Source organism: Pseudoalteromonas sp. B160 (assembly GCF_037162485.1).
Lineage (GTDB): Bacteria > Pseudomonadota > Gammaproteobacteria > Enterobacterales > Alteromonadaceae > Pseudoalteromonas > Pseudoalteromonas rhizosphaerae.
In genome coordinates this window covers 692,056-749,726 of sequence record NZ_JARLUX010000001.1, presented here as the reverse complement: position 1 = coordinate 749,726, position 57,671 = coordinate 692,056, and the positions used below count along the sequence as shown (strand labels likewise).

At 40.5% G+C, this 57,671-nt stretch carries 51 protein-coding genes and 4 pseudogenes (2 of these 55 only partly in view); 35 read left to right on the top strand and 20 right to left on the bottom strand.

Translation table 11 applies throughout. From position 1 onward, the window contains the following. Positions 1–944, bottom strand: partial view of a CapA family protein gene (locus tag P4S61_RS03485; protein ID WP_337117773.1) — the 5' portion only. Its footprint begins 1,282 nt before the window's first position; only the first 944 of its 2,226 coding nucleotides appear in the window; it begins with the start codon at positions 942–944; its stop codon lies beyond the left edge, outside the window. A gap of 252 nt (positions 945–1,196) precedes the next feature. On the opposite strand from P4S61_RS03485, the gene tyrR reads away from it, so the two are divergent. Continuing rightward, on the top strand, positions 1,197–2,753 hold the full coding sequence (gene tyrR / locus P4S61_RS03480) for a transcriptional regulator TyrR (protein ID WP_337117772.1): 1,557 nt from the start codon (positions 1,197–1,199) through the stop codon (positions 2,751–2,753). 27 nt (positions 2,754–2,780) lie between these two features. Here the strand turns inward: tyrR and P4S61_RS03475 are convergent, their stop codons facing one another. Then, complete coding sequence (locus tag P4S61_RS03475; protein WP_145237744.1) at positions 2,781–3,269, bottom strand: hypothetical protein; 489 nt, start codon at positions 3,267–3,269, stop codon at positions 2,781–2,783. Between the two features lie 110 nt (positions 3,270–3,379). Here P4S61_RS03475 and P4S61_RS03470 point away from each other — a divergent pair, with 110 nt between their 5' ends. Beyond that, positions 3,380–3,916, top strand: a complete 537-nt coding sequence (locus P4S61_RS03470; RefSeq protein WP_182731090.1) for a thioesterase family protein — start codon at positions 3,380–3,382, stop codon at positions 3,914–3,916. A 46-nt stretch (positions 3,917–3,962) separates the two neighbouring features. On the opposite strand, the gene P4S61_RS03465 is transcribed toward P4S61_RS03470, so the two are convergent. Further along, positions 3,963–4,616: an OmpW/AlkL family protein gene (locus P4S61_RS03465; RefSeq protein ID WP_145237312.1), complete on the bottom strand. Its 654-nt coding sequence runs from the start codon at positions 4,614–4,616 to the stop codon at positions 3,963–3,965. A gap of 234 nt (positions 4,617–4,850) precedes the next feature. Between P4S61_RS03465 and P4S61_RS03460 the strand changes: the two genes are divergently transcribed. The 4 genes from P4S61_RS03460 (at position 4,851) to P4S61_RS03445 (ending at position 8,636) form a co-directional block, all read left to right on the top strand. Next, positions 4,851–6,269 (top strand): MATE family efflux transporter, encoded by a 1,419-nt coding sequence (locus P4S61_RS03460; protein WP_337117771.1) that lies wholly within the window; start codon positions 4,851–4,853, stop codon positions 6,267–6,269. A gap of 281 nt (positions 6,270–6,550) precedes the next feature. Then, positions 6,551–7,738, top strand: coding sequence for a succinyl-diaminopimelate desuccinylase (gene dapE, locus P4S61_RS03455; protein WP_337117770.1), 1,188 nt, complete (start codon positions 6,551–6,553; stop codon positions 7,736–7,738). A gap of 227 nt (positions 7,739–7,965) precedes the next feature. Further along, positions 7,966–8,196 carry a hypothetical protein gene (locus tag P4S61_RS03450; RefSeq protein WP_337117769.1) on the top strand — a complete coding sequence of 77 codons (231 nt, stop codon included), beginning with the start codon at positions 7,966–7,968 and terminating at the stop codon, positions 8,194–8,196. Positions 8,197–8,207: 11 nt separating this feature from the next. Then, positions 8,208–8,636 carry a hypothetical protein gene (locus tag P4S61_RS03445; RefSeq protein ID WP_337117768.1) on the top strand — a complete coding sequence of 143 codons (429 nt, stop codon included), beginning with the start codon at positions 8,208–8,210 and terminating at the stop codon, positions 8,634–8,636. Between the two features lie 123 nt (positions 8,637–8,759). Here the strand turns inward: P4S61_RS03445 and P4S61_RS03440 are convergent, their stop codons facing one another. From P4S61_RS03440 to P4S61_RS03430, 3 genes are all read right to left on the bottom strand, one after another. Continuing rightward, positions 8,760–9,467 carry a response regulator transcription factor gene (locus P4S61_RS03440; protein WP_182717074.1) on the bottom strand — a complete coding sequence of 236 codons (708 nt, stop codon included), beginning with the start codon at positions 9,465–9,467 and terminating at the stop codon, positions 8,760–8,762. Between the two features lie 19 nt (positions 9,468–9,486). Further along, positions 9,487–10,911, bottom strand: coding sequence for an ATP-binding protein (locus P4S61_RS03435; RefSeq protein WP_257325488.1), 1,425 nt, complete (start codon positions 10,909–10,911; stop codon positions 9,487–9,489). Positions 10,912–11,263: 352 nt separating this feature from the next. Beyond that, positions 11,264–12,976: a GNAT family N-acyltransferase gene (locus P4S61_RS03430; RefSeq protein WP_145237294.1), complete on the bottom strand. Its 1,713-nt coding sequence runs from the start codon at positions 12,974–12,976 to the stop codon at positions 11,264–11,266. A gap of 169 nt (positions 12,977–13,145) precedes the next feature. On the opposite strand from P4S61_RS03430, the gene P4S61_RS03425 reads away from it, so the two are divergent. Next, on the top strand, positions 13,146–14,066 hold the full coding sequence (locus P4S61_RS03425; RefSeq protein ID WP_337117767.1) for a 2-hydroxyacid dehydrogenase: 921 nt from the start codon (positions 13,146–13,148) through the stop codon (positions 14,064–14,066). Between the two features lie 98 nt (positions 14,067–14,164). Continuing rightward, entirely contained in the window at positions 14,165–14,296 is a 132-nt protein-coding gene (locus tag P4S61_RS03420; RefSeq protein ID WP_257325490.1) for a hypothetical protein, read from the top strand. Positions 14,297–14,326: 30 nt separating this feature from the next. Here the strand turns inward: P4S61_RS03420 and smrA are convergent, their stop codons facing one another. The 4 genes from smrA to P4S61_RS03400 form a co-directional block, all read right to left on the bottom strand. Next, the gene (smrA, locus tag P4S61_RS03415; protein WP_145237288.1) at positions 14,327–14,905 is read right to left on the bottom strand and encodes a DNA endonuclease SmrA; all 579 of its coding nucleotides are present in this window, start codon (positions 14,903–14,905) and stop codon (positions 14,327–14,329) included. 133 nt (positions 14,906–15,038) lie between these two features. Next, positions 15,039–15,284 (bottom strand): hypothetical protein, encoded by a 246-nt coding sequence (locus P4S61_RS03410; RefSeq protein ID WP_145237284.1) that lies wholly within the window; start codon positions 15,282–15,284, stop codon positions 15,039–15,041. A 99-nt stretch (positions 15,285–15,383) separates the two neighbouring features. Further along, positions 15,384–15,566: a hypothetical protein gene (locus tag P4S61_RS03405; protein ID WP_337117766.1), complete on the bottom strand. Its 183-nt coding sequence runs from the start codon at positions 15,564–15,566 to the stop codon at positions 15,384–15,386. Between the two features lie 88 nt (positions 15,567–15,654). Continuing rightward, entirely contained in the window at positions 15,655–15,831 is a 177-nt protein-coding gene (locus P4S61_RS03400; protein ID WP_337117765.1) for a hypothetical protein, read from the bottom strand. A 109-nt stretch (positions 15,832–15,940) separates the two neighbouring features. Between P4S61_RS03400 and P4S61_RS03395 the strand changes: the two genes are divergently transcribed. Next, positions 15,941–16,324, top strand: coding sequence for a response regulator (locus P4S61_RS03395; RefSeq protein ID WP_145237278.1), 384 nt, complete (start codon positions 15,941–15,943; stop codon positions 16,322–16,324). 92 nt (positions 16,325–16,416) lie between these two features. Here P4S61_RS03395 and rpsT read toward each other — a convergent pair whose 3' ends face one another. Continuing rightward, entirely contained in the window at positions 16,417–16,677 is a 261-nt protein-coding gene (gene rpsT, locus P4S61_RS03390) for a 30S ribosomal protein S20 (RefSeq protein WP_145237275.1), read from the bottom strand. 297 nt (positions 16,678–16,974) lie between these two features. On the opposite strand from rpsT, the pseudogene murJ reads away from it, so the two are divergent. The 13 genes and pseudogenes from murJ to P4S61_RS03320 all read left to right on the top strand — a co-directional run bounded on the left by murJ (position 16,975) and on the right by P4S61_RS03320 (position 31,831). Beyond that, positions 16,975–18,511 (top strand): annotated as a pseudogene (murJ, locus tag P4S61_RS03385) (murein biosynthesis integral membrane protein MurJ). Positions 18,512–18,620: 109 nt separating this feature from the next. Continuing rightward, entirely contained in the window at positions 18,621–19,547 is a 927-nt protein-coding gene (gene ribF / locus P4S61_RS03380; protein ID WP_182731094.1) for a bifunctional riboflavin kinase/FAD synthetase, read from the top strand. A gap of 25 nt (positions 19,548–19,572) precedes the next feature. Then, a complete protein-coding gene (gene ileS / locus P4S61_RS03375; RefSeq protein ID WP_145237269.1) occupies positions 19,573–22,401 on the top strand; it encodes an isoleucine--tRNA ligase in 2,829 nt (942 codons plus the stop codon). A 9-nt stretch (positions 22,402–22,410) separates the two neighbouring features. Continuing rightward, positions 22,411–22,911, top strand: a complete 501-nt coding sequence (gene lspA / locus P4S61_RS03370) for a signal peptidase II (protein ID WP_145237265.1) — start codon at positions 22,411–22,413, stop codon at positions 22,909–22,911. Next, positions 22,908–23,348 carry an FKBP-type peptidyl-prolyl cis-trans isomerase gene (gene fkpB, locus P4S61_RS03365; protein WP_145237262.1) on the top strand — a complete coding sequence of 147 codons (441 nt, stop codon included), beginning with the start codon at positions 22,908–22,910 and terminating at the stop codon, positions 23,346–23,348. Before lspA ends, fkpB begins: the two co-directional genes overlap by 4 nt. Further along, positions 23,348–24,277 carry a 4-hydroxy-3-methylbut-2-enyl diphosphate reductase gene (gene ispH / locus P4S61_RS03360; protein ID WP_149980806.1) on the top strand — a complete coding sequence of 310 codons (930 nt, stop codon included), beginning with the start codon at positions 23,348–23,350 and terminating at the stop codon, positions 24,275–24,277. Before fkpB ends, ispH begins: the two co-directional genes overlap by 1 nt. Positions 24,278–24,315: 38 nt before the next feature. Beyond that, positions 24,316–25,356: a sensor histidine kinase gene (locus P4S61_RS03355; RefSeq protein ID WP_337117764.1), complete on the top strand. Its 1,041-nt coding sequence runs from the start codon at positions 24,316–24,318 to the stop codon at positions 25,354–25,356. Then, positions 25,353–26,053 (top strand): annotated as a pseudogene (locus tag P4S61_RS03350) (LytR/AlgR family response regulator transcription factor). Before P4S61_RS03355 ends, P4S61_RS03350 begins: the two are co-directional and overlap by 4 nt. Positions 26,054–26,186: 133 nt before the next feature. Further along, positions 26,187–26,746: pseudogene (gene pilV / locus P4S61_RS03345) on the top strand (type IV pilus modification protein PilV). Between the two features lies 1 nt (position 26,747). Beyond that, complete coding sequence (locus P4S61_RS03340) at positions 26,748–27,737, top strand: PilW family protein (RefSeq protein WP_145237247.1); 990 nt, start codon at positions 26,748–26,750, stop codon at positions 27,735–27,737. Further along, the gene (locus tag P4S61_RS03335; protein WP_145237244.1) at positions 27,725–28,207 is read left to right on the top strand and encodes a pilus assembly PilX family protein; all 483 of its coding nucleotides are present in this window, start codon (positions 27,725–27,727) and stop codon (positions 28,205–28,207) included. The genes P4S61_RS03340 and P4S61_RS03335 overlap by 13 nt, the downstream gene beginning before the upstream one ends. 10 nt (positions 28,208–28,217) lie before the next feature. Next, a pseudogene (locus P4S61_RS03330) lies at positions 28,218–31,425 on the top strand (pilus assembly protein). Continuing rightward, entirely contained in the window at positions 31,409–31,831 is a 423-nt protein-coding gene (locus P4S61_RS03320; RefSeq protein ID WP_145237238.1) for a type IV pilin protein, read from the top strand. The pseudogene P4S61_RS03330 and the gene P4S61_RS03320 overlap by 17 nt, the downstream one beginning before the upstream one ends. Positions 31,832–31,853: 22 nt before the next feature. On the opposite strand, the gene P4S61_RS03315 is transcribed toward P4S61_RS03320, so the two are convergent. Together P4S61_RS03315 and P4S61_RS03310 are read right to left on the bottom strand one after the other, a co-directional pair. Continuing rightward, the gene (locus P4S61_RS03315; protein ID WP_182731097.1) at positions 31,854–32,345 is read right to left on the bottom strand and encodes a GspH/FimT family pseudopilin; all 492 of its coding nucleotides are present in this window, start codon (positions 32,343–32,345) and stop codon (positions 31,854–31,856) included. 116 nt (positions 32,346–32,461) lie between these two features. Further along, positions 32,462–33,007 carry a GspH/FimT family pseudopilin gene (locus P4S61_RS03310; protein WP_145237230.1) on the bottom strand — a complete coding sequence of 182 codons (546 nt, stop codon included), beginning with the start codon at positions 33,005–33,007 and terminating at the stop codon, positions 32,462–32,464. Positions 33,008–33,202: 195 nt separating this feature from the next. On the opposite strand from P4S61_RS03310, the gene glnB reads away from it, so the two are divergent. Next, the gene (glnB, locus tag P4S61_RS03305; protein ID WP_145237227.1) at positions 33,203–33,541 is read left to right on the top strand and encodes a nitrogen regulatory protein P-II; all 339 of its coding nucleotides are present in this window, start codon (positions 33,203–33,205) and stop codon (positions 33,539–33,541) included. 82 nt (positions 33,542–33,623) lie between these two features. On the opposite strand, the gene P4S61_RS03300 is transcribed toward glnB, so the two are convergent. Continuing rightward, positions 33,624–34,385: an outer membrane protein assembly factor BamD gene (locus P4S61_RS03300; protein WP_145237224.1), complete on the bottom strand. Its 762-nt coding sequence runs from the start codon at positions 34,383–34,385 to the stop codon at positions 33,624–33,626. A 141-nt stretch (positions 34,386–34,526) separates the two neighbouring features. Between P4S61_RS03300 and rluD the strand changes: the two genes are divergently transcribed. From rluD to clpB, 3 genes are all read left to right on the top strand, one after another. Next, the gene (gene rluD / locus P4S61_RS03295; RefSeq protein ID WP_145237221.1) at positions 34,527–35,504 is read left to right on the top strand and encodes a 23S rRNA pseudouridine(1911/1915/1917) synthase RluD; all 978 of its coding nucleotides are present in this window, start codon (positions 34,527–34,529) and stop codon (positions 35,502–35,504) included. A gap of 9 nt (positions 35,505–35,513) precedes the next feature. After that, positions 35,514–36,239: a peptidoglycan editing factor PgeF gene (gene pgeF / locus P4S61_RS03290; RefSeq protein ID WP_182758989.1), complete on the top strand. Its 726-nt coding sequence runs from the start codon at positions 35,514–35,516 to the stop codon at positions 36,237–36,239. A 97-nt stretch (positions 36,240–36,336) separates the two neighbouring features. Further along, complete coding sequence (clpB, locus tag P4S61_RS03285) at positions 36,337–38,913, top strand: ATP-dependent chaperone ClpB (protein ID WP_337117761.1); 2,577 nt, start codon at positions 36,337–36,339, stop codon at positions 38,911–38,913. 111 nt (positions 38,914–39,024) lie between these two features. Here clpB and P4S61_RS03280 read toward each other — a convergent pair whose 3' ends face one another. Beyond that, a complete protein-coding gene (locus P4S61_RS03280) occupies positions 39,025–40,572 on the bottom strand; it encodes a methyl-accepting chemotaxis protein (RefSeq protein WP_337117760.1) in 1,548 nt (515 codons plus the stop codon). A gap of 487 nt (positions 40,573–41,059) precedes the next feature. Here P4S61_RS03280 and gshA point away from each other — a divergent pair, with 487 nt between their 5' ends. Beyond that, entirely contained in the window at positions 41,060–42,637 is a 1,578-nt protein-coding gene (gene gshA, locus P4S61_RS03275; RefSeq protein WP_145237209.1) for a glutamate--cysteine ligase, read from the top strand. Positions 42,638–42,777: 140 nt separating this feature from the next. Continuing rightward, positions 42,778–43,386 carry a transglycosylase SLT domain-containing protein gene (locus tag P4S61_RS03270; protein WP_145237206.1) on the top strand — a complete coding sequence of 203 codons (609 nt, stop codon included), beginning with the start codon at positions 42,778–42,780 and terminating at the stop codon, positions 43,384–43,386. 55 nt (positions 43,387–43,441) lie between these two features. Here the strand turns inward: P4S61_RS03270 and P4S61_RS03265 are convergent, their stop codons facing one another. The 3 genes from P4S61_RS03265 to P4S61_RS03255 form a co-directional block, all read right to left on the bottom strand. Further along, positions 43,442–44,278 (bottom strand): mechanosensitive ion channel family protein, encoded by an 837-nt coding sequence (locus P4S61_RS03265; RefSeq protein WP_145237203.1) that lies wholly within the window; start codon positions 44,276–44,278, stop codon positions 43,442–43,444. A gap of 136 nt (positions 44,279–44,414) precedes the next feature. Next, complete coding sequence (locus tag P4S61_RS03260; RefSeq protein WP_145237200.1) at positions 44,415–45,683, bottom strand: HlyC/CorC family transporter; 1,269 nt, start codon at positions 45,681–45,683, stop codon at positions 44,415–44,417. Positions 45,684–45,744: 61 nt separating this feature from the next. Further along, a complete protein-coding gene (locus tag P4S61_RS03255; RefSeq protein WP_145237197.1) occupies positions 45,745–46,551 on the bottom strand; it encodes a cytochrome C assembly family protein in 807 nt (268 codons plus the stop codon). Between the two features lie 273 nt (positions 46,552–46,824). On the opposite strand from P4S61_RS03255, the gene ffh reads away from it, so the two are divergent. The 6 genes from ffh to tyrA all read left to right on the top strand — a co-directional run bounded on the left by ffh (position 46,825) and on the right by tyrA (position 52,143). Beyond that, positions 46,825–48,204, top strand: coding sequence for a signal recognition particle protein (gene ffh / locus P4S61_RS03250; protein ID WP_145237194.1), 1,380 nt, complete (start codon positions 46,825–46,827; stop codon positions 48,202–48,204). Between the two features lie 261 nt (positions 48,205–48,465). Continuing rightward, positions 48,466–48,714: a 30S ribosomal protein S16 gene (rpsP, locus tag P4S61_RS03245; RefSeq protein ID WP_145237191.1), complete on the top strand. Its 249-nt coding sequence runs from the start codon at positions 48,466–48,468 to the stop codon at positions 48,712–48,714. Between the two features lie 17 nt (positions 48,715–48,731). Next, positions 48,732–49,268, top strand: a complete 537-nt coding sequence (gene rimM, locus P4S61_RS03240; RefSeq protein WP_145237188.1) for a ribosome maturation factor RimM — start codon at positions 48,732–48,734, stop codon at positions 49,266–49,268. Further along, positions 49,268–50,035, top strand: a complete 768-nt coding sequence (trmD, locus tag P4S61_RS03235; RefSeq protein WP_337117759.1) for a tRNA (guanosine(37)-N1)-methyltransferase TrmD — start codon at positions 49,268–49,270, stop codon at positions 50,033–50,035. The genes rimM and trmD overlap by 1 nt, the downstream gene beginning before the upstream one ends. Positions 50,036–50,068: 33 nt before the next feature. Then, on the top strand, positions 50,069–50,428 hold the full coding sequence (rplS, locus tag P4S61_RS03230; protein WP_002962189.1) for a 50S ribosomal protein L19: 360 nt from the start codon (positions 50,069–50,071) through the stop codon (positions 50,426–50,428). A gap of 581 nt (positions 50,429–51,009) precedes the next feature. After that, positions 51,010–52,143 (top strand): bifunctional chorismate mutase/prephenate dehydrogenase, encoded by a 1,134-nt coding sequence (tyrA, locus tag P4S61_RS03225; RefSeq protein WP_337117758.1) that lies wholly within the window; start codon positions 51,010–51,012, stop codon positions 52,141–52,143. Positions 52,144–52,213: 70 nt separating this feature from the next. Here the strand turns inward: tyrA and P4S61_RS03220 are convergent, their stop codons facing one another. Beyond that, positions 52,214–53,371, bottom strand: a complete 1,158-nt coding sequence (locus P4S61_RS03220; protein WP_145237178.1) for a chorismate mutase — start codon at positions 53,369–53,371, stop codon at positions 52,214–52,216. A 360-nt stretch (positions 53,372–53,731) separates the two neighbouring features. Here P4S61_RS03220 and P4S61_RS03215 point away from each other — a divergent pair, with 360 nt between their 5' ends. Continuing rightward, the gene (locus P4S61_RS03215; protein WP_145237174.1) at positions 53,732–56,722 is read left to right on the top strand and encodes a bifunctional diguanylate cyclase/phosphodiesterase; all 2,991 of its coding nucleotides are present in this window, start codon (positions 53,732–53,734) and stop codon (positions 56,720–56,722) included. A 71-nt stretch (positions 56,723–56,793) separates the two neighbouring features. Here the strand turns inward: P4S61_RS03215 and P4S61_RS03210 are convergent, their stop codons facing one another. After that, a protein-coding gene (locus P4S61_RS03210) for an aromatic amino acid transport family protein (RefSeq protein ID WP_337117757.1) crosses the window boundary here: on the bottom strand, positions 56,794–57,671 show its 3' portion. It continues 322 nt past the right edge of the window; only the last 878 of its 1,200 coding nucleotides appear in the window; its start codon lies off the right edge, out of view; the stop codon is at positions 56,794–56,796.

The following is a 57,671-nucleotide window of genomic DNA, read 5'->3' as shown; positions in this document are numbered from 1 at the left end:
TCTGTTAAATCTGCGGCACCGCCTTTTGTGGCATCGGTAACATAGGTAATTGCATGTTCTTTACCTGTAATGGAGGTCGCTGAAAAAAGTCCTAACGTGAGTGTTCCCACATCCATGAACTTTGCTTGGTAAGCACTGGCTATGTTTTTCCCTGCGCCACTGTGAGCAAGGCCAGCGCTATCTACTTCAAGCAAAGTATCATTGAGGCCATCTTCTAAAAAGTCATACACATGATTATTTCCTAGTGCGACGTAATCAATACCAATGGCTTTGATCCCATCTAGCGTCTCAGGTAATGAAAAAAAGCTAAACTCTTTTGTTGGATGTGCTGCTTCAGGACTACTTGTTATCGGTGTCTCTAAGTTTACTGATGAAAAATCAGCAGCTTGAAAAAATGGTGCGACAAAATGTGTTAATGCTTGAGCATTTTCACTGGCTGTTGCTGGACGAATAAGTGCCCCTGCGACATCAGGGATCGCAGCCGTCATAGTTGCCAAAGAGGGATCTAAAAAGCGTCGTGCAAACATAGTATCGCCAGCAAATAGCAGGCTAACCGAGTTACTACTCTTAGCTGTTAGGGTCAGCTGTTGCTGAGCGTTATCAGCAGTAATTTTGACTGTAGCGACAGCAGGGAAGTAACTTTCATCAGCGATCATTAACCGATGGTTACCTGTTGTAATACCTGAGTAATTAATTTGCCCACTGGCATTTGTTTGATACTGCTGTCCTGCAAACTCAACCATGATGCCAGCCACACTATTAGCTTGCTGATCGGTTATTGTGATTACACCATTAAACGTTTTTTTTAAATAATCATCGCGCAGTTGTGCATCGCTCTTTTGGGCTTGTGTTTCGCCTGTATCATAGGGGTCTTCAACCTTACAGCCAGCGATAATTAGGGCTAAGCAGAGAATAGAAAAGAGTTTATATTTTTTAATTTTCAAACAAGCCTCGTTATCACTGTAGTTACATTTTTTAATACGTTTTCATTATACGGATTTTTTGTGGAAATGATATTAGCCAAGTATTTGAATTTTTCTAATATCATTCATACTAAATTATAGTCAGTTGCCATAAAAAGTCTTTGCAATAATGGTTAGTATCATTTGTCCAAAAATCTTTACAATAGACTACCCAGCGATGGGTAGTTAGCGTATTATTTGCGACATAGTAGGTTTTCTCTTTTTGAGGGTGAAATGCGTTTAGATATCCATTGTGCAGACCGCATCGGTATTGCTCAAGAAATACTCAATATTTTAGTCAACTATCGCGTTGATTTAAAAGGTATTGAAGTTGATTCAATTAACTGTCGTATGTATGTGAGTTTTCCACCGATTGAATTTGAGCAGTTTCAAAAAATCATGCCCTCAATTCGATTAATTGATGGTGTACAGGATGTACGTACCACCGCTTTTTTACCTTCTGAGCGTGAGCATAATGAGCTCAACACATTGTTGCGTGCGCTACCAGATGGTGTGATCTCAATTGATGCCAAAGGTTGGGTAAGGCTTTGCAACGATGCTGCATGTAAAGACTTACAGTTAACTGAAAAAGAAGTTATTGGTTCAAATATTAATAATCTATTGAAAGGTTTTAACTTTACCCGTTGGTTAGAAGGCAAAGAAGTACTGGGACAAACAACCCGGGTTGAGGTGGCTGGTGAAGATTTTATCGCGGATATCTTGCCAATCGCAGTACCACAAGGCAATGAAGGTGATGTATTGGCCGGTGCGGTGATCAACATTAAATCACAAAGCCGTTTAGGTCAGCAGGTAAGTGCGTTTCGTCGTTATGGTCAAGAAAGCTTTGCAACTATTCACAACTTTAGCACTGCGATGCGTCGTGTGGTTCGTGAAGCGCGTAAAATGGCGCAACTTGAAGCTCCGATACTTATCACTGGTGAAACCGGTACCGGCAAAGAGTTACTGGCACGCGCTTGTCACTATGCATCTAATCGTTCTGTGAAACCTTTTATCGCTTTATCGTGCGCTTCACTGCCTGATGATGTTGCTGAGTCTGAATTATTTGGTTATGCCGGTTATGAAGAAAATGCAGCGCCAAAACGCGGCGTGTTAGAGCAAGCGGATGGTGGCACGGTATTTTTAGATGAAGTGGGTGAAATGTCTACCCAACTTCAAACTAAGTTACTGCGCTTTTTACAAGATGGCACATTTCGCAAAGTTGGCGATGAGAACGAAGTAAAAGTAAATGTACGCATTATCGCCGCCACGCAAAAAGATTTACCCGCGATGGTACAAGAGGGTACGTTTAGAGAAGATTTATACTATCGGATCAATGTACTGACTTTAGAAATTGCTCCACTACGTGATCGTAAAGCTGATGTAGGGCCACTTGCAGAACATTTTATTCAAAAATATGCGCAGCAAAATGGTCATGCAATTCCGGAACTATCTGCAGAGTGTTTGTCGTTTTTACAAGATTATCCTTGGCTGGGCAATGTCCGCCAATTAGAAAATGCGATATACCGTGCGGTCTCGTTATTAGATGATAACGAGCTGCGTGTTGAGCATTTACAATTACCTGCATTTACCCATGATTTAGGGTACTTGGAGTCTGATTTTGAGGGCTCGCTCGATCAAGCTGTAAAGCGTTTTGAGGCTACATTATTACGTAAGTTGTACCCTGCTTACCCAAGTTCGAGACAATTGGCTAAGCGTTTAGGGTTAAGTCATACCGCAGTTGCAAATAAGCTACGTGATTACGGCATTAATCGTAAAACGGTAAAAGTGTAAACTGACTCAAATCAACAGTATTGGGTACTATTGCTTAGTACCCATATCTTTGGTTACACCGTCAATAGCGACAGTATCGATACCCTCAGCGGTGAACTTAATTAAGATACTGATGTTATTACGGGCAAAAAAGTAATCTTTGTTATCTAAACTGATAACATAATCCCCTTTTACCGCGCCTTTATATTGACGTTTTTCAAGTTTGATTGTGTGTTCGCCAATTTCCCAGCTGAATCCTTCAATAAAGCCATTATTAAATTCTTGCACCCACACTTGTTGGTCGTCTTTTGCTAAAGTAATAGCAATGGAATAGGATTCAGGTAATTGCATATCATAGCTTTTTTTACCTATAGTAAACTTGCTATTTTGTTGCTGCCAAGCAAACCCAAATTGAAACGGCTTTTCAACCCCAGTTGGATAACGTACGTCTCCTTCGCCTGGATAGTTAAAGTCGGCCATCGCGCTGGTACTCATCAATGCAAATACCATACTCAAATAAGAAACTGATTTTTTCATCATTTTTCTACTATTATTTATAATCAGAGAATTCAGAGTAGAGCAGAATATTCTCCAATGCAATACGCTATGCTACACTCACAAAACTGTTAACTGGTAAGACCTTTATTGTGAACTTATATTTTCGTCTTTTATTATTATTTTTTAAAATCAAACGTAACCGTGATTATCAATCATTGTTAGACACTGTGGATATAGATTACAAAGCGCTGCCAAGTGATTGTGATATTAATTTACATCTTACTAACTCTCGTTATTTAGCAATGATGGATTTAGCTCGCACTTGGATGACTGAGCGAGTTGGCTTGCTTGAAACGATTATGAAAAAACGTTGGTTTCCTATCGTTAACGCCACGGCCATCACTTATATTCGTGATATTAAGCCAATGCAACGATATACCATTAGCACGCGCTTAGTTGGTTGGGATCATAAGTATTTTTATATTGAGCAAAAATTTCATTCCGAGCGTGGCTTGCATGCGATCGCCTATGTAAGAGGTGTGTTTAAGCGCAAGCGAGGTGTCGTCAGCGTAGAAGAAATGCTAGAGGCGGTAAACTTTGATGGTATTGTGCCTATATTACCTACGGAAATTATGCACTGGAAAGAAATGTTAGAGCAGAAAAAAATAACAAATCTTCCCAGTTGAATTTACATACACTGATAAAAGGTCGTTAGGCCTTTTTAGAGTATGTTTAAAAAGCGTATTTAACCCCTAACATGGCAACTACAGGATCAATTTTTACTGTTGAAGTAAGAGCTTGTTTACCATCGGCATAAACAGTTGCATCGGTTTCAATATCCATGATTGATACCATCGCATGTACGCCCCAGTTTTGATCTAGCATATAGTTAAAGCCTGCTTGAGCTACAAAACCAAATGAGTTATCAAGCTTTACTTCAACGTCGTTGGTGCCCAGTACTGTTTTTAGCGCTGTAGAAGGTTGCTCATCAAAAAACACTGTGTAGTTAATACCTACACCAACGAATGGGCGAAATGCTGAAGTACTTTCTAAAAAGTGGTACTGAGCGATTAGTGACGGCGGTAATTGCTTAATATCAGCTATTTTATTGCCAGCTAAACCACCGGTGCCATTAACTTCATGAGAAAAGGGTGTTGCAGCAACCAATTCTAGAACCCACTGATCGTTAAATGCATAGTCAACTGTAATACCCAGTTGTGTATCCGAGCTACCTTTTAAGCCTAAACTTGGATCTTCATTGATCGCTGAGCTGCTATTGTCAGGGTTAACATTAATAGCACCGACATTAACGCTTAAGTTTGCACTGGCGAAAGGAGATGCGATTAAAAGTGAGGTGAGTAACGCTGCGCTAAGTTGTTTTTTCATGCTGTTCTCCGAGAACTACTTTTTGAATTGGCGTTATTATCAGCCAAAAAAATAAAAAACTGTTCTAGATCAAGCTTTATAACAGGGTATAAAACGGCGCAGCGTTTGTTTGATTTAGATTAAGGTTTACTTAATTGACGTTTAAAATCGATTGACAGTGCACTCTTTTTTATTGCTATTCATCAATAGGTCAGGAAAATAAGTTATAATTGCTGCTTAAAGCAAGGGTATACAATGAACGAAACCAACCATCTTTTTCTGTCTGGCTCTATTAGCAAAGCACTGTTAAAACTTGCAGTTCCTATTATTCTTATCAATATTTTACAATCTGCCTATCAATTAACCGATGCGTTCTGGGTTGGTCGTCTAGGGGCGGCACAAGTTGCAGCGGTGTCAGTAAGTATGCCAGTGACTTTTTTAGTGATTGCGATTGGCTCTGGACTTGCGATGGCGGGGGCTATTTTGTCAGCGCAATATATGGGGGCTGGCCAGCAAGATAAAGTAAACCATGTGGCCGCACAAACAGTGTTAATGGTGACTGTGACGGCCATTTGTTTAGGAATTATCGGTTATTTGCTATCTCCTTACTTTTTACATTTACTGGGTGTTGAAGATGCCGTTTATAACGATGCTTTAAAATTTATGCATGTGTCATTTGTGGGTGTGGTATTTGTATTTATTTATGCCATGTTTCAAGCCTTAATGCGGGGTATTGGCCAAACCAAGGTGCCACTGATCATTGTTTCCGTAACCGTGTTGCTAAACTTTGTACTCGATCCATTATTTATTTTTGGTTATGGCAGCTTTACAGGTCTTGGGGTGATGGGGGCAGCGCTGGCTACATTGGTGACACAAAGTTTGGCAGCCATTGCTGGCATTGTTATTTTTATGCGTGGTCGCCATGGTATTAAGCTAAAATTATCAAGTTTCATTCCTGATTACAGTTATATCAAACAAGCGTTTTATTTAGGTGCACCAGGCTCTGTGGAGTTGTCAGCGCGTGCATTTGGTTTGATTATCATGTCTTTTTTAGTGGCTAGTTTTGGCACTCAAACCATTGCTTCTTATGGTGTTGGTTCAAATATATTACAGATGGTGATGATCCCGGCTATGGGACTCTCGATGGCTGTGTCGACCTTAGTTGGACAGAATATGGGCGCAGGTAACCCGCAACGAGCAGAGCAAATTACTAAGTTGGCGGTACTTTGGGGATTATGTGGTTTGTCTTTTATTGGGGCGATTGCATTTATATTTGCACCTTACTTAGTGGCATTTTTTATCCCCGATGATCAAGGTGTGATAGCCAAAGGCGCACAGTTTATTCGTGTTATGTGCTTAACTTGGGGCGGAATAGGCGTGCAATTATGTGTGGTGGCTGCATTTAGATCATCAGGGAACATGCTTAATGCGATGTTGTTGGCGCTGTTTTCTCAATGCGTAGTACAGTTTCCGGTGGCGTATATTTTGTCAAAACACACACATCTGGGCGATCACGGCATTTGGTACTCGTTTGCTGTCACCAATGTGATCGTCGCATCGCTATCGTATTTGTGGTTTTGTCGTGGTCGTTGGCAACAAACAAAATTGACCAAAGATGATAAAGATATCGCTAAAGTCAGCCAAGAAGCATTCATCGAAGAAGGTGCACACTAATACCAATCGACTTAAATATTTAACCATTCTAGCGCGCTAAATAAAGCGCTAACTGCGTTAGTAATTTTTCATGTACGACTGCATGGATGCAAGAGGTAGAGCAATGCAGGAGCAATTGCCGAGAACAACTACATGTCAAAATCTCTGCCTTGTTATCACTGTATTTTTCTGTCGCTATAAATGGTCAGTAACTTAAAACGATTAGTATAATCCGTGTTTCATAAAGCGGTCATAAATTCAGGTTGTAATGAATACACTCTCTCTTAATAAGGGTGTTAATTATGACTTTAGCTATCCAATCTCACACCACGAATGATGCAATCCACACTGATACTGTGGTCAGTTACCTTCAAAAGCTGATCCAATTTAAATCTGTTACGCCACAGCAAGCCAGGGCAATAGACTGGTTAGCAAAGCAGTTAACAGACCTTGGCTTTAACTGTGAACAGTTTACCTTTAATAATGTTACTAACTTAATAGCTAAAGTAAGCTTTGGTGATGGGCCACGCTATGCTTTTTCGGGGCATATTGATGTGGTCCCCGCATCTGGAGGAGCGTGGCGAGCAGAACCATTTTCAGGTGATATTATTGATGGCGCGATTTATGGCCGAGGCGCTGCTGATATGAAAGGGGGCGTTGCCGCCATGTTATGTGCCAGTCGTGCATTACTGGCTAACGTAGCCGCAAAAAAAGGTACTTTTTACTGGTTGATCACCTCTGATGAAGAAGGGGAAGCGGAATATGGTTCACTACTGATTGCCGAGCGTTTAGCGCAACAGGGCATCCAACTTGACGGCTGCATTGTCGGCGAGCCAACCAGTCATTTGCATGTTGGTGATACAATCAAAAATGGCCGTCGAGGTGCACTGTCTGCGCGGTTAGTGATCAACGGCAAAGCAGGGCATGTTGCTTATCCAGAAAACACCATCAATGCAGCTCATCTTAGTGCAGAAGTAATCAAGCGCTTGACTAGCATAACTTGGCAGCGTGACGAGCCAAGTTCACATACGAGCTTGCAAATAACCGGGATTAATATTGCTAATGTTGTCGATAACATGGTGCCAGCACGATGTGAAATGACATTTAATATTCGTTATAGCCATGGTTATAAAAGCAGTGATATAAAAAATGAGATTCAATTCGCGTTAGACGATTTACAAGCTTTGCTGAGTGTGGAATGGGAGCGTCCGTGTGAGCCTTTTTATACGAGTCATCAAACGCGTCGCTGTTTATTGACTCAAGTTGAACAAGCTATTTTTAATGTGACAGGCAGTTATCCTTTATTAAGTACCAGTGGCGGAACTTCTGATGGGCGGTTTTTTGCCAATGATTACACCCAAGTGATTGAATGCGGGGTACGAAATAATACCATCCACCAAGTTAACGAGCATGTGCCTATTAATGACTTACTAAAAATTGAGAAAATATATACACAGCTTTTAGAGCAGGTATTTAGCCGTATCAGCTGACTATAACGCAAGGCTATCATTAAACTGTTCATTATAAACAGACAATTTCTGACAATGTCCGACAAGCGCTGAGAGATGTATCGTAAAGGATATGCTAACATTTTTTCAGTAAATTTCGCTATTCGAAATAAAATACTTAGTAATTGATTTATAAAAAATTATTAAAGTAATAACAGCGTTTAGTGCGGTTTTTAGCGTTGATAAAATTAAACATTATGGAGATTGTTATGAGCACCAGTAATAAAGGATTTAGTATTGCACTGTTGTTTGGTGTGGCAGCTGCTTTAAGTGGATGTGGTGAAAGCACGGATGAATTAGATGATAAATTAACCCATCAAGCAAATATGTCTTTCATAAATTCATTGGATTATATGGCTGACTTTCATGTCAAAAAAGGAGTATTAGCACCGGCTACAGTGGTTTATTCGATAGTGATAATATCGCTGCGGGCGATGTAGAGGCCAATGCTGTGGGTAGTCGCTATAACTACAGTTATAAAGTAATCAATAACATGATTAACTTGGGAGTTAAAGATAGTATCAATGCGAATAAAGAGGAACGCATAAATACAACCTTGAGTAATAACGACGATTTATGGGTAATTGCTTGGCAATCTTCAGGTAAGCGGGCTTTGTCTGTCATTGATAAAAAACAAAACAATACTGCAGATGTATTTAATGTGCGTTTATTTGCCAACGGCGAGTATGATGTGTCAATTGATGATAAAAAAGTATTAACTACAAAAAAGGGCAGTGTCACAGCGTTCTTAGCGGTGAGTAATTGTGCTAATGGCCTAAAAGTTGCCAATCAGGCTATCGATTTATGTGCGGGTAATTTTGGCGCTTCATATTTATTAGTTGTCGATAGTAATGGTAAACGAGTAATGGCTGAAGAATAACTTTAGATTAAAACTCCTCTGGTTAGTGTGAAATAGTTGCTGAGATAGATGTATTATCCACAGTTCAAGTCTCTCAAAGGCGCTACTCCCATGTTGGAGATATAGCGCCATATCCACCTAGAACTACCACGCACTAACTACAAATAAGTAGCCTTTGGAACGGATAGTCTTAATTTTTATTGGGTTACGCGCATTATCACCGAGCTTCTTGCGTAACTGGCTAATATGATTATCAACACCACGTTCAATTCCATCATAGTGATAACCTTTTATTTTTTCAACAATGTCACTACGTGACAGAATAACTCCTGCATTTTTAGCAAGCAGTAGCAGTAGGTCATATTCGCCGTCTGTGAGCTGGATATGTTGCGTTGCTAAAGAGACAGTTCGGTTGTGCGTATTAATGATTAATTGCCCAAACGTTATAGACTCTTTCGTTTGTGGCTTTATGGCGAGTGGATCTGTGGGATGTCCACGTCTTAAAAAAGCTTTAATTTTTGCCAGTAGTAAGCGAGGTTTCACCGGCTTTAATAAATAATCGTCGGCACCAATTTCAAGCCCTACAACCTGATCAATTTCTTCTTCTCGTGCAGTAAACATCAAAATATAGCCGCTGTATGACTGCCTTACTTCGCGGCATACCGTTAAGCCATCCTTGTTCGGTAACATAACGTCAAGCAGCACCAGAGCTGGCTGCCACTGAAGAATACGGGAGACCGCATGCTCGCCATTTGATTCTATTTCAACCTGATAGCCTTCAATCGTTAAATACTCTTGAATTGACTCAGCAAGCGGTAAATCATCTTCTACCACTAAAATCTTTGTTTTCATTTCTTGTTCTCTATGTGGATTATCGATGTGTGCGTTTGGCTGGCCAATTTAGTATGAAACATGCACCACCTAAGCTGGATGGCTCAACACTCGCGGTTCCTTCATGCCAGCCTAAAATTTGTTTAACGATTGCAAGGCCTAGTCCGGTTCCACCGACTTGCAAATTACGACTTTGATCTTCTCGATAGAATGGTTCAAATACCTTCTCAGCACAGGGTAAAGGAATACCATCACCGTTATCAGCAACACAAATCAGCCAGCCTTTTGCGGTTTGTTCATAGCTTACTTGAATATGGTTTCTTCCATACGCTATGGCATTGCGCATTAAATTACTTAATGCACGGCTCATATAAAACTTATCAATCATTGCATGGCAAGCGCCTTGTTCAAGTAAAACAATCTCAGTATCAGGGTTGGCTTCTTGCCAACAGATTAACTCTTGTTTTATCCAATGATTAAGTTCAACGGTTGCAAATGTAAGAGTGGGTATTTCGCGCTCAAATCGAGCATGTGTAAGCATTTCTGACACTAATGAATTTAGTTCATTCAAAGATAATTCAATCCGCTCTAGTTGCCCTAGTTGATAGTCATTGGTTGTACTATTTCTAAGTAATTCAACATTGAATTCAATGCGTGCGATGGGAGTTCGCAATTCATGTGATACAGCATTGATCAGAGTTTTATGAGAAGAGATAAGGCGTTGTATTTTTTCGGCCATGGTATTAAACGTTTTGGACAAGTGGTTTAGATGGCTAAAACGAATTAGCTTAGCGCGAGCATCAAATTTACCTTGTCCAAGTAATATCGCCACTTTATTGAGCGATAACATAGAGCGCCAGCCAGGAATTAACCATATTATAATTGGTATAAGCAGAAAAAAGCCGAATATAAAATAAAAGATACTTAACATGTACACCACTTTGCCCTTTAGTTGAGGGCTAAAAGGGCCAAGTACAATTACTTTATCGCTATTTTTGATGCGCTGTACGGCAATGTCGGCGGGATAGCCAATAAAATCAGAATCCGCAGTTGATATGGTCACAATAGCTCCTGTTTTTAATTGGGCTATTTGTTGCTCTGTGTAAGTTAACTCACTCAATGTCATCAGTGCAACGGGATATGTAAAATCATCACTGAGCGAATCAATTATCGACGGCCAGCTCTGCTGTGGGTGTTGCATCAGCATATTATTCAGTAGGTAAAAAGAGCCCATCATCCAACGTTGCGCTTCGTTGATCAGATGCTTAGGAACCGTATTGGGTTTTACAATTACTAATAGCTGTTCGTCATCTATTTTTCGATATGCTAAATCTGTTTGCGGATCACCCCAAATTTTATCCTCTGCGAGCCAAGATTGTTGCTCACTTGAAAAATCACTTTGTTGATAGTCTTGTAAAGTAAGTTCAAAGCCAAAATTAGCTTGTATGTTTTGTAAGTAGGCCATTCTCTGGTGTTTAGGTATGGATTGTAATTGTTGTGCAAGAAGATCCGTAGAGCCTGATGTTAAAAACTCTAAAGCCCATTTTTCAGTAGGGTACCTGACGTTACTTTCAAAATGAGGTATCACCAATAATTGAATGCTAACTACCGAAAAAATAATGATAAAAGATAAAAATAGCAGGGACCTTTTCATAGCTGTTCTGTCAACAATTTGTGTACAACCACTTTATCATATCTGCACATAAAAACTACTTTTGATAGCATACAGCGAACGCAAATTCACGTTACGGATCAAAAGTAGGTTTAGTAAATAAGCTAGATGGCTGGTCGTCCTTATTTTATACACCTTTGCGTTCTTAGTTCTTTCCTAAATATCTTTTTGCTTTGCCTTCTTTTACTTTTTCAAGATCAACAAGCACTAAGCCATCAATACAATTATTGAAATCAGGATCAACACTAAAACTTAAAAACTGTACGCCGCCAGGCTCACATAGTTCGGTGTATTGTTTAAATAAAGTGGGTACTTGGGCACCCATGTTTGCGAGCACATGTTTGAGCTCAACAAAGTCTTCTTTGACATCATCACCGCTAAATAGATTTGCGCACTGTATGAGTTGCTGCTCTGTGAGTTTGAACTCATTATTAGGTGTAGCTATAACCTGCTTAGCGCCGTAATAATGCTGATAATAATGAACTAACATGGCTTTGGCTGGTTCTGGCAACGCGTTAGAGACACTGACTGCGCCATAGAGGTAGCGATACTGAGGATAATTTTTCACAAACGCGCCAATCCCATACCATAAATAATCAAGACTTTTACGACCCCAGTATTTAGGTTGTACAAAGCTGCGACCCAGTTCAATACCTGCAGCAAAGTAAGGAGTCATTGCATCACTGTAAGAAAATAAGCTATCAGTATATAAACCTTTGCGGCCGTGTTTATCAATAATAGCTTGAGCACAAGCAAGTCGGTATGCGCCAACCAATTCAAGTTGTGAGCCGTCCCATAAAACCAAGTGCTGATAATCCATATCGTACTTATCAATATCACGACGCTTACCACTGCCTTCACCAACAGTGCGAAACGAAATCTCTCGTAACCGGCCAAGCTCTCTGAAAATCGCTGAGCTGCCTTGATATTGATAAAGGTATATCTGCATGCCGTCTTGAGTTGTGCCTAATAGCTCACACTGTTCGATGGCTTTTTTTAGTTCCTTGCGGCATTCTGAGGAGGCGATGGGTGCTTGTGTTTTAAGCGGTAAGGTTTTCTTTGAGGTAAGTGCATAAAGCTGCTTACGGATCAGATTGACTACTTCTTTGTCTTTAAGGTTTTCAATTAAATAAGACTCTGGAGGTATCGATGCGCCAATTTCAAACTCTAATGATTTTTGTCGTTGTTTAAACATTTCTTTAACCAGTAATAAACTCGCTAAAGGCTTGTAAATCATCGATGTGCCATAAAAAAGTGGGCTATTTTTGGCTTTAATAAAAATCGGTAAAATTGGCGCATTGGCTTTTTTTGCGATCCGTAAAAAACCACTATTCCACTTGCAATCTTTAATTCCGGTAGGGCTTAAACGCGACACTTCACCTGCTGGGAAAATGAGAATGGCCCCAGCTTCTTTAAGGTGCTGGTGGATATTATTGAGTTCTTGCTTTTTACTGTCACCCGATAAATTATCGACCGGCAGTAATAATGAGTGCATTGGCGTAACTGACATTAACATGCGATTGGCAACGACCTTTAAATCCTTACGAACACTTGATAATACTTTAATTAATGCCAGTGCATCTAAAGAGCCAATAGGGTGGTTAGCAACAATAACTAACTTACCCTCACTAGGAATATTCTCAATCTGCTTTGGCTTGTAGCGAGTATCAAAATCTAGTTCATCCAACACTTGCTCAACAAACTCAATGCCTTGTAAGTGCGGGTAGGCATCACCAAATGCAACAAATTCTTGTTCGTGAAGCAAATAACCTAACCCTTTTTTAACTAAACTTTTTACTTTAGGTGAGTTTTCTAATTGTGGTAGATTTGCTGCGATTACTTTATCAACACTGATCATAATTACCTCGTTTGCATATGGTGATCAATATATCGCCAGAGTAAAAGCTTGCCATGACAATTAGGTTGCAGTTGTGTGACTTTTTAAAGAGCCGAGCAGTAATTCGATTAGATTAAATGTTTTAACAAAGGTTATACTCTTTGCAAATCAACAACTCTATAGGCATAACATGAGCGTACTCGTTGCGATTAGTGGACGTGATTGCAGTAAAATTATTACTGCGTTAGCGACTAAATTACCAGGTGTAAAAATTTCACAGTGGCCAGACTGTGATAACTTAGAGGATGTTGAATTTGTGCTTGCTTGGCTGGCACCTGCAGATATGTGGGCACAACTACCGAATTTAAAAGTAGTTTCTTCATTTGGCGCAGGGGTCGATAGCATTGATTTAAACTTACTCCCTGACAATGTCATTGTGACACGCATCGTTGATGAAAATTTAGCTCATGATATGGCAGAGTATGTGCTTACCCATATTTTAGCGCATAAGTTAAGGCTTAAAGACTATGTGATTAAGCAACAACAACGACAATGGCTGCCAAAACGCGCTTATAGTCATAATCATGTTGTGATTTTAGGTTTTGGTGAGTTAGGACAAAGCTGCGCTAAACGTTTACTGGCTAATAATTTTACCGTAAGTGCATTTTCACAAAGCCCTAAAAATATACCCGAAGTAAATTGTATTCATCAAGTAAGTGAATTACCAAGTTTGTTAGCACAGGCTGATTATCTCGTGTGTTTATTACCACTAACCACGCAAACGAAGGGCTTTATTAATCGCAACTTATTAATGCAGCTACCAAGTCATGCCGTGCTCATCAATGTAGCGCGAGGCCAGCACGTCGTTGCAGACGATTTACTTTGGGCATTAGATAATCAAATTATAAGAGGAGCAACATTGGATGTTTTTGCACAAGAGCCATTAGTTGCAGAGCATCCTTTTTGGCATCATTCAGCGGTTACAATGACTCCCCATTGCGCGGCATTGTCTGATCTGGAAACTGTAACGCAGCAGATTGCTAATAATGTACAACGTATGAAAACAGGCCTTAAATTAAATAATCAGGTTGATAGAACAAAAGGTTATTAAAAGTTCAGCGACAATAGCGTAGTACATCTTGTTAACATCTGTAATTTTAGTTAGTCTAGTTAACTCAAAAAACACTAACAATAATAATAAGGTGTACAATGAAACAGCATCAAACAGGCGTTAAATTTAGTATTATCGTTATTTCAGTGGTCTTAATGGGTGTGTCTGCATGGTTTAATCAAGCTAATGCAAGTGAACAAGCTCCTGTTTTACAAAGCCAAACAGAATAAATAGAACCAACAATTGATAACGAAGCCGAGTTAGCGTTTACTATGACGCTCCCGGTTCTCACTCTTCTTCTCATCACTTTTTTTAATTAACACATAGCTTGCACCACTGCCACCATGATGCCTAAGTGCACTATGAAAGGCTAATACGCAGTCAATTTCTTGTAGCCATTTATTGGTATAACTTTTTAACACCCCAGGGGTCTTTTTGTTTTTGATACCAGTGCCGTGGCGGATCACTACCACACGAATATTACGTTTTTGGCAATCAGTTATAAATTCAAATAAGGCTTGGCGTGCGTTTTTTAGTGTTTGGCCATGTAAGTCAAGTGTCGCATCAAGCTGATACTTAGCTAATCGAAGATTTTTAAATACAGCATCTTGCACTCCCGCATTTTTATAACTCAATAGTGCATTAGGCTCTAATAGCTCGACTAATTCACTACGTAGATAATTTTCATCGATGTTTAAATTTAATTCTGCGGCTTTGCGTTTTTGTTGCTGGGCTAAAGAGGGGCCAGTTAAGTGTTGTGATGGTTCGATCGTATCGTGATCTAGGCGAGCAACGTCTTCCATAGACGTTAAAAATAAATCAGAGTCAGTTAAAGGCATAGTGATACCCAAAGTAGCATAATACGCCGATGATTTTAACTTAGTTCATTTTGCTGCCCAAGTTCTATTCGCGCAAAAAATACCCTACCGAGCAAAGCCCGGTAGGGTACATAAAATTATCTAGGGAGAGATATTAATTTTGCGGCACATTTAATTGCCCAAAGGTATAAACCTTGAACAAGTAAAACGTGTTTATCAACACTAAACTCATGTTTGAAATAACACTCGACGACATTAAATCCAAGCTAAATGACAAAAACAGTAAAGCACAGGCGCTGATCGCCGCTACACGCAGTATTGTTAATTGATTGATAAAAAACGCCCCTAATCCTAGGGCTAACAGGATAATATTTAAAAGCCAATCTAGCTCGTTTAGCATGGTTGTATCGTTGTTCAAGTGTTGAAAAAAGGAGCGCCATTATGTTGATATTTTGCGCACCTTTCAACCAAGTAATTTTATATTTTCAGATTAGTTTTTTTAATCCAAAATTAATTTTTGTAATGCAGAAAAAAAGCCGGCTTGTTCGGTTACTCGATATTTTTGACAAGTATCTGGTTGCTTATTGTTTTGACATAAATAAAGGCTATTACGCGCTAAATCGGCATTTGGCTGCAAATTTGAGTCAAATAACATGGCGCCATAACCAAACAGTCCCGCCAATATACACTTTGCGTTACTAATCCTAATTTTTCATAGGTTAATAACTGTGGTTTGGGGATAACTAAAATAGCAAACACAATAACACCCGCTACAATAATGCCTGTGCGGCTTTTTTTGTTTCAGTTAATTCACTACTAGCAGTTTGTGTTTGTGCTTGCGTGACGTTTGCCTGAGCAGGCGCTTTTCGCTTGTTAGTTGGTGCCGTTGGTTTTTTTCGTTGAGGCGTTTTTCCTAGCAAGGATTGTTTTTTTATATTATTTGACATAAAGCAAATCTGGCCTTTTAAGCAGAGCTCTCTATAATGAGATTATTAAATTAGAAAAGTTATTAAGCATAATAACTTAAACCTAGTTCATAACCTACGGGGATCAACAATGAATACGCAGCTTTCAATTTTAATAGTGGATGATGTGGGAACAGTGCGCAGCTTTCTCCATCAAACATTAATGCACTTAGGTATTGAAAATGTTAGAGAAGCGTCGACAGCTGCGCAATGTATAAGTGCTTGCCAAGCGGCCGATTATAATATTATTTTTTTAGATATTGAGTTGCCAGACGGTGATGGTAAAGAGATTATTGCGCAGATCAATGAAATAAACCCACAAACTAATGTCGTTATGGTATCGGCTCACTCAACGGTTGAGAATGTTAAAGATGCAATCGATAAAGGGGCTAAAGGATTTGTGGTAAAACCATTTACACCGAAGAAAATAGCGGCAATGTTGAAAAAGTTTTATCCAGAATTAGACGTTGTTTAACACAACAACAGTGTTTAAATAATTTTAAGCGTTAAATGATAGATATAAAAAAACCGGTCAAGACCGGTTTTTTATATTCTAGCAAAAACAAATTATAGCGCTTTGATCTTAGCTGCTATGCGGCTCTTATGACGAGCTGCTTTGTTTTTGTGAATTAGACCTTTAGTTGCATAACGGTCTAAAATAGGTGTAGCAACTGCGAAAGCTTGCTGTGCAGCTTCCTTGTCGCCCGCTTCAATAGCAACAACTACTTTTTTGAAGTATGTACGCATCATTGAACGACGGCTTGCGTTATGCTGACGGTTTTTTTCGCTAGTGATAGCGCGTTTTTTTGCAGACTTGATGTTAGCCAAGGTTTGCTCCTAACAATCTTAAAATAAGCTTAATTTAAAGGCCGTGGAATATGCCTTTTTTAATCGTGAATGTCAATAAAAATTTGACATACCAAGAAAAACTGCTCCTATATAACGAACATCAATTTGCCGCTCTAGCACAGTTAATACCGCTATTGTAACAAAGGCGGTGAGTTCAGCCTAGTGCTTTAGAGCGATTTATAAAAAAGACTGTGGCATAATTGGTTTTATCGTTGGTTTTAAAGCAGGTTTAGTGTGGCAAAAGGATTATTTCGTTCCGGTATGATTGTAAGTGCAATGACAATGATATCGCGTGTTTTAGGATTAGTGCGAGATGCTGTTGTCGCAAATTTACTTGGCGCAGGTGCTGCCGCCGACGTTTTTTTATTCGCTAATCGTATTCCCAACTTTTTGCGCCGCTTATTTGCTGAAGGGGCATTTGCGCAAGCATTTGTGCCAGTTTTGTCGGAAATCAAACAGCAACAAGGAGACGACAAAGTCAGGCTGTTTGTTGCTCAAGCCGCTGGCACACTTGGTACTATTTTACTGGTTGTAACTATTATCGGTGTAATTGCATCGCCAATTATTGCAGCACTATTTGGTACTGGGTGGTTTATTGAGTGGTGGCAAGGTGGCCCAGACGGTGAAAAATTTGTATTAGCCAGTAGCTTACTTAAGCTAACGTTCCCCTATTTATTTTTTGTAAGTCTTGTTGCACTAAGTGGCGCGGTGATGAATGTTTATAATCGTTTTGCTGTTGCGGCCTTTACGCCAGTGCTGTTGAATATTTCGATTATTGCCTGTGCAATCTTATTACACGATAAATTCTCGGTTGGTGCTTATTCGCTAGCTATTGGTGTGTTTGTCGGTGGAGTGGTGCAGTTATTGTTTCAATTGCCGTTTCTGTACCGAGCGAAAATGCTCAGTAAACCACGTTGGGCCTGGCAGGACGAAAATGTAAAAAAAGTCCGTAAGTTAATGTTACCGGCGTTGTTTGGGGTATCTATTAGTCAAATTAATCTACTGCTTGATACCATGATAGCGTCATTGTTAATGACAGGGTCAATTGCTTGGTTATATTATTCTGACCGCCTAATCGAATTTCCACTGGGGTTATTTGGCATTGGTATCGCGACGGTTATTTTACCTGCGCTATCTAAATTACATAGCAGCGAAAAAAGCAGCGATTTTCAGCACACCTTAGACTGGGGAGTGCGGTTTGTGATCTTTTTAGGCTTACCTGCGATGATTGGTTTGATGATCATTAGCCCGTTAATCATCTCTGTATTATTTGATCATGGCGCGTTTAGTCAAGGTGATGTCGATCATGTTCAGGCCGTGAGTTTAGGGGTGATGGCTTACTCTGTTGGGCTTGTCAGTTTTATGTTGATCAAAGTTTTAGCGCCAGGATTTTATGCACGTCAAGACACTAAAACTCCGGTGCGTATTGGCATTATTACGCTGGTGTTGAACATGGTCTTTAATATTATGCTAGCACCATTTATAGGTTACTTAGGATTGGCGCTTGCGACTTCAATGTCGGCCAGTTGTAATGCGTACCTGCTTTATCGTCAATTAAGCAAAGAGCAGGTTTATCAGTTTTCGCGTTTTAGTTTATTGTTTACCTGCAAATGTTTGCTCGCCGCCTTATTGATGGGGGCTGTAGTTTGGTACGCTGCGACACAGTTTTTATGGCGTCAGTGGCATTTTAGTGAGCAAGTTGTTTTATTGATAGGTTTACTCGCTCTGGCAGGGGGTGTACTTTTTAGTGTTGTTTTTACTCGGGGTAAGACTAAATACCATAAAAAACGTTGTTAGTGCTCAATCAGACTAAAAAAATCAACTGAAACTCGCATCTTGAAGTGGTTTGGGTATAATCGATGATTCTGTAACCCAAGTGAAATTTTACTCGGTACATAACGCTTACAAAGGCATTAGGTGGCATGGAGTTAATTAGAGGTATCCACAATATTCGCACACAGCATTATGGTTGTGTGTTGACCATTGGTAATTTTGATGGTGTGCACTTAGGTCATGGTGAAGTACTCAATGGATTACTCAATGACGCTAAAAAATATAACTTACCGAGTACGGTAATGTTATTTGAGCCTCAGCCACAAGAGTTTTTTGCCAGAGATAATGCGCCAGCTCGATTAACGCGGTTACGCGACAAGCTAGGTTTGTTAGCAAAGTTAGGCGTTGAACGGGTAATTTGTATTAGTTTTAATCAGCAATTTGCCAATATGGAAGCAGAGCAATTTGTAACAGAGATACTGATCAACAAGTTGGGTGTCAAAGCGCTAACCGTAGGTGATGATTTTCGCTTTGGTAAAAGACGTCAAGGTGACTTTAATTTACTAAAAAAAATGGGCCTCGCGGCTCATATGGATGTAAAAAGCACCGCGAGTTTTCGGCAATTAAATGCTAGAGTAAGCAGCACCTTGATCCGCCAAGCATTAGCTGAAGGTCAGTTAGCGCAAGCCAAAGCGATGCTAGGTCATGATTACGCAATATCAGGGCGAGTGATCCATGGCTGGAAACGCGGTCGTGAATTAGGGTTTAGGACTGCAAATATTGCGTTAAAGCGGCAAGTATGCCCTGTAAATGGGGTGTTTGCGGTACAAGTAACGTTAAACGATAAAACAGTGTATGGGGTTGCAAATATTGGCAACAAACCCACATTTAATGGAACACGCGCATTATTAGAAGTTCATCTGTTCGACTTTGCGCAAGATATTTATGGACAGTTTATGCACGTGGAGTTAATTAAAAAGCTTCGCGATGAGAAAAAATTCGAGACATTAACACAATTGACGGCACAAATAGCAACTGATGTTGCTGCCGCTAAACAGTGTTTTGGTTTAAATTAGGTAGCCGATACGGAAACTAGGATTAATGAGCGACTACAAGCATACTTTGAATTTACCGGAAACGACGTTTCCAATGCGCGGCAATTTGGCACAACGTGAGCCAAAAATGCTTAAGACATGGTATGAAGACGACCTGTACGGTCAAATTCGCAACGCTAAGAAAGGTAAAAAAACCTTTATTTTGCATGACGGCCCTCCGTATGCGAACGGCGATATCCATTTAGGTCATTCAGTAAATAAAATTCTAAAAGATATTATTGTTAAATCAAAAACCTTATCTGATTTTGATGCGCCTTACGTACCTGGTTGGGATTGCCATGGTCTACCGATTGAATTAATGGTAGAGAAAAAAGTGGGTAAGCCAGGCGTGAAAGTCACGGCTGCAGAATTCCGTGAGAAATGTCGTGAATACGCTAAAAAACAAGTTGAAGGCCAAAAAGTTGATTTTAAACGTTTAGGCGTATTTGCTGATTGGGATAAGCCTTACTTAACCATGAATTTTGACTTCGAAGCAAACGCAATTCGTGTGCTTGGACGTATCATCGAAAAAGGCCATTTACACAAAGGCGCAAAGCCTGTGCATTGGTGTACTGATTGTGGTTCTGCTTTGGCCGAGGCTGAGGTTGAATATCAAGATAAGCAATCACCAGCGATTGATGTGCGTTTTGAGTTTGTTGATCAAGCGGCCGTTGTTAGTGCCTTTGATTTAAAAGCCGATCATGAAGGTAAAGGTACAGTCAGTACAGTGATCTGGACAACTACACCATGGACACTGCCAGCTAACCGTGCGGTTGCCGTACATGCTGAACTAGAATATGCCTTAGTGCAAGTTGATGATGAAGGCGCGCAGCAGCGTTTGATTATAGGGTCAGAGCTAGTTAAAGATGCAATGGATCGCTACGGCTTTAAGCACTTTCACGTATTAGGTTATGTAACGGGTTCAGCACTTGAAAATTTACAAGTGGCGCATCCATTTTATGATTTTAATGTACCAGTGATTGTGGCCGATCATGTTACTACTGATTCTGGTACGGGTATCGTGCATACAGCACCTGGCCACGGTCAAGAAGATTTCGTGGCAGGTCTACAATACGGCTTAGAGGTGGCTAACCCGGTTGGTGCAAATGGTGTTTATTTACCTGACACTGAGCTTTTTGCAGGTCAACATGTATTCAAAGCCAATGCGAGTGTAGTTGATGTGCTGACTGAGCGTAATGCGCTTATGCATCACCATGCCTTAACGCACAGTTACCCGCATTGCTGGCGTCATAAAACGCCAATTATTTTCCGTGCAACGCCGCAGTGGTTCATTAGTATGGATCAAGCTAATTTGCGCCAAGATTCATTAAAAGAGATTAAAAACACTCAGTGGTTGCCAGAATGGGGCGAAAGCCGCATAGCAAACATGGTTGAAGGTCGCCCGGATTGGTGTATTTCGCGTCAACGTACCTGGGGTGTTCCAATTGCACTGTTTGTTGATAAAGACACCGGTGCTCTTCATCCTGATACTCAAGCTTTGATTGAAAAAGCAGCCCTGCTGGTTGAAAAATCCGGTATTCAAGCATGGTATGACTTAGAGCCTGCAACTTTACTTGGTGAAGCTGATGCTCAGCAATACATGAAAGTGCAAGATACATTAGATGTATGGTTTGATTCTGGTGTAACGCACGCCTGTGTGGTTGATGCTCGCGAAGATTTAGTTGGTCCAGCTGATTTATACTTAGAAGGCTCAGATCAACACCGCGGTTGGTTTATGTCATCAATGATGACGTCAGTGGCAATTAATGGTCATGCACCATATCGTCAAGTGCTAACTCACGGTTTCACTGTTGATGAAAACGGCCGTAAGATGTCAAAATCGCTAGGTAACGTTATTTCACCACAGAATGTGATGAATAAACTCGGTGCAGATATTTTACGCTTGTGGGTTGCTTCAACTGATTACACTGCAGAAATGACCGTATCAGATGAAATCTTCAACCGTTCTGCGGATCGCTACCGTCGTATTCGTAACACTAGCCGTTACTTACTCGCTAACTTAAGTGGTTTTGATCCTAAAACTGACCAAGTAGCTATTGATGACATGGTTGAACTTGATCGTTGGATTGTTGGCCGTGCGGCGCAATTACAAGATGAAATTTTGGCGGCTTACGAAAGTTACCAAATGCTCCAAGTAACGCAAAAGCTAATGAATTTCTGTACTGGTGAGCTTGGTTCATTCTATTTAGATGTGATCAAAGACCGTCAATACACAGCGAAAAGTGATAGTCATGCCCGTCGTTCATGTCAAACAGCTCTATATCATATTGCCGAAGCTATGACTCGCTGGATGGCGCCAATCATGAGCTTTACCGCACAAGAGATTTGGCAAGCACTGCCAGGTGAACGTGACCAATATGTGTTTACTTCAGTTTGGTATGATGGCTTAAAAGCGGTTGGCGAAGGCCAGTTTAGTAATGACGATTGGTTAACGATTCTTACTGTGCGTGATGAAGTAAACCGTGTGTTAGAAGGTGCACGTAAAGAAGACGTGATCGGTGCGACACTCCAAGCTAATGTGAATATTTTTGCCAATGCAGAGCTTGCAGCTAAATTAGCAGCTTTGGGTGATGAGCTTCGCTTTGTATTCTTAACATCTAACGTTACTGTTACAGCTGTTGATACACAACCAGATGCAACTCAAACAACTGAAATTGAAGGCTTATACATCAGCGTATCAGCTACCGATGCACAAAAGTGCGAACGTTGTTGGCATTACTGTGATGATGTAGGTGCAAATCCTGCGCATCCAGAAATTTGTGGTCGTTGTGTTAGCAACGTAGATGGCGAAGGCGAAACACGCCAATTCGCATAGGAGTAGGAAGTGAGCAAACTAGCCCAAAAAAGTGGTTTAGTGTGGCTTTGGTTAAGTTTGCTACTTTTAGTAGCAGACTTTGCCAGTAAAACACTGGTTGTTAAAACCATGAATTTACGCGAATCAATTGATATATTGCCATTTTTCAATTTAACCTATGTGCATAACTATGGCGCAGCTTTTAGTTTTTTAAGTGAAGCGGGTGGTTGGCAACGTTGGTTTTTAAGCGTTATTGCTATTTCAATCAGCGTATTATTGATCTGGTGGCTAAAACGTTTACCTGCCACTAATAAAATTTTATGCAGTGCTTACTCGTTAGTATTAGCGGGCGCAATTGGCAATTTATATGACCGTATCAGCCATGGTTATGTGATTGACTTTTTACACTTTTATTATGAAAGCTGGAATTTTCCTGCGTTCAATATTGCCGACAGTGCGATTTGTATTGGTGCCGCATTATTATTATTTGATGCCTTTACTGGCGAAAGTCCTAAGGAGCAAAAAGCATGAGCCAAGCAGTTATAGGTGAAAAATCAGAGGTTATTTTTCATTTCTCAATTAAGCTATCGGATGGCTCTGCGGCAGATTCAACCAAAGTGCATAATAAGCCTGCAAAATTAACGATGGGTGATGGTAGTCTAACGGCTAACTTTGAAAAATGCTTATTTGGTTTAGCGTCTGGTGACAGCAAGTCATTTGAACTTGAGCCAGAAGATGCTTTTGGTCAACCAAACCCAGATAATATTTACTATGTAGACCGTAGTAAGTTTGGCCCAGAAACGCCGGCAAAAATTGGCTCTATTATTGCGTTTACTCAACCTGATGGTACCGAATTACCAGGAGTTGTTCGTGAAGTGCAGGGTGAGTCTGTGACCATCGATTTTAATCATCCGCTTGCAGGTCAACGTTTAACTTTTGAAGTTGATATTTTAGAGGTGAACGGGTAATGGAAATTTTATTGGCAAATCCGCGCGGTTTTTGTGCGGGAGTCGACCGTGCGATTAGTATCGTTGAACGTGCGTTAGATATCTTTGAAAAACCGATCTATGTGCGCCATGAAGTTGTCCATAACCGCTACGTGGTAGATGGTTTGAAAAGACGTGGTGCGGTGTTTGTTGAAGAATTGGATCAAGTGCCAGACGACAGCATTGTTATTTTTAGTGCCCATGGCGTGTCACAAGCTGTACGCAGTGAAGCTAAGCGTCGAGATTTAAAAGTATTTGATGCAACATGTCCATTGGTCACTAAAGTGCATATGGAAGTGACCCGCGCTAGTCGTAAAGGTATCGAGTGTATTTTAATTGGTCATCATGGTCACCCTGAAGTTGAAGGCACCATGGGGCAATACGATAACGCTAAAGGTGGTATTTATTTAGTTGAAACGCCTGAAGATGTTGCCAAACTAAACGTGAAAAATCCAAATAACTTATTTTATTGTAGCCAAACTACATTATCGGTAGATGATACCGCAGATGTTATAGATGGCTTAAGAAGTAAGTTTCCAGCGATTGATGGCCCACGTAAAGACGATATTTGTTACGCCACACAAAATCGCCAAGATGCGGTACGTGACTTAGCTGATAAAGTAGATGTGTTATTAGTTGTTGGTGCTAAAAATAGCTCAAATTCAAATCGGTTACGTGAACTTGCTGATAAAATGGGTACTGTTGCTTACTTAATTGATGACGCCAGTAATGTTGAAGATCAATGGTTTGCTAATGTCAATGCGGTTGGTGTTACCGCGGGTGCATCAGCCCCTGAAGTGCTTGTACAACAAGTGATTAACCGCCTTAAAGAATTAGGCGGTAAACAGGTTATTGAAAACCCTGGCGAAGTAGAGAATATCGTATTTGCTGTACCCGTTGAGCTACGCTAACCTTAGCGTACTGACAGGACATTATTAAGGAGCGCGCAATGAGCAAGTCGGTGCAAACCAATACTTTGCTTTTTGCGGCGCTGTTTAAAGAACGCGGCGTACTTGCTACTTTAGTCGTTGCGCAAGTTATCGCCACTATACTAGCTTTCGCTCCTGCAACTGCGGATGACATTTGGATCCGCCTCGGCGGGATCAGCCTGTTTTTACATCTCACATTTTTGTCTAGTCTAACTTGGCTTTACTTACTGCGTAAACCACTTGCAAACTTGGGTCAGCCTTGGCAATTAAGTGCTTTAATGGCTTCATTACTACTTACAACGGCGGTTTTCAGCGGATTGTTAGTGACCTATGGAGGCGACTTTATTGCACAACAACATACTTATCAGTTTATTTTAAGAAACTTATTAGTCGCTTTTTTAGTCACCGCATTATTTATTCAATTTTTAACTATTCATTTTGAAAAAGACCAGCAAACTAATGCGTTGGCTCGCGCAGAGCTAGATGCCTTACAGGCACGTATTCGTCCGCATTTTTTATACAACAGCCTCAATACCGCAGCGGAGCTTACTCATTATGATCCTCAAGTTGCAGAGCAAGCGATTTTAGCGCTCGCGGCATTATCTCAAGCGGCAATGCGAGTGGGGAAAGAGACTGCACTAAGTGATGAAATCGCACTGACTCAGCAATATATTGCGCTTGAAAGTTGGCGGTTTGCTGATCGTTTACAAGTCAACTGGCAATTACCGGAGCAATTGCCAGAGATAACTATTCCGTGCTTAACATTACAACCACTGCTAGAGAATGCTGTTTGTCACGGTGTTGAGCCTTCATTGACTGGTGCTATAATTTACGTCGAGTTACATATTAGTAAACGCTCGTTAGTCATTTTAGTTGAAAATCCAATCTCGTCGCAGCAGCAGAAACGCTCAGGTAATGGCATGGCGCTGAATAATATTCGCCAGCGGTTAGATCTTTATTATCAAGGTCATGCAAAGCTGACAATGACAACACGAGGTGATATTTTTCGGGTAAAGTTAGTACTGCCCCTGGCTATTAATAATGCCAAGGAGCAAGCATGAAGGTACTCATAGTTGATGATGAGCCACTAGCACGTGCTCGCTTACAGCGATTACTTGCTCATTACCCAGACTATAACCATGCAGCACAAGCAAGTAATGGCAACGAGGCTTTGCAACAAGTGAAGCTGCAGGCTCCTGATATTGTATTTCTGGATGTTGATATGCCTGCTATGAGCGGTTTAGAAGTTGCAACACAATTGAACAAGTTGTCTGTCCCTCCGGCTATTATTTTCGTCACCGCTCATCCTGAGCATGCCTTAGAAGCTTTGCAACTCAGTGCCGCGGGTTATTTAGTAAAACCTGTGACGGAGCAAAATCTAGCAAAAACAATAGATCAACTAGGTCGTTTAACACGCGCCCATCTACAAAAGCAACGTCCAGCGGCAATCAGTTATCAGCTTGCGGGGGTGACACGCAGTGTGGCATTAGAGGATGTTTGTTATATTATAGTTGAAGAGAAATACACGCGTTTAGTTTTTACTAACGGTGAGGCATTGCTTGATCAAAGCTTAAAACAACTCGAGCAGGATTATCCTACACAGTTATTACGAATTCACCGCAAGATAGTGATTAATCTGTCCTGGCTAATCGCTCTAAAAAAGTTGAAGATGGCAGTCATGTGGTTTTATTAGAAGGTTGCAGTTGTTTATTACCAGTAAGTAGACGCGCTTATAAAACAGTAAAAGAGCATCTTTAAGCACATTAAATTTTGCAGCAAAAATGCATAGTTAACCATTCATCAACAAATATAACCGTTCATCCTAACCCATCTTGTATCTACATATTATTAGCATATCCTTATAATCAGGTAGTTTTATATTGGGTGTAATATGAGGTCCATCAAGCATACATCGCAACATGGTTTTACGTTAATAGAGGTTTTAATTGCGTTTGTGATTTTAAGCTTTGGCCTACTCGGTGCGGTCGCATTACAAGCAAAAGCAAAACAAGCCAGCTTCGACTCTATGCAACGAGCAGCAGCAGTTGCTTTAGGTAATGACATTATTCAACGGATACGAGCAAATGACCGAGTTGCGTCAATCACTCAGTATAATGGCACATTCACCAGTAACACAGCACTAGAACAGTCTCGAACATGTTACACCGATACATGTAGCTCAGCTCAAATAGCTGCTCTAGATCGTCAACAATGGATCCGTGCAATACAAGCCCGTGAAAATACTGGCGCGCTCGATGACGCCACTGTGTGTATAGAAAATACTGTAGCGGCAGGTAATGGTGGCAGAGGGTTTAATATTCAAGTCGTGGTAAGTTGGCGGGGACGTCAAGAGATCACTGCTAATGCTGAGACAAAAAAATAACATGTGGCGAAGAAAGTAATACCCGCCGCGTTATGGTACTAAAAAGCTATGTTTATTCAAGGAGCTAGCATGAAGCAGCGAGGTTTCACTTTAGTCGAAATGATGATCGCACTTTTTATTGGTGGTTTAGTGCTCGGCGGAGTTATGTTTACTTACATAAGTATGAAAGTAACGACCAGAGATACTATGGTAATTGGTGAATTACAAGAAACGGGTCGTTTAGCATTAAATATTATGCAGCGCGATATAGAGCAAATCGGTTTTTGGGGGACATTCTACGAAGATTCATTTTCGAAAGAAAATACCACAACTCTAACCAACCCTACTGGTGATTGTTTTTCTGGACTTAATAACGGTAGTTTCCCCGTTAATAATGCAAATAGTAATTTTCGTTCGGTATTTGCACTTGAATCAACTGGAGGCGCGCAGTTGAACTGTATTACAGATTCAAACGATACAACAGATATCTTACAGGTGAAATTTCTAGAGGGTCTGCAAATTGATCCTGCTGATACCAGTTCAAGTAATTATTACTTTATAGCTGAGCAAGAGCGAGCTGAATTTCGCAAAGGCCCAATAGCTGCTGGGACTATAAACGGCAATGCAACGATTTGGCGTTATCGTCACCACGTTTATTACATTGATGAACAAACTTATCAAGTCAATGGACAAAATATCAATGTGCCGGTACTAATGCGACGCCGACTTAGCGCCAGAAAAGACCAAATGATTACTGAGACTATTATGGAAGGTGTTGAAAACATGCGTTTTTTATTTGGGCTAGATACAAATAATGACGGCCGTGTGGATGCTTATCGAAGCGTAGGAATGATGACAGCAACAGATTGGGAAAACCGCCGAGGAATATTAACCGTACAAGTTTTTATACTGGTGCGGTCATTACAAGAATATGCAGACTTAAATCAGCTCAATCAAACGTATACTTTAGGTGAGGATGCAGGTCAACGAGTGCTTAGGTTTAATGACAGGTTTCGTCGAGCTTTATTTACAACAACTATTCGCTTAAATAATGTGGGGGCTAACTTATGGCGTATTTAAAACCAGCTGCCAAACAGCAAGGAATTGTGTTGGTCGTTGCTTTGATTATGGTGGTCGCTGTCACTGGCATTGCGGTGACACTTATGAGCAGTAGTAGTGTAGATATAAAAATTACTAATGCTGCATTTGAGCGAGAAGAAGCTGAAAATTTATTAATGGGTAACGTACAACAATTGATTGCAGGTGAGGCTAACAAGGGCGGCACAAGTCATTTTCTATATACTCGAGCTCAAATACCAAATGGCACGCTTGAACTGCCTCAGATAGATGATACAACAAGTACGATGAGTAATTTAAATAATGGTGCACTAGACTTACCATGTCCTCGAAAGTTTAATTTTACAGCGGGAATTTCGTGCAATATGGTGCAGGTAAACAGTACCATTACGTTTGGCTCAAAAAGCAGACATACTATAACAGTAACATCAGGCATTGCTCAGGAAATGGCAAGCTTAAATACTGGCGGTTAAGTGAGTAAATATGATCAAGTTTAAAAAGTTAGTTATGAATATTTCACTTAGTATCGCGGTACTTTTAAGTATGCAATGCTATGCGGAAGATATTGAATTATATGTAAACCATAATGTAGAAATAGACGAAAGAGCGCGAGTTTTATTGATTTTTGATACCTCTGGCAGTATGGCGTTTTCATCCAAAACAGGAAAAGATTGTGGTCAATATAATAATGGTGGCTGGAAGGTATGTAATGACAGTCGACTTGGAGTGGCTAAAGATGCTATGACTGAGTTGATCACCGGTAACCCTGACATCGATTTTGGGCTTATGCGCTATAACAGTACTGATGGCGGTTATATATTGAATGGTATTGGTAGCTCACACAATGCTATAAAAGCATCAATAGATAACCTACCCGCCGATGGTGGTACTCCATTAGCTGAAACTCTTTGGGAAGCATATTTGTATATTACAGGGAAAGGTTTGCACTATGCGCTAAATCTCAGTGAGAGCAGTAGGGATACAAATGTTGAGAGTAAAGTCTATGCGGGAAGAGAGCAAGTTCGTAAATGTAACAACTGGGGGTGGAATTGTAGGTATGAATGGCAAGATAAATATAGTTATTCGTATATTTCACCTTTTGCAGATAGTGTAGAGGAAGCTAAGCGCTGTGATAACTCAGTAAATATAATTTATATGACGGACGGTGATCCATCTGCTGGAAGTGATAATAATAGTGACGGTGCGATAAGTGAAGCATATAAGTCATATTTCGGTCGTTATTTAAATAATAATGATTACATCTACAGTAACTACTTACATCAGTTAGCTAAAGTAATTCATGGTGTAGACGCGAATAAAAAGGCTAACATCGAAGAGGTCGTTGTTGATTTGTATCCTCAAACTCCCGATATTCACGAAACCGGCCGTGTATATACCGTGGGCTTTGGATCGGGGATGAGTAGCTCTGGTAAAAAACTACTAGAGGAAACCGCTACACTCGGTGGTGGTCAATACGAATATGCAGATACTGCAGAGCAATTAGCTGATGCATTTAAAAAATTCATCACCAATATCCGTGAAGTAAACGATACTTTTACTTCACCTTCCATAGCTAGTAATAATGTTGATCAAACTCGTAGTCGAGAATCTATATATTACGCTATGTTTTACCCTGAAACCGGCGCTCGCTGGCGTGGTAATTTGAAAAAATTAAAAGTGTCAGGAACTGAAATAGTTGATGCCAATTCGACCCCTGCACTGAACGACGATGGGTTGATTAAGTCAACCGCATCGACATTTTGGTTACCCGAGAACACTCCACCTGATGGTAATTCGGTAGAAAGTGGTGGTGTCAATTTACACCTTACCAATTTAGCAGAGCGAACTGTTTATACAGATTCCCCTAAAGGAGGATTGATTGAGTTTCAAAGCTCAACGTTGCAAACCGCATTCGGTAGTCTTGCTAAGGTTGCTACTAGCTTTGGCACAGATATCAATAGTGTTGGTTCAACTATTGAATGGGCTAGAGGGGTAGATGTTGATGATGAAGATAAAGATAGCTCTCGGCGTGATCAACGAAAAGATATATTTGGTGATCCATTACACTCAAAGCCAGTTACGATTGATTATGGTAGTGGTGACATTCGCATATTGATTGGTACTAATGCTGGTTTTCTGCATATGTTCCAAGATAAAGGTAAGGATGTTAGCGAAACATGGTCATTTATTCCAAGTAGTTTATATAAAATTTTAACTCCATTACGTAATAATCTAGCAGACACCAAAGTGTACGGTGTTGACGGCCCAATTACTGTATTTTTTGATGATGCTGATCGTGATGGTGTTGTTGAAGCTGGTGATCGCGTGTGGGCATTCTTCGGTATGCGACGTGGTGGTAACCAATATTATGCATTAGATATTACTAATCCAGATGTACCAAAATTAATGTGGACAATTCAAGGTGGCAGTGGAGTTTATAAAGAGTTAGCACAAACTTGGTCTGCTCCAACTGTGTCATATATTAAGGGAAAGAAAGAGCCAGTGTTAATTTTTGGTGCTGGTTTTGATACTAATAAAGACAATGTATCACTCAGTAATGATACGAAAGGGCGCGGTATATATATCGTCAATGCATCAGACGGTAGCTTGGTTTGGGAATTAACGCCTAAAACAGGCTTTAAAGGAAAACATAGTATTGCAGCAACAGTTTCGATACTTGATTCAGATTATGACGGTTTTATAGATCGCTTATATGCAACAGATACTGCGGGTAGTATTTGGCGTGTAGATATGCCAAGTGCAAACCCGACCGACAGTAAAAACCCTTGGACCCATTTCGAACTTGCTAAATTGGGGGAGCAATTTCTAGTCAAGATAGGCGCTTTTTTATAAGGCGACCGTAGCACGTACAATGTTTAGCAAGGTAACCAGTACCACAAGCAATAATCAAACAAGTATAATCCGCGAGGATACCCCATTTGACGCAATATTAATTGGTAGTGGTAATAGACCAAAGCCAACACTAACAACGGTACAAGATCAATTGTATATGATCCGTGATATTAATACTGTGACCATGTCATTTATAGGAGATGACATTCCTGAGACTATTACGCCTAGTGATTTAATGAATGTAAATAGTGATCCTTTTGCAAATGCGCTAGATGATATTGAGCAGTTTACAGAAGAGGAAGTGAAGCTTAGTAAAAAAAGCGGTTGGTATTATGATCTTCCTCGCAGTGGTGAAAAGTCGCTCGCAGCTGCAACTGTAGTTGGAGGAGTTGCTTATTTTACAAGTTTCACACCAGCTTCAGCAGATGCCACGATTAACCAATGTTCTTTAAGTGGAGGAAGTGGCGGTTTATATGCATTTCACTTGCACTACGGAAGCAAGGTATATAACCAATTGCGTTATGTCACGAGCAATGATGTACCAGATACACCGCAACTTTATTTTGGCACCTCAGAAGTTTGCGACAGTGATGGTAAAGCATGTAATGAACAAAGCCAGTTTTTATTACTAGGACCAGGAGTAAAGCAAACTAAAGCGACTGAAGATGAATTTAGTGCGAAAAACCCATTTATACCAAAAGAGATCCTAGGGCCAGGCATTACGTTTGATGAAGATGGCAAAATTAAGCTTGTGAGTGATGCGGTGCCCATTGGCTTTGGTTTTAAAACTCAACAAACCTTTATCTATAAGCGAGAGAATAATGACAACCAAAAATAACATGCAGCGAGGGTTTACATTAATTGAGCTCATGATCACTGTAGCAATATTAGGCATTATTGCCTCAATTGCTCTACCAAGCTATTTTGAACATGTTAAACGGACTGCTCGCACAGAAGCAATCACGTCATTACTTGATGCGGCTAATCGGCAAGAGCAGTTCTTTGTTGATAATCGAGAATATACAAATGATTTAGCAAATATTGGTGTAACGACACCAACTGAGCATGGTTTTTATACTATTGAGGTTGAAGTCGATAACGATGCAGGGACATTTAGCTTTACAGCAACTCCAGTTGCTGGTCCTCCATTAAAAGATGATGACTGTAAGACCTTTGTTATTGATGATGCAGGACTAAAAACCGCAACACCGAAAGCGAATTCTGCAATGTGCTGGGGTAAATAGTTTGTAATGGCTTTATTTTTGGTTACTCTTGGCATTTTGAGGTATTTTTAATCTTCGTTCTGCCAGTATAGCTTATAGATATAGCAAGCCCTTTGTGGCTTGCTTGTTTATACTTAGGACAATATATAAATGTACCGTTATGAAAGCCCATGGGTGTGCCGTTATATCGAAAAGTAATAAATGGCCTAGGGTAGGTGAGCATATCTTCAGAGTGTGTTGGTTCAATGTAAAATAGAACCTTATCTTTACCATCAAATTTACCTACCTTGTTAGTATCAGTAAACACAGTAAGTTCTTTGTGCCAATTATCGCTATGGCATTGATTATTTTTAAGGGCGCAAAATGTTACGTTTGCGCCATAAGATACTGCGCTTAAACGGGATAAGCCAATAGCTCGATTTACTTTTGCGATATGGTTGTCAAGGCGGATATTTATGAGTAATGGCTGATAATTAAATAAAACTAAGTGGCACATTATTGACATAATGCTTAACACTACCATAGTTTCAATCAACGTGGTTCCTAGTCGCTTTGCTCCGTTGTTTATATCCTTCATCCTTGAAGTTCTCAATTATGACAAGTAGATTAAGCTTAGTTGACCCTAAATCAGATGCAAATATAGAGCGAAATTTAATCACAGGTGCCGCTCGTATCTCCGTTATAAAATGCCGTACCAGATTGGCTGATTGTCAGTGCTTTATTGTTTTTGTTATCTTTATTTGGACAGTAGATGAATGTGCCTGGGTTAGAGGTAATACGACCACTTGCATCAAATATCAATGAATTATCACCTGAAAATGTTAATTGATTATTGTCAGGGACTTCTTCCATAACTCTGAGAATTCGGTCTCCTCTGCGTGGGTTATGATCGCCATTACTATTACTATCATAAAAGACGATTATAGAGCCGTCATTCCAACTATCTAAGCAGGTCACTTTTTTGTCATTTTCTATGCTGGTTGTATTACCACTGCACACAACGATCAATGAATCGGTACTAGTGGCTTTTGCGCGAGCAAAGTTGATGTTACGTTTTAACTCCAGCAAATAATTTTCAGCTCGGTTATTTTCAAGCATGTCGCTACTATTCCAAAAAGCGATTGAGGCTAAAATTCCGACTATCGCAAGGGTGACCATCACCTCAAGTAATGTAAAGCCATGTTGTTGTTTGTTCATGTTCACCTCTGGTACTGGAGTGCGCTGAGTAAATCAGCGCACTTTGAAGAACTTATTTTAAACATAATTGTTCCAATTGATATAATCATACCATTGCTGACGATTAAATCACCGTAATTCAATTGCTTTGTTTGCTATGAAGTGCAGGATTGTCTAAAATCGATTCAATTGGCAATATAAGAGTAGCGACTAATAATGAAGAAAATTGAAGCAATAATTAAACCATTTAAACTTGATGATGTTCGTGAAGCGTTGTCTGATGTCGGTATTACTGGCATGACCGTCAGTGAAGTGAAAGGTTTTGGCCGTCAAAAAGGACATACTGAGCTTTATCGTGGCGCTGAATACATGGTTGATTTTTTACCAAAAGTAAAGCTTGATATTGTCCTTGGTGATGACGATGTTGACCGTGCTATTGAAGTGATCGTTAAAACAGCACAAACAGGTAAAATTGGCGATGGTAAGATTTTCGTCACTGACGTTGAGCGTGTAGTACGTATTCGTACTGCTGAAGAAGATGAAGACGCGATCTAATTTATTATCTGAGATTAAAAGTCAGACATAAAAAAGGCGCTACTTATAAACAATCAGTAGCGCCTTTTTTGTATATGTTAATTTATTTCTTTTTATTTAACTCTCGGGTCATTTTGGCGTGTTTACTTAATTCTGGTAAACCAAGCTTGTTGTAGCTTTTTTCCATCATTTCCAGTGCTTCATTTAAATAACTACTTTGAGAATAATGCTCTACGACGTATTTACCGCGATTTGCTGCTGCTAAGTAAGCTTCACGTTCATAGTAGTAATCAGCAACTTTCAACTCGTAACGTGCCATTTTGTTGAGTAACCAAACTAAACGTCTTTTTGCTTCAGGGGCATAGCTACTATCAGGGAAGCGATTGACTAAGGTTGATAAATCAGTAAAGGCAACACGGGTACGATTAGCATCACGGTCGGCTCTATCAACACCAAAATACTCTTGGAATGCGTTTTTATCGGCTTTAATATTTACTAAGCCACGCATGTAGTACATATAGTCTAAATCTTTGTGGTTTGGATTTAGGCGAATAAAACGGTCAATTGTTGCAAGTGCTTGTTCAGTATTACCCGCTTGGTAATGGGCGTAGACTAAATCCATTTGTACTTGTTTTGACATAGGCCCAAACGGATAGCGTGAATCAATCGCACTCAAAAGCTCAATTGCACGCGCGTACAAGCCTGAATCAAGTGTTTGTTTGGCATCATCATACAACGCTTGCGCTGATTTATTAGGAACGCGTTGGATATCTTCTGCATCAGGTGCTGACGAACAGGCACCTAAACCAAGTAATGAAACTGTAAAAACAATGGCGAATGCACGTTTCCCTATTCTATTTATCATTTTATTTGTTACCTTCGATGTCTTCGGCTAGGCCAAGTGGGTAAAACCGAGTAAACTATGCTTATTATATAATGCTTTTATTAAAAGCGATTCTAACCCAGTCGAGCACAGCTTGCACTGGTAAATTGGGTAAAGTTACTAATGTCAGAGCAAATTTCTCTTCAAGCCGAGGTGCCAACTGAGTTAGGCGGTAAACGTCTAGACCAAGTATTGGCACAATTGTTCCCTGATTATTCACGTTCACGTATAAAAACGTGGATTTTGGATGATAAAATCACCGTGGATGGTGAAATTTTAAACACCCCGAGAGAGAAACTCTTTGGTGGTGAAACAGTCAATGTTGAAACTAGCATTGAAGCCCCACGTGAATACTTAGCGCAAGATATCAAATTAAACATCGTTTATGAAGATGATGATATTTTGGTTATCAACAAACCTATGGGTTTAGTTGTGCACCCTGGTGCCGGTAATCCTGATGGCACAGTGCTCAATGCATTGTTGCATCATTATCCAGATATCATTAATGTTCCGCGCGCAGGTATTGTGCATCGTCTAGATAAAGATACTACCGGTTTGATGGTGGTAGCTAAAACAATTCAGGCGCAAACACATTTAGTTAAAGCATTACAGAAGCGTGAAAACTTCACGCGTGAGTATGAAGCAATTTGTAATGGCACCATGACCGCAGGTGGTATGGTTGAAAAACCAATTGGTCGCCATCCTACGCAGCGTACACACATGGCTGTGCATGAGCAGGGTAAACCAGCAATTACGCATTTTCGTGTTGCTGAAAAATTCCGTGCGCATACGCGATTACGTCTTCGTTTAGAAACTGGCCGAACTCACCAAATTCGTGTGCATATGGCATTTATTAATCATCCATTGATTGGTGATAAAGCCTATGGCGGTCGTCCACGTCCACCAAAAGGCGCAACACCTGAATTGTTCCAAATGTTACGTGAATTTAATCGTCAAGCATTGCACGCGGTAAAGCTAAGTATCGCACACCCAATTACGGGTGAAATGATGACTTGGCAGGCGCCAATTCCTGATGACATGGTTGCCATGACGCACGTACTTCGTGAAGACACCAAAGCTAATCCAAATATCGATTTTTAAGCTGCTTTAATGCTTTATCCTAATTGGACAGCGCCAACCAATGTAGGTGCTCTCAGTACAACTCGTCAGGGCGGTGTATCGCATGCGCCTTTTATGAGTTTAAACTTAGGCCTACATGTGGGCGATGATCAGCAAGCGGTATTAACGAATCGCGCACTTTTAGCTGCTCAGCTTCCTAAAGCACCGGTGTGGCTTAATCAGATCCATAGCAGTGAAGTCGTTGTTGTGGATGAGTATTTTGACTCACAGGCTAATTATGATGCGGATGCGCTGTATACCCGATTAAAAAATCAACCACTGGCAATTATGACAGCAGATTGCTTGCCGGTTTTACTTACCAGTGAAAGTGGTGATGAGGTGGCTGCTATTCATGGTGGCTGGCGCGGTTTGCATGCGGGTATTATCGCTAATACTTTGCGTCACTTTAGCAGCCCTGCAGAACAAATTATAGCGTGGTTAGGTCCTGCCATAGGTGCTGCAAAGTTTGAGGTTGGCAGTGAAGTAAAAGCGCTTTTCTGTGAACAATCAGCATCTCATCACACTGCATTTGTGGCGCAGGCGGATGGTAAATATTTAGCGGATATTTATCTGCTCGCAACCACACAGCTTATTAATCTAGGCATAAGAAATATTAGTGGTGGTGAGTACTGTACAGTTAGCAATAGCGAACAATTCTTCTCATACCGTCGAGATGGTCAAACAGGCCGTATGGCTTCTTTGATCTGGCGCAAGTAATAGTCTATTCAGTGAGTATATTTTCTCCTAAGCCTTGATCAAAGTGCCGAGCATACCCATTAATTAAGTAATTAGTTTTTTTAATAGGTAACCCCTTATGCGTTTAGATCGATTTACCAGTAAATTTCAATCTGCGCTCTCTGACGCTCAGTCATTAGCGCTTGGTCGTGATCATCAATTTATTGAACCAGTACATTTAATGTATTCACTCTTGCAGCAAAGTGGCTCAAGTGTGCGTGCGTTATTAGCCCAAGCCAGTGTGAGTGCCGATGAACTTAATACCAAGTTATCACAAGAGATAGAAAAGCTATTTAAAGTGGAAGGTGTTGGCGGCGACGTGCAGTTGTCAAATAACATGGTTTCACTGATCAACTTATGCGATAAGTACGCGCAAAAGCGTAAAGATAAATACATCTCCAGTGAGTTATTTGTATTAGCAGCGTGTGATGATAAAGGGCCATTGGGTGATATCTTCCGCGCTTTAAATATGACCAGCACTAAAATAGAAGCAGCAATACAAGCTATTCGCGGTGGTCAAAAAGTTGATGATCCGAATGCCGAAGATACCCGTCAAGCGCTGAAAAAGTTTACTATCGATTTAACTGAGCGTGCAGAGCAGGGTAAACTTGATCCTGTTATTGGCCGCGATGATGAAATTCGCCGCACGATCCAAGTATTACAACGGCGTACTAAAAATAACCCCGTGTTGATTGGCGAACCTGGTGTCGGTAAAACCGCTATAGCTGAAGGGCTCGCGCAGCGTATTATTAATGGCGAAGTGCCTGAAGGCTTGAAAAACAAACGTGTGTTATCGCTTGATTTAGGAGCCTTGGTGGCCGGTGCAAAATACCGTGGTGAGTTTGAAGAACGTTTAAAGTCAGTGCTTAATGAATTGGCTAAAGAAGAAGGCCAAGTGATTTTGTTTATTGACGAAATTCATACTATGGTGGGCGCCGGTAAATCTGATGGTGCAATGGATGCGGGTAATATGCTCAAACCTGCATTGGCTCGAGGTGAACTGCATTGTGTCGGTGCTACAACCCTTGATGAGTATCGTAAATATATTGAAAAAGATGCCGCTTTAGAACGTCGTTTTCAAAAGGTGCTTGTTGAAGAACCATCAGTAGAAGATACCATAGCGATTCTTCGAGGCTTGAAAGAGCGTTACGAGTTACATCACTGTGTTGAAATTACCGATCCAGCCATTGTTGCCGCAGCGCATTTATCGCACCGCTACATTAGCGATCGCCAGCTACCGGATAAAGCCATTGATTTAATTGATGAAGCGGGTTCGTCTATTCGCCTACAAATCGATTCAAAACCAGAATCATTAGATAAATTAGAGCGCCGTATCATCCAGCTAAAACTCGAAGATAATGCACTTGCTAAAGAGAAAGATGACGCCAGCCAAAAGCGTCGTTCTGAGATGCAGGAGCTGATCACCGATCTTGAAGCCCAGTACCGTGAACTTGATGAAGTATGGACAGCTGAGAAAGCCTCTTTGCAAGGTACTCAAGTAATTAAGGCTGAACTTGAACAAGCGCGATTAGACTTAGATGTTGCCCGCCGTGCCACTGATCTACAACGTATGTCAGAGCTGCAATACGGCCGCATTCCAGAATTGGAACGTAAACTCGACTTAGCTTCACAAGCTGAAATGCAAGAAATGAGCTTACTTAAAAACCAAGTGGGTGAAGATGAAATTGCTGAGATACTTTCACGTTGGACTGGTATTCCTGTATCGCGCATGCTTCAAGGTGAGCGTGAAAAACTGCTGCAAATGGAAGAACATTTACACCATAAAGTGATCGGTCAAGACGAAGCGGTAGTGGCAGTGGCGAATGCGATTCGTCGTTCACGGGCAGGGCTTGCAGATCCAAATAGGCCAATCGGTTCGTTTTTATTTTTAGGCCCAACCAGGGTCGGTAAAACTGAGCTGACTAAAGCGTTAGCTGGATATATGTTTGATACTGAAAGCGCGATGGTGCGAATTGATATGTCTGAGTTTATGGAAAAGCACTCAGTTGCTCGCTTAGTTGGCGCGCCTCCGGGCTATGTTGGTTATGAAGAAGGTGGCTACTTAACAGAAGCTGTTCGTCGTCGTCCATATTCTGTAATTTTGCTTGATGAAATCGAAAAGGCACATCCTGATGTATTTAATATTCTGCTGCAAGTGTTAGATGATGGTCGTTTAACGGATGGCCAAGGTCGTACTGTTGATTTTAAAAATACGGTGATCATCATGACCTCAAATTTAGGCTCAGATATTATTCAAGAGCAAACCGGTAACAACGATTATGCAGCGTTAAAAGAAAAAGTGATGGGGGTTTTGGTTAATGAGTTTAGACCTGAATTTATTAACCGTATTGATGAAACCGTAGTATTCCACCCACTTGCTAATGAACATATCAAAGAGATTGCAGATATTCAGTTAAGCAAGTTACGTGAGCGCCTAACAGGAATGGGTTACTTGTTACAAATAAGTGATGCAGCTCTTGATCGAATTGCAGCCAGTGGTTTTGACCCGGTTTATGGTGCACGACCACTCAAACGGGCTATTCAACATACCATTGAAAACCCATTATCGCAGAAGTTACTCGCAGGTGAATATCAAAGTGGTGACATGATAGTAATTGATGCTGACGAAAATGGTTTAGTGTTCTCATCACGCTAACTGATTAACTGAGTTTTAAGGCCAGTGAATATGCTGGCCTTAAACTCGCTGCGAATAAAAAGTTATAAAGTAAATATTAAAGATAAACCCCTATCATTTAGCCGCGCTTAATTAAACCTTAAAAGTCAGTAAAATATCGTTAACTTTACGTGAGCCTTCGACAAGCTGTGCAGCACCTTTAGCGACATTAAAGCTCAACGTTAAGTTCTCGTCACTGTAACCTTTTATTTGTGTAATGTTGTCGCTAATATCGAGGCTGACAGTTTGTTGTTGCTCGGCGGCAGCAGATATTTGTGTCGCTAGTTGCGATATTTCACTTATTTGCGCGAAGATGCTATCCAGTTCAACTTGGGTATGTCCGGTGGTATTTACACATTCATCGGCTTGCGCCTTGGTGTTTTTCATGACCGTGGACCAGCTAAACAGGGTATCTTGAATTTCTTTAATAGAGCTATGAATTTGTGCAGTAGCACGTTGAGTACGAGAAGATAATGCACGCACTTCATCGGCAACTACCGCAAAGCCTCGGCCATGTTCACCAGCACGCGCGGCTTCAATTGCAGCATTTAATGCCAGTAAATTGGTTTGCTCTGCAATGCCTTCGATTTCAGTCATTACTTGACCTATTTTATCCGCCTCGGTTGCAAGGGAATTTGCGGTACTTGCCGCTTGTTCAACTTGTAAAGCAAGATCAGACACCATGGCACTATTGTCTGCAATGTGTAGTTTTATATCAGTGCAGCTTTGGTAAGTAATATTTACTTTTTCAGCGGTATGATGAGTGTTGCCCGATATTTCACCTATGGTTGCGCTCATTTGTGACATTGCGGTGGCCATTTGGCCAAGGCGTTGTCCTTGTGCGGCAATGCCTTTTTCAGTTAATGCTGATTGTTGGTCTAGATTAGCCGCAATACCGGTAAACGTGACAGTCGTATCTTTTACTCGTCCTAATACGGTACGTAATTTAGCATTAAGCATTTGCTGGTTATATTCACTAATACTAAATGGATAATGGCCGACATAGACATAGCGGGATACAGAATCATTATCTACCTTGAGCTGTTTCAGTGCTGCTGGTGTGAAAACTAATTCATCATAATTTAATAGCATAATTAGTAAACTAAATAGCGCGGTTATCAGTGCAACAGAAATAGATACAAAAGCTGCTAATAGTACTAAACCAATTAAGCCAATAAGTAGGGCTGCACTTTGGCGAACACCGACCCATTCACGCCAAGAAGACAACGATTTACCGGCATTTATTTTAGCGTATAGGCTTTGTGCTCGTCGTTTTAGTTGTTCGCTCGGTTTTGTTCGTACTGATTGATAGCCAACGAGTTGACCATGTTCAAAAATAGGAGTAACAAATGCATCAACCCAATAATAGCGGCCATCCTTGCAGCGATTCTTTACCATCCCGCGCCATGAATGGCCTTGCTTAAGTTTTTCCCACATTTCTTTAAATGCCGCTTTGGGCATATCTGGGTGGCGAACAATATTATGATTTTTGCCAATGAGTTCTTCAAGGTTGAAGCCAGCGATATTGCAAAATTCTTTATTCGCATAGGTTATCACTCCACGTACATCTGTAGTAGAGACGAGCTGCTGGTGATCTGAAAAGGTGACTTCTTCGTTTATTAACTGCTGACCCCGACGCATAGGTAGTCCTTAAACATGCTTTATTATTAGTGATGATTATAAAGTTCATACAAACGTAATGATAGCAGGTTCAGTGTTCACAGGTGCAAAATTGATCTTAAATAACTTTTTAGTGATCTAGAACAAAGAAACTTGTAAAAGCTGTATTCGTAATCGTGTAATTGCTGAATATATACATAGATATTATGGTTCTAGTTTGATAAGTCGGTAAGTCTCAGAGATGGATTGCAGATAGTAAACAATTAATTAGTCAGCATCTCGCATAACAGTGGTGTCATTAAAGCAATTGTATATTAGCTCTTACAATGGCAAGATTAGTAAAAATTTGGGTGTTAGCTTAACGGCCCGCAGCAAGTTTGCTTTACAAACATACGGTGACCTTCTTGGTAAATAGTGGAAATTAGAGTTATGCCATTATTAAACCTTGAGTATTATCAATTTGCCCCCATTGACTTAGGATTAGGCCACGTGGCTCGAGGAAGCATTTTTGACTACACATGATTTAACTAAAGCGTTAGCAGCGCTAGCCCCAGAACAGCATAAATACGCAATTAAAGGCATTCAACGCGGTATTGAAAGAGAAGCGTTGCGGATCAAGCCAAATGGTGTAATTTCACAGCAAGGTCATCCAAAAGGGGTTGGTTGTGCGTTAACTAACGGGCATATCACCACTGATTTTTCTGAGTCTTTATTGGAGTTTATAACACCCGTTAGTGAATCTGCTGAAGAAACGTTAAATCAGCTACAAGACTTACAAAAGTTTACCCTATCGCAGATGGGCGATGAATTATTATGGCCTATCAGTATGCCGTGTTTTATAGAACACCAAGATGACATTGTATTAGCTCAATTTGGTGATTCTAATATTGGACGCATGAAAACCTTGTACCGCGAAGGTCTTAAAAATCGTTATGGCAGCATGATGCAAGCGATTGCCGGTGTGCACTTTAATATATCGTTTCCAGAGTCATTTTGGCTGAGCTTACAAACGATTAAAGGCGATACTGGCTCATTACAAGAGTTTATTTCGGCCGGTTATTTAGGACTGATCCGTAACTTCAAGCGAGAACTATGGCTGATCAGTTATTTATTTGGAGCATCGCCAGCGCTGTGTAATTCATTTTTACAAGGGCGCAGTACGGATCTTCCTTTTAAAAAATTAGGTAAAGGTACGCTTTATCTTGAAGTGGGTACAGCTTTGCGCTTAGGTAATTTGGGTTATACCAACAGTGCTCAGTCATCACTAAAAGTACTGTATAACTCACTAGATGAATATGTAGCAGGATTAAAAAGTGCGATTCATTCACCGTCAGATATTTATGGTCAGCTTGCTGATTATAAAGATGCCCAGCCTAAACAATTGAATAAAAATGTATTGCAGATTGAAAACGAATTTTATTCGCCAATTCGTCCTAAGCGCAATGCTAAAAGTGGCGAAACACCGACCGACGCACTGTTACGTGGCGGTATTGAGTATATTGAAATCCGAGCTCTAGATGTAAATCCATTTGCAGCAACGGGAATTGATATTGAGCAAATTCATTTCCTAGATGTTTTTCTGACTTATTGCTTATTGAAAGATTCTCCAACAATGGATTGGGATTCGCAACAGCGTAGCACCGAAAATTTAGATACGGTTGTAAGCCAAGGTCGCGCTTTAGAAGTGATGTTAAACCGCTCTGGTAATTCATGCAGTCTAGCAACGTGGGGAGCAGAGATCTTCGCACAGTTACAACAAGTTGCAGCCTACATGGATAATGCTTACGGCGTTAGCTATTACAGCGAAACGATTACTCGATTAAGCCAATGGATAGCAGATCCTGAATTAACATACTCAGGGCGCTACGTTAGTCAACTGAAAGGGTCTGGTATTGATAATGGTTATTTTGCCTTATCGTTGGCAAAAAGTTACCAGCAACAACATCAAGATACGCCATATAAAGTGTATTCAGACAGCTATTTAAAACAACAAGCAGATCAGTCAGTTATTGCTGAACGCGAGTTGAAAGCCGCTGATAATCAAACATTTAATGCATTTTTAGATGATTATTTTGCCACTAAGTAAGTTTGTAGCTAAGTAAGCAGGCAAAAAAACGCAGCCCAAGTTGGCTGCGTAAAGATTCTTCAGGGATAAACAATGCTAAACTGCGCATTCATAAAATATGACTTATATTTTTATAAAAAGTTCAGCGAGCAACAAAAAAAATGAAAAATAGTTTAATTATTTTATCGCTGGGGGCTCTGTTAACTGGTTGCGCAACAGCCCCTCCAAAGCAACCTAATGATATATGTAAAATTTTTGAAGAAAAAAGCGATTGGTACTATGACGCAAAAGATGCCCAAGAAAAATGGGGCTCACCTAAACATGTACTAATGAGCATGATGTATCAAGAAAGCTCCTTTAAACACGATGCTGCACCGCCAATGGAATACTTTTTGTGGGTCATTCCCACAGGGCGAGCAAGTTCAGCTTACGGCTACTCACAAGCAAAAACTCCCACCTGGTCTGATTATATTCGTGAAACGGGTAATAGCGGCGCCGATCGCGATGATTTTGATGACGCTATCGACTTTATGGGCTGGTTTGTTTATAAAACTCATAAAGTTAATGGCATTTCGAAATGGGATGCCTACGCGCAATACCTAAATTACCACGAAGGCTGGGGCGGTTATAAACGCGGCACCTATAAAAATAAAAAGTGGTTAATGGCAGTGGCTAATAAAGTAAAAAATCGTGCAAGTCGCTATGCGGCTCAGCTTAAACGTTGTGAAGACGATTTAGATAAAGGGTGGTTAGAAAGGTTATTTAGCTGATCTGACAAGATTCAAGATTTTAAAAAGCCCGCACAGCGGGCTTTTTAGTATTAGTTTATTTCCCTGGGAATTGATGAATATGTACATCGCGCTGTGGGAATGGAATGGTAATATTTTCTTTATCGAAGGCAATTTTAACGCGTTCGTATAAACCAAAATACACTGGCCAGTAATTTTCAGAATCAACCCATGCCCAGACCAACATGCCGATATGGCTATCGCCATGCTGACTTACATGCACAACCGGTTGTTTTGCTTCATCTTTGAGTACTAACTCGTAGCTATTTAACACGCCCATTAGTACTTCTCGCGCTTTAAGCACATCATCACTGTAGCTAATACCAAACTCAATATCGACGCGGCGAGTTGGTTCTGCAAACTTGTTTTTTACACAGCCATTAGAAAGTGCACCATTTGGGATAATAATTTTTTCATTATCATAAGTGAGTAGTACGGTAACAAATATTTGAATTTCAACCACTTTACCCATATAGCCTTGGGCTTCAATGACATCACCAATTTTAAATGGTTTAAAAAATAAGATCAGCACACCACCGGCGAAATTCGCTAGGCTGCCTTGTAATGCCATACCGACCGCTAAGCCTGCAGCACCGAGCATAGCAATGAACGAGGTTGTTTCTATACCAATCATTGATGCGACTGAGATCAGTAATAGCAACTTTAAAATAACCGATAAGAAGGAGACCAAAAAATGACTTAATCCGGCTTCAAATTTTACCTTTGCCATTGATTTTTCAGCCATACTGGCAATACGGCCAACAAACCACCAACCAACAATTAAAACAAAGATTGCCAATAAAAATCGAGGGCCATAGGTCATTAGCATTTCAATCGCTTTGGTGTACAGGGTCTCGATAGAGATATCTTCCATTGCATTTTCCACATCTATAAAGTTACAAATATAATAGCCTAATAATTAACACTTTATAGAGAATAATGAACAAAAAATTTGTTGCGGGGATGAGCTGAGGGAGTAGAGTAACCATAGGTTACTCTACAGATATTGCTTATATTTTGCGCTTGTTCGCTTGAATGCGCACCAGTTTGATCATGTTCTCTTTTACTTCAACAACTTCAATCGGATAGCCTGCAATACGCAAACTCAAGTTGGCATCAGGAATGTCTTCTAAGTATTCGACAATTAAGCCACTTAATGTTTTCGGGCCATCAAGAGGGAACTCCCAATCCATTTCTTTGTTTAGATCGCGTACGTTAGCACCGCCATCAACTAGAAATGAGCCATCATCTTGTGACACAACTTCTTCACTTGGAGTACGTGTTTGCGTAGTGGTAAAGTCACCGACCACTTCTTCAAGAATATCTTCGAGGGTAACTAATCCTTGAATATCACCATATTCATCAACTACTAAACCGATACGCTCTTTTGATTGCTGAAATTTAAATAGCTGAGTATTGAGCGACGTACCTTCAGGAATAAAATAAATCTCACGAACTGCGCGAAGCAATGATGGTTTATCAAATTGCTCTTTCGTTAATAACCGCAGTGCATCCCGTGAGTGAATAAAGCCTACCGCATCATCAATTTGGTCACGATATAAAAGTACTCGCGTGTGTTGTGCATGGGTAAGCTGTTTACTAATTAGTTTCCAGTCATCATTGATATCAATGGCAACAATTTCGTTGCGCGGGATCATAATATCTTCGACAGTGACTTGCTCTAAATCTAAAATGGAGGTCAACATACTTTGGTGACGCGCGGGGATCAGCGCACCCGATTCATTCAGCACCGTTTTTAATTCTTCTTTACTCATGCTGTGCTCATCTATTTGTGCAGCACTAATACCAAATAGGCGTAATATGCCATTGGTCATCCAGTTAACGACGACGACAAATGGAAAGAGAATTTTTAGTAACCCTTTGAGTATCACCGAACTAGGAAAGGCAACTTTTTCAGGGTAAAGCGCAGCTAGCGTTTTAGGCGTTACTTCTGCAAATATAAGCACTACTAAAGTTAGTGCGCCAGTGGCAATAGCGATACCTAAATCACCATATAAACGAATACCGATAATGGTTGCAACCTGCGCGGCAGCAATATTCACCAAGTTATTACCGATGAGGATAAGGCCAATAAGTCTATCAGGACGGCTCAAAAGTTTGTTGACACGCTTTGCTGCGCGGTGATTTTCTTTAGCAAGGTGGCGTAAGCGGATTCTGTTAATTGACATAATGCCCGTTTCAGAACCAGAAAAATATGCAGAACAAAGTATGAGTATTCCAAGTATTATAAACAAAACACTTGTAGAGATGTCGTCCAAAGAAGGATCCTTTTTTATTTAACCAATGCGTATTAAGCGGGAGTGAGCTGCCTGAGTCAAGTTAAAACTTATTCAGGATCACCTCTTGCACAAAACGACTGCCAAAATAAGCCAGCGTTAAAACAAAAGCAGCAGCCATGATAGCTAGTACGACCGGTTTCCCACGCCAGCCTTGCTTTAAGTGACCAATTGTCACCGTTGCAAACATAGCCCAAGCAATTAATGATAAAACAGTTTTATGAATAAATTCACTAGCAAACATGCCATCAAGAAAAATAAAACCAGATAATAACGCTAAGGTTAACAAAACCGTGCCTAGTGTTAATAAGTGATATAGCTGGCGTTCAACCACCATTAATGGCGGTAAATGGCTATGCACAATCGCTAAGTCTTTTCGTTTTAAACGTTTATCAATAAAGTAAAACTGTACGCCATATAAAGTGGCAATAATTAACACACAGTATGCAAGCAGGGAAAGCGAAATATGAGTGACTAAACCTATTTCAACATCAATACTTTGCAATAAAATATGATGCGGGATAAATAAGCTGGCAATTGTTAGCAAAGCAGCAAAGCCATAGACAACAGGCAGTAATAATGTGGCAGGGAATTTTAATGACACCGTAGTGACAGAGACCACAATCACCCAGCAGGTTAATAGTGATACATTAACAATACTTAAATCTTGGCCATCGGCGCGAAACACTGAATTCACCAGTAATAACATGTGCGCTAAAATTGCCACCGTGCTGAGGATAACCGTCAGCTTTTGGCTCGGACCTTGTTGGTGAAATAACCGAGACAGCACGTGAGACGTCGCGAAGATATAAAATAAACTGGCAATAATAGTTAAACTAATAATCAGCATAGTGCTTGGGCCACTCAATTTGAGTCAAATATTCCTTGTTAGAGTAAGGGCATTGTATTTTATAGTGAGGCAAATGCATAGAGTTTGTAAAAAGAAACTCAAACAGCTCACTTGAACACTGTATTGTGCGCCACCATTTACGGTATACTGTTTTTAATTAAAATTTTATTAATACTGATTATATGAAATCAGCGCTATTAATAGTAAGTGCTAAACTTGCGGCAATAACGTTGTTTGGGAAATTGGTATATCACGTTTGATCGGAACCTTTACATGTTTGAGAACCTCCAAGAACGATTAGGTAAAACCTTAAAGAATATCAGCGGCCGTGGACGCCTTACTGAAGACAATATAAAAGATACACTACGCGAAGTGCGTATGGCTTTTTTAGAAGCCGACGTCGCTTTACCCGTTGTTCGTGAGTTTGTTAAACAAGTTAAAGAGCGCGCGGTAGGTATTGAAGTAACTAAGAGCCTAAGTCCTGGGCAAGTGTTCATTAAAATCGTTCGCGAAGAGCTTGAAAAAGCCATGGGTGAAGCAAACGAAGAGTTGAGCCTAAACGCACAACCGCCAGCCGTTGTAATGATGGCGGGTCTGCAAGGTGCGGGTAAAACGACCAGTGTTGCTAAGCTTGCCAAATTTTTAAAAGAACGTAAAAAGAAATCAGTATTAGTAGTCAGTGCCGACGTTTATCGTCCTGCGGCTATTAAACAGTTGGAAACACTGGCCGATGAAGTAGGTGTTGAGTTTTTCCCAAGTGATATTTCACAACAGCCGGTTGATATTGCAAAGGCTGCTATTTCTCATGCGAAAAAGAAATTTATCGATGTTGTATTAGTTGATACCGCAGGTCGTTTGCATGTTGATAATGACATGATGGACGAGATTAAAAATCTTCATCATGCTATTAACCCAATCGAAACCTTGTTTGTGGTTGATGCCATGACAGGTCAAGATGCTGCCAATACTGCCAAAGCGTTTGATGAAGCATTACCTCTGACCGGTGTGATACTAACCAAGACTGATGGTGATGCGCGCGGTGGTGCTGCACTATCAATCCGTCATATTACCGGCAAACCTATTAAGTTTATGGGTGTTGGTGAGCGCACTGATGCGCTTGAGCCTTTCCATCCAGATCGTATCGCATCGCGTATACTTGGTATGGGGGATGTACTTTCATTGATCGAAGAAGTCGAAATGAAAGTCGATAAAGAGCAAGCTGCAAAAGTTGCTGAAAAAGTATTTAAAGGTGATGGCTTTACTCTTGATGATTTTGCTGATCAATTAAAGCAAATGAAAAGCATGGGCGGCATGATGTCAATGCTTGATAAATTACCTGGTATGCAAAACCTGCCTGATGCAGTGAAAGGTCAGATGGGTGATAAAACCTTTATTCAGATGGAAGCGATCATCAGCTCAATGACGAAAAAAGAGCGTGCACGTCCAGAGATCATTAAAGGCTCTCGTAAAAAGCGTATTGCAGCGGGCTCTGGTACGCAAGTACAAGAGATCAATAAGCTGTTAAAACAGTTTACGCAGATGCAAAAAATGATGAAAAAAATGAAAGGTAAAGGCGGCATGATGAAAATGATGCGCGGCATGAAAGGCATGTTACCACCAGGAATGATGGGTGGCGGTGGCCCTAAATTTTAATGTTTTAACTGACGCCATGCAGATGTAGCTAATCAGTTAACTAAAAAGAGAGGCAAATAGCCTCTTTTTTTGTAGATAAATTATGCGTTGAAAGTTCTATATAGCCTGATTTAACGCGTAGATCATAGTTTAATCAACTTAACAGTCATTTCGAGTCACTTCTTACTTGCATTGTTGCTAAAAACTCGTACAATTCCCCAGCTCCCCATACTGGGGAGTAAATCTTATTAATGAAAACAGTCAATCTATTTAGAGGACGGTATGGTAACTATTCGTTTGCAACGTGGTGGCGCTAAAAAACGCCCTTTCTATCAAATTGTGGTTGCGGATAGCCGTTTCTCGCGTGACGGTCGCTTCATCGAGAAAGTAGGCTTTTTTAACCCAATTGCTAGTGGTCAAGAAGAAAAAGTACGTTTAGATTTATCTCGTGTAGAACACTGGGTAGGTCAGGGCGCATCTCTTTCAGATCGCGTAAATAAGTTAGTTAAAGACGCTCGTAAAGCGGCTTAATAGGCGTAAGTGTAACCATGAGTCAAGAGAACACCTCATCAATAATTGTCGTAGGAAAGCTCGGTGCCCCATATGGTATAAAGGGCTGGCTTAAGGTACATTCATTTACTGATGATCCCATAGGGATCTTCGATTTCAGCCCGTGGTTGATAGGGCAGCAAGGTAAATGGCAGACCTTAGAAGTGGTCGACTGGCGTCGCCACAACAAAGGCTTTATCGCTAAATTTGCGCAAGTAAACGATCGAGACGAAGCAATGGCTTATACCCATGCAGAAATCTCAATGGATGCAGCGCAATTACCAGAACTCCCGCAAGGTGAGTTCTATTGGCGAGATCTCATTGGCATGTCTGTTGTAACCGATAAAGGTTATGACTTAGGCATAGTTGATGACCTGATGGAGACAGGCTCAAATGACGTATTGGTTGTGAAAGCAAACAATAAAGATGCATTTGGCCAAGCAGAGCGTTTAATTCCGTTTTTAACTGATTCAGTTATCAAAGAGATTAAGCACGATGTAAAAGAAATTACAGTAGACTGGGATCCTGGCTTTTAATGAGTCAAACGAGTTCGTTGTGGGTAGGGGTTATCAGCCTTTTTCCGGACATGTTTGATGCCATTACAACGCAAGGTGTAACTGGTCGAGCAGTAAAAAATGGTCTGATCGACTTTAACTGCTGGAACCCACGAGATTATGCTATTGATAAGCATAAGACCGTGGATGATCGTCCTTACGGGGGCGGTCCAGGTATGTTAATGATGGTTGAACCACTAAAGCAAGCCATTCTTGACGCCAAACAGGCGGCAGGCGATGGTGCAAAAGTAATTTATATGTCCCCGCAAGGGCGCAAATTAGATCAGCAAGGGGCAAGCGAACTCGCAAGCTCTAAAAAACTGATTTTAATTGCCGGTCGCTATGAAGGTATAGACGAGAGAATAATAGAATCATACGTTGACGAAGAATGGTCAATTGGTGATTTTATTTTGAGTGGTGGTGAACTACCAGCCATGACATTAATTGACGCAGTAGCGCGATTAGTGCCGGGCGTATTAGGACACAACCAGTCAGCAGAGCAAGACTCATTTTCGGATGGCTTGCTGGATTGTCCTCACTATACACGGCCAGAAACATTGGACGACAAACAGGTGCCTGCTGTATTACTCAGCGGAAACCACCAAGAGATAGCAAAATGGCGGCTGATGCAGTCATTAGGCAGAACTTGGTTACGCCGTCCTGACTTGTTGCATAACCTAGCTCTGACTGAGGAGCAAGCGGTATTACTCGCGAAATTTCAGCAAGAGTACCAAAAAGCTTGTGGCTAGAAGACAGTTACACCTAGGAAAGTGAGAAACATAATGGCAAAAGTAAACCAAAATATTATTAAAGCGCTTGAAGATGAGCAGCTTAAAACAGACGTACCTGCATTTGGCCCTGGTGATACAGTGGTTGTACAGGTAAAAGTAAAAGAAGGTGCTAAAGAGCGTCTACAGGCCTTTGAAGGTGTTGTAATCGCTAAGCGTAACCGTGGTCTTCACTCAGCATTCACAGTTCGTAAAATTTCGAACGGTGAAGGTGTTGAGCGTGTATTCCAAACGCACAGCCCTCTTATCGATAGCGTAGCAGTTAAGCGTCGCGGTGCAGTTCGCCGTGCGAAACTTTACTATCTACGTGAGCGTTCTGGTAAATCTGCACGTATTAGAGAAAAACTTAACTAATACGCGCTGTTTATCAACGCAAAAAAACGGGTTGCAACCTTCGGGCTGCAACCCGTTTTGGTTTTTAGAGATAGTAAGTTAGTTAGGGTAAAGTTATCGAATTAGAAGGCTAGTGAGGGTAAAGTTAAAAGATTAAGATTGCTCAACGTTGAAGTGATCACCATAGCTTGATTATACCAATCGACTTAAATATTTAACCATTCTAGCGAGCTAAATAAAGCGCTAACTGCGTTATAATTTTTTCAAGTAGAACAACTACATGTCAAAATTTACGCCTTGTTATCACTGTATTTATCTGTCGCTATAAATGCTCAGTAACTTAACACGATTGGTATTAGAGCACAGAGAAGTCCAGTAAAAAAATACCCATCCAAAGAATTACTCATAAATCAAATACAATTAGGCCAACTTATAACTTATGGCTTAGTACTTAAAACTCAAATCTCAAATCCCAAATCCCATTCTTTTGCTTATTTAGCCTTTTAACAACTAAGCGATCCTGTTAGTATTTATCGTATTGATTAGTTTACTTTTATGTAAATTTAAATGTACGAAATTGCAGTTTCTAAGGTGGTAGTCGCGTGGCGGATATAAAAGAGTTAAATAAGTTAAGAGAGGGGATCGATGAATGTGATGCCCAGTTGGTTGCACTGCTGGCTAGACGTAATAGTATTACCGAGCAGATCGGCGCAATCAAACAACAAACGGGTGCGCCACTGCATGCGCCTGACCGTGAAGCTACTTTATTAGCTGCCCGTCGCCAAGAAGCGATTAACCAAGGTGTTAATCCTGAATTGGTGGAAGATATCCTACGCCGTATGATGCGCGAAGCTTACCAAAATCAACAGGCTAAATTAGCATGTAGCGCGCCACAGTTATCACCTATTGTGATTGTTGGTGGTCAAGGCGCTATGGGGCAATTGTTTGCTCAGCAATTTATCCGCTCAGGGTATGAAGTTAGAATACTCGACAAAGAACAGCAAAGTAACGCGCAAGAAATATTAGCAGGTGCAAAACTGGTGATGATCAGTGTGCCAATTAATGCCTTAGAAACAGTGGTCACTGCCTTACCTAAGCTCGATGATGATTGTTTATTAGTTGATATTACTTCAGTTAAGCAAGCACCGTTAAAAGTATTAAAAGCAGTGCATAGCGGTCCTGTAGTCGGTTTACATCCAATGTTTGGTCCTGATATTTCTCATTGGGTAAAGCAAACAGTGGTGGTTTGCGAAGGCCGTAACCATGAGATTGCCCAAGGTTTATTATCGCAACTGCAAGTGTGGGGCTGTCAACTTGTTGAACTCGATGCGCAAAAGCACGATGAAGCTATGCAAATTATTCAGGTTATGCGCCATTTAACCACTTTTGTATACGGCCAGTTTTTAGCAAAACAAGGTCATACCCTCGAAGAGCTCCGCAGTTGTTCGTCACCGATTTACCAATTAGAGTTGATGATGGTAGGGCGCTTATTCGCACAATCACCAGAGCTTTATTCTGACATCATGCTAGCGCAATTTGATAACGTAGAGCCATTACTTGCACAATACCAAGACACGTTTGCAAGTACCTTGGCCAAATTAAAAGCGGGTGATAAGGCCGCTTTAATTGATTCATTTGCGGATGCAAAAGCATATTTTTCAGATGCTACTGCGCATTTCTTAACGCAAAGTCGCAGCCTGTTAAACAAAGCCAATGATGCGAAAGTACTTGATTGATAACCGCTGTGTGAAAAGTAGATAATGAAAAAGGGCTAATTTTAGCCCTTTTTTATATTTTACTTAGCGCTTAACTTTCTATATTCACAGCTTGCAGCGATTCACTTTGGTAACAGCCCAGTACGCGTACATATTGGGTGTGCTCTTTTAGCTCTTCTAAGGCTTGTTTAACATGGTTATCAACCAGGTTTGCTTCTAAATCCACATAAAATACTTCTTCCCACGGGTTGCCTGGGACTGGGCGTGATTCTAGTTTTACTAAGTTGATATTGTGTTCTTTGAAAATCATCAATGCATCAGCCAAAGAACCTGCTTGTTGCTTGGTTGCCATAATTAAACTGGTTTTAGTCGGGATCTGTTTTGATACATAAAGAGGCTTACGGGCAACCACAATAAAACGGCTATGATTTTCACGTTGATTCGCAAGGCCTGATTTAATTACTTCTAAACCCACATTTTTACCCGCTTGAGCTGAACCAATTGCTGCGCTATTAGGGGTATCTAATGCTAATTGCAGAGCGCTTGAGGTTGAATCGCAGGTTTCATGTTGAATATCACCTAAGCCTTGTAAAAAGCGACTACATTGAGCGAATGGTTGCGGGTGAGCAAAAATCTTACTGATCTGACTAAGCTCAGTACCCGGTGTGACCAGTAAACAATGTTCAACACTGTGGGTTACTTCACCAACGATGGAGACTTGTGCGTGTTGCAGTAAATCAAACACTTCGTTAATACTGCCTGAGCTGGTGTTTTCAATGGGTAATAAGCCAAAATCTGCTTGACCATTTTCAACTTTACCAGTGATCTGCTCAAAGCTAGAGCAGCCCATTTCAACAAGTTTACCTGGGCGACGGCTAAAATATTTATGACAAGCAAGTTGGCTGTATGAACCCTGACCACCTAAATAAGCAACACGGTGTGTTTCACTCATAGCATCTGGGTTTAAGTTCTTCTGTAACATGGCTTGTTGATTAAGTACTGAATCTTCTAAAATTGTTTGGAAAACGTTATTCACATAATAAGCGTCCAAACCAAGAGACTTACCATAACCGATGAGTTTCTCTAACAAGGCAAGCTCACGGGCCTCATCACGTATCGGTTTATTATTAGCAATCTTATATTCTACAACGCCGTGGCTAATACGGCGACGTTTTGCTAATAGCACTAATAGGTCAGAATCAATTTCATTGATATCGTGTCTAAGTGAATTAAGTACATCATTAGTCATTTTTGGGTTCCTCATTCCAAAAAATTACCTTTTGGGTAATAAAAACAAAAAAGCCTCCCAATTGGGAGGCTTTGCTATTCGGTTGATTTAATCTCGCAAACAGGTAAGCCTCTTCTATCTAAAGAAGCTAAAAAACGAAAAATGTAATTGCGAAAATATTATATTCATACTCTTAATGTATGGAGAGTGGGCTATAAAGTCAACACTCTAGCGGGTTTTATCGCCGCCAAAGGATAGTTTATTTTTGATATGGGATTTTTTCAGTAATTTCAACGAAAAATTTATAAATCTAAATAGGGATCTGGTATATTTATTTAGGTGAATTTAAATAAAAATAATTATTAAAAATAAGGTTGTCCTGTGGTGTATAGACGCCCACCATCACGCTTTGGTGTAAATTCGTTGAGTATGAAGCTTTCGCTGTTAATTTCGGCAATTTGTTTAATTGCTGGGATCTGTGCGGCGGTGTTGATGCTAAAATCAGAAGAAAAACAATTGGTATTTGAAGAACATGAAGTTCTCAAGCATTCCAGCGAACGTCTGATCCGTCAGTTTAATACTCTGGTGAAAACCAAAATTAATATTGCGGAGCAAGCGAATAACGTCGTCTCTAGCCAATTATTCTATAATTCCTCGCAATTGCTCAGTAGCCAAAGTGCGCAGCTCAGCTTTGACCCCGATGGCAGTATTCGCAGCGCCTCTGATGATGGTTTATCTGCGGCTTTTATGCCACAAGATAAGTACTCACCTTTTTATAAAAAACTCATTAATGATTCTGAATCGTTATGGAAAATCGTAGCGCCTACCTTGATCCAAGATTTCTTTAACTTTTATTTAATCACCAAAGATAATTTTATCCGTATTGCGCCACCTAATTGGGCTCTGAATGTTCCAGGCTCTCATCAGTTTATTGATAATCAAAGTTTTAATTACGCTAAAGAAGCGCTTAATCCAACCCGTTCGGCTGTGTGGTCTAAAGTTTACTACGATAAAATTTGGCATAAATGGGTGGTGAGTTTACTGGTGCCAGTTTATCTTGAAAATGAATTTTTAGGTGTTACTGGCAGCGATTTAGCACTCGATACGCTTATTTCGCAATTACCGATCGGTGATAAGGAGCAGCACTTATTTGTTTTTGATAGCCAAGGGCAATTACTTGCTCATCCTGATCTGAATAAAAATCTTTACGAAACCTACGGTAAAGCAGGCAAACCATTACGTACTCATGATTTTGTTAATGGCGATCTACAAGAGCTGATCAATCAGACTATCAAAATGCATTTACCAGAATACGCAGACTCTTTTGTACAAGATGGTGAAACGCACATCATTAATATTCGTAAAGTTGATAATTTAGACTGGTATATTGGTATTTACAAAAAACGTTCATCAGCACTTTCAGCGCTTGAAGAGCTAAAGGTGAAGTTTTTTGGATTGTTTATTTTATATGCCATTTTAGTCGCACTGTTATTACATCAAGCACTTTACCAACTCGTTTTACGCCGTATTCATTCTTTAGTTTATGCGGTAACCAGTTTTGGCAAAGGGCACTTACAAATTGAATTTCCAAAAGAAAACAAAGATGAAATTGGTACTTTAAATGGTTCTTTTCGCGATATGGCGATTGAAATTCGTAAGCTTATTGATGGTCTGAATCAGCGTATTACAGAAAAAGAAATTGCCGAAAAAGCCGCTAACCGATTATCTAAAGCAGTTGCTTTCTCAGGTACGGGCGTAGTGATCACCGATCAAAACTTCGTGATTGAATACGTCAATCCAAAAATGTTAGAAATGACTGGGTTTGAAGAAAACCATTTTATGCAGTCACCGCTATTAAGCATTATCGCCAAAGAAATGGCTATTTTGGTTGATGACATTGATATCGATTTACGCAGCCGAAATTATTGGCGTGGCGATACTTTGATCCAAGGTTTAGATAAAAAGCCAATCTGGGTATCGCTCAGTATCTCACCAATTCGCGAAGACGGTGGCAGCATCACCAGTTATGTTGCCTCAGCACAGGATATTTCGTTTGTTAAAGAAAGCCAGCGAAAAATGGAGCAATTGGCTTATTTCGACACCTTAACAGGGCTGGCTAACCGTACTTTCTTTAGAATGCAATTACGTAAGTCAATGGCGCTTGCAGAGCGTGGCCATTATGCGTTTGCTTTATTCTATTTTGATTTAGATGAGTTTAAGCGTATTAACGACACACTTGGTCATGATGCCGGTGATCAGCTATTAGTTGAAGTTGCTAACCGTTTGAAAAAACGACTGCGTGCGGAAGATACAATTGCCCGTTTAGGTGGCGATGAGTTTGCAGTTTTACTTAGTGGTATTGAGCGTCAAGAGCATGCAATGGATGTCGCTAACACTATTCAAAAAACATTGAATGTGCCAATTATGCTTGGCAATAACGAGGTCATTATTAGTGCTAGTATTGGCATCACAATGGCACCATATGATAGCCAAGAAGAAGACCAGTTATTAAAACACGCTGATTTAGCTATGTATGAGGCCAAAGCTAAAGGGCGCAATACTTATCACTTTTATAGTCAAGAACTTGATGCCGCTGCGAATGAGCGGCTGTTTATTGAAAATGAACTGCGCTTAGCAATCAAAGCTCGGCAATTTGTGATTTTTTATCAACCACAAGTTGATAGTCGCACGCAGCATGTGGTCGGTTATGAAGCCTTGATCCGCTGGTTCCACCCAACTGAAGGGATGATCCCGCCTACCAAGTTTATCCCAATAGCTGAGGCAACAGGTTTAATAGTTGAGTTAGGTGCTTGGGTGCTACAAGAAGCGTGTGAATTTGCAGCAAGATTAGCAGCGCAAGGGCGAGAAAATAATATTTCGATTAACCTCTCTGCTCGTCAGTTTAAAGATGCTAAGTTAGTGCCGTTGTTGGCATCGATTATTAAGAAAACCAAGGTGCCGGCTAAGCAGTTACACCTGGAATTAACCGAAAGCATGCTAATGGGGAATGTGGAAGCGGCAATTTCGCAATTACATCAGTTAAAAGCGCTTGGGGTGTCAATATCGATAGATGACTTTGGCACGGGTTATTCGTCATTGAGCTACTTAAAACGTTTTCCGGTTGATATTTTAAAAGTTGATCGCTCGTTTGTTAAAGATATACCGGATGATCCAAATGACATGGAGATCACTGCGGCAATTATAGCGATGGCACAAAAGCTAAAATTGAATGTGGTAGCCGAAGGCGTTGAGACTATAGAGCAAGTGGAGTTTTTACAAAACAATAACTGCTTTATAGTGCAAGGTTATTACTACAGCCCGCCTATAGCAGAGCAAGATTTGCCAAAGCTATTTGCAAAGCTTGATGATTGAGTTAAACACATGTTTAATCTAACTCAAGTTAGTTAAAATACCAAAAGGCACCATTTAGGTGCCTTTTTGCATTAACCTATCGCGGGGATTAAACCTGCCATCTGCAGCCCTTGGGCGCTGATAATAAGCACGCCGCAAAGCGCCGCTACTGCCAGACCCAAATTACCACCACGCACTGTATAGCCGCCTTTATCGCTGCTACGCTGCTTATAAACCATTGCTACGGGTAAAAACACTGCTAGTACGACTAAAGCGATAGCTGCATAGCCAAGCGCCATAATAAAACCTTGTGGGTAAAACAATGCAAATCCTAATGGCGGGATAAAAGTAATGAGGGCTGTTTTTATCCGATCTTTATTACCATCTCCTTTTTTAAAGGCATCAGCAAAGAAATCAAATAATCCTAGGCTCACCCCTAAAAATGAGGTTGCCAGTGCTAAGTCTGCAAATAGGTTAACTGCAGTGGCAACAGCTGCGTTATTAGCGATACTGGCAATACTTGCCACAAAGCCTGGTAAGCCAGAGCTTTTTAGTAATTCAGCTTGACTCATCATACCTTGGCTGATCAACTGCCAAAAAATGTAAATAACCAGCGGTAAAGCTGCTCCGGCAATCATGACACGGCGTAAGGTTTTAATATCTAAACCAACATATTTAACGATCGATGGGATCGAACCATGAAAACCAAAAGAGGTAAATACCACAGGAATAGCTGATAAAATAAGGCCTTGTTCAATGGGCATTTCGAGTAAATGTTGGCCATGAACATACGGGGTTAACATATAAAATAAGCTCGCCAGTACCACAATTTTGATGCTAAATAACACTCGGTTTAGCTTATCGACCTTACTGGTGCCTAAGGTAACAACTGTGCCTATTACAATCGCTAGAATGATTGAACCTACTTGCGGAGCAATATCGAGGCTAAAGCCGTTATTTATTTTTTCTT

Excerpts from the sequence above, each read along its gene's own strand:
- ispH (WP_149980806.1), top strand. The coding sequence starts at position 23,348 with ATGGAAATTTTATTGGCAAATCCGCGCGGTTTTTGTGCGGGAGTCGAC.
- P4S61_RS03435 (WP_257325488.1), bottom strand. The coding sequence starts at position 10,911 with ATGGCCTACTTACAAAACATACAAGCTAATTTTGGCTTTGAACTTACT.
- P4S61_RS03395 (WP_145237278.1), top strand. The coding sequence starts at position 15,941 with ATGAATACGCAGCTTTCAATTTTAATAGTGGATGATGTGGGAACAGTG.
- rpsP (WP_145237191.1), top strand. The coding sequence starts at position 48,466 with ATGGTAACTATTCGTTTGCAACGTGGTGGCGCTAAAAAACGCCCTTTC.
- P4S61_RS03460 (WP_337117771.1), top strand. The coding sequence starts at position 4,851 with ATGAACGAAACCAACCATCTTTTTCTGTCTGGCTCTATTAGCAAAGCA.
- smrA (WP_145237288.1), bottom strand. The coding sequence starts at position 14,905 with ATGCCTTTAACTGACTCTGATTTATTTTTAACGTCTATGGAAGACGTT.
- P4S61_RS03280 (WP_337117760.1), bottom strand. The coding sequence starts at position 40,572 with ATGCGTCGGGGTCAGCAGTTAATAAACGAAGAAGTCACCTTTTCAGAT.
- P4S61_RS03270 (WP_145237206.1), top strand. The coding sequence starts at position 42,778 with ATGAAAAATAGTTTAATTATTTTATCGCTGGGGGCTCTGTTAACTGGT.
- pgeF (WP_182758989.1), top strand. The coding sequence starts at position 35,514 with ATGCTTTATCCTAATTGGACAGCGCCAACCAATGTAGGTGCTCTCAGT.
- P4S61_RS03300 (WP_145237224.1), bottom strand. The coding sequence starts at position 34,385 with ATGATAAATAGAATAGGGAAACGTGCATTCGCCATTGTTTTTACAGTT.
- P4S61_RS03220 (WP_145237178.1), bottom strand. The coding sequence starts at position 53,371 with ATGACTAATGATGTACTTAATTCACTTAGACACGATATCAATGAAATT.
- fkpB (WP_145237262.1), top strand. The coding sequence starts at position 22,908 with ATGAGCCAAGCAGTTATAGGTGAAAAATCAGAGGTTATTTTTCATTTC.
- P4S61_RS03255 (WP_145237197.1), bottom strand. The coding sequence starts at position 46,551 with ATGCTGATTATTAGTTTAACTATTATTGCCAGTTTATTTTATATCTTC.
- P4S61_RS03420 (WP_257325490.1), top strand. The coding sequence starts at position 14,165 with ATGAAACAGCATCAAACAGGCGTTAAATTTAGTATTATCGTTATTTCA.
- P4S61_RS03430 (WP_145237294.1), bottom strand. The coding sequence starts at position 12,976 with ATGATCAGTGTTGATAAAGTAATCGCAGCAAATCTACCACAATTAGAA.
- tyrR (WP_337117772.1), top strand. The coding sequence starts at position 1,197 with ATGCGTTTAGATATCCATTGTGCAGACCGCATCGGTATTGCTCAAGAA.
- rluD (WP_145237221.1), top strand. The coding sequence starts at position 34,527 with ATGTCAGAGCAAATTTCTCTTCAAGCCGAGGTGCCAACTGAGTTAGGC.
- glnB (WP_145237227.1), top strand. The coding sequence starts at position 33,203 with ATGAAGAAAATTGAAGCAATAATTAAACCATTTAAACTTGATGATGTT.
- P4S61_RS03425 (WP_337117767.1), top strand. The coding sequence starts at position 13,146 with ATGAGCGTACTCGTTGCGATTAGTGGACGTGATTGCAGTAAAATTATT.
- P4S61_RS03465 (WP_145237312.1), bottom strand. The coding sequence starts at position 4,616 with ATGAAAAAACAACTTAGCGCAGCGTTACTCACCTCACTTTTAATCGCA.
- P4S61_RS03335 (WP_145237244.1), top strand. The coding sequence starts at position 27,725 with ATGGCGTATTTAAAACCAGCTGCCAAACAGCAAGGAATTGTGTTGGTC.
- P4S61_RS03410 (WP_145237284.1), bottom strand. The coding sequence starts at position 15,284 with ATGCTAAACGAGCTAGATTGGCTTTTAAATATTATCCTGTTAGCCCTA.
- ileS (WP_145237269.1), top strand. The coding sequence starts at position 19,573 with ATGAGCGACTACAAGCATACTTTGAATTTACCGGAAACGACGTTTCCA.
- trmD (WP_337117759.1), top strand. The coding sequence starts at position 49,268 with ATGAGTCAAACGAGTTCGTTGTGGGTAGGGGTTATCAGCCTTTTTCCG.
- P4S61_RS03265 (WP_145237203.1), bottom strand. The coding sequence starts at position 44,278 with ATGGAAGATATCTCTATCGAGACCCTGTACACCAAAGCGATTGAAATG.
- P4S61_RS03440 (WP_182717074.1), bottom strand. The coding sequence starts at position 9,467 with ATGAAAACAAAGATTTTAGTGGTAGAAGATGATTTACCGCTTGCTGAG.
- P4S61_RS03355 (WP_337117764.1), top strand. The coding sequence starts at position 24,316 with ATGAGCAAGTCGGTGCAAACCAATACTTTGCTTTTTGCGGCGCTGTTT.
- ffh (WP_145237194.1), top strand. The coding sequence starts at position 46,825 with ATGTTTGAGAACCTCCAAGAACGATTAGGTAAAACCTTAAAGAATATC.
- P4S61_RS03475 (WP_145237744.1), bottom strand. The coding sequence starts at position 3,269 with ATGAAAAAATCAGTTTCTTATTTGAGTATGGTATTTGCATTGATGAGT.
- P4S61_RS03400 (WP_337117765.1), bottom strand. The coding sequence starts at position 15,831 with ATGTCAAATAATATAAAAAAACAATCCTTGCTAGGAAAAACGCCTCAA.
- rplS (WP_002962189.1), top strand. The coding sequence starts at position 50,069 with ATGGCAAAAGTAAACCAAAATATTATTAAAGCGCTTGAAGATGAGCAG.
- P4S61_RS03450 (WP_337117769.1), top strand. The coding sequence starts at position 7,966 with ATGAGCACCAGTAATAAAGGATTTAGTATTGCACTGTTGTTTGGTGTG.
- P4S61_RS03320 (WP_145237238.1), top strand. The coding sequence starts at position 31,409 with ATGACAACCAAAAATAACATGCAGCGAGGGTTTACATTAATTGAGCTC.
- dapE (WP_337117770.1), top strand. The coding sequence starts at position 6,551 with ATGACTTTAGCTATCCAATCTCACACCACGAATGATGCAATCCACACT.
- P4S61_RS03310 (WP_145237230.1), bottom strand. The coding sequence starts at position 33,007 with ATGAACAAACAACAACATGGCTTTACATTACTTGAGGTGATGGTCACC.
- rimM (WP_145237188.1), top strand. The coding sequence starts at position 48,732 with ATGAGTCAAGAGAACACCTCATCAATAATTGTCGTAGGAAAGCTCGGT.
- clpB (WP_337117761.1), top strand. The coding sequence starts at position 36,337 with ATGCGTTTAGATCGATTTACCAGTAAATTTCAATCTGCGCTCTCTGAC.
- P4S61_RS03340 (WP_145237247.1), top strand. The coding sequence starts at position 26,748 with ATGAAGCAGCGAGGTTTCACTTTAGTCGAAATGATGATCGCACTTTTT.
- ribF (WP_182731094.1), top strand. The coding sequence starts at position 18,621 with ATGGAGTTAATTAGAGGTATCCACAATATTCGCACACAGCATTATGGT.